Origin of the sequence: Microbispora sp. H13382, from assembly GCF_014161445.1 — a bacterium.
Taxonomy (GTDB): domain Bacteria; phylum Actinomycetota; class Actinomycetes; order Streptosporangiales; family Streptosporangiaceae; genus Microbispora.
This window is the reverse complement of sequence record NZ_JABBXA010000027.1, coordinates 1-56,991: the sequence shown is the minus strand read 5'-3', so window position 1 is coordinate 56,991 and position 56,991 is coordinate 1. Positions and strand designations below refer to the sequence as shown.

The 56,991-nt window shown below is 70.9% G+C and carries 48 protein-coding genes, 2 tRNA genes and 3 pseudogenes (1 of these 53 only partly in view); 23 read left to right on the top strand and 30 right to left on the bottom strand.

Annotated features, from left to right (window positions below):
- Together HHX41_RS35910 and HHX41_RS35905 are read left to right on the top strand one after the other, a co-directional pair.
- Positions 1-817, top strand: partial view of an ABC transporter ATP-binding protein gene (locus HHX41_RS35910; protein WP_182909514.1) — the 3' portion only. The gene continues 980 nt to the left of window position 1, outside the view; only the last 817 of its 1,797 coding nucleotides appear in the window; its start codon lies off the left edge, out of view; its stop codon occupies positions 815-817.
- A 197-nt stretch (positions 818-1,014) separates the two neighbouring features.
- A complete protein-coding gene (locus HHX41_RS35905; RefSeq protein WP_249350309.1) occupies positions 1,015-1,728 on the top strand; it encodes an AfsR/SARP family transcriptional regulator in 714 nt (237 codons plus the stop codon).
- 12 nt (positions 1,729-1,740) lie between these two features.
- On the opposite strand, the gene HHX41_RS35900 is transcribed toward HHX41_RS35905, so the two are convergent.
- From HHX41_RS35900 to HHX41_RS35875, 6 genes are all read right to left on the bottom strand, one after another.
- Positions 1,741-2,454 (bottom strand): ABC transporter ATP-binding protein, encoded by a 714-nt coding sequence (locus HHX41_RS35900; RefSeq protein ID WP_182909513.1) that lies wholly within the window; start codon positions 2,452-2,454, stop codon positions 1,741-1,743.
- A 10-nt stretch (positions 2,455-2,464) separates the two neighbouring features.
- Complete coding sequence (locus HHX41_RS35895) at positions 2,465-3,019, bottom strand: TlpA disulfide reductase family protein (RefSeq protein WP_169983783.1); 555 nt, start codon at positions 3,017-3,019, stop codon at positions 2,465-2,467.
- Between the two features lie 17 nt (positions 3,020-3,036).
- The gene (locus HHX41_RS35890) at positions 3,037-3,546 is read right to left on the bottom strand and encodes a MauE/DoxX family redox-associated membrane protein (protein ID WP_169983782.1); all 510 of its coding nucleotides are present in this window, start codon (positions 3,544-3,546) and stop codon (positions 3,037-3,039) included.
- Positions 3,547-3,554: 8 nt separating this feature from the next.
- Complete coding sequence (locus HHX41_RS35885; RefSeq protein ID WP_182909512.1) at positions 3,555-6,401, bottom strand: ABC transporter permease; 2,847 nt, start codon at positions 6,399-6,401, stop codon at positions 3,555-3,557.
- A gap of 29 nt (positions 6,402-6,430) precedes the next feature.
- Complete coding sequence (locus HHX41_RS35880; protein WP_182909511.1) at positions 6,431-6,868, bottom strand: S26 family signal peptidase; 438 nt, start codon at positions 6,866-6,868, stop codon at positions 6,431-6,433.
- A 104-nt stretch (positions 6,869-6,972) separates the two neighbouring features.
- Positions 6,973-7,137, bottom strand: coding sequence for a hypothetical protein (locus tag HHX41_RS35875; protein WP_169983780.1), 165 nt, complete (start codon positions 7,135-7,137; stop codon positions 6,973-6,975).
- Positions 7,138-7,310: 173 nt separating this feature from the next.
- Here HHX41_RS35875 and HHX41_RS42515 point away from each other — a divergent pair, with 173 nt between their 5' ends.
- The 4 genes and pseudogenes from HHX41_RS42515 (at position 7,311) to HHX41_RS35860 (ending at position 9,667) form a co-directional block, all read left to right on the top strand.
- A complete protein-coding gene (locus HHX41_RS42515) occupies positions 7,311-7,481 on the top strand; it encodes a mechanosensitive ion channel family protein (protein WP_396795697.1) in 171 nt (56 codons plus the stop codon).
- A gap of 282 nt (positions 7,482-7,763) precedes the next feature.
- The gene (locus HHX41_RS35870) at positions 7,764-8,081 is read left to right on the top strand and encodes a hypothetical protein (RefSeq protein WP_182909510.1); all 318 of its coding nucleotides are present in this window, start codon (positions 7,764-7,766) and stop codon (positions 8,079-8,081) included.
- 462 nt (positions 8,082-8,543) lie between these two features.
- Positions 8,544-8,717 (top strand): annotated as a pseudogene (locus HHX41_RS42510) (cytochrome P450); the annotation flags it as partial.
- A 371-nt stretch (positions 8,718-9,088) separates the two neighbouring features.
- Positions 9,089-9,667 (top strand): methyltransferase, encoded by a 579-nt coding sequence (locus HHX41_RS35860; RefSeq protein WP_182909509.1) that lies wholly within the window; start codon positions 9,089-9,091, stop codon positions 9,665-9,667.
- 22 nt (positions 9,668-9,689) lie between these two features.
- Here HHX41_RS35860 and HHX41_RS35855 read toward each other — a convergent pair whose 3' ends face one another.
- Positions 9,690-10,598 carry an oxidoreductase gene (locus HHX41_RS35855; protein ID WP_182909508.1) on the bottom strand — a complete coding sequence of 303 codons (909 nt, stop codon included), beginning with the start codon at positions 10,596-10,598 and terminating at the stop codon, positions 9,690-9,692.
- A gap of 65 nt (positions 10,599-10,663) precedes the next feature.
- Here HHX41_RS35855 and HHX41_RS35850 point away from each other — a divergent pair, with 65 nt between their 5' ends.
- The gene (locus tag HHX41_RS35850; RefSeq protein ID WP_182909507.1) at positions 10,664-11,248 is read left to right on the top strand and encodes a TetR/AcrR family transcriptional regulator; all 585 of its coding nucleotides are present in this window, start codon (positions 10,664-10,666) and stop codon (positions 11,246-11,248) included.
- On the opposite strand, the gene HHX41_RS35845 is transcribed toward HHX41_RS35850, so the two are convergent.
- Together HHX41_RS35845 and HHX41_RS35840 are read right to left on the bottom strand one after the other, a co-directional pair.
- On the bottom strand, positions 11,245-11,550 hold the full coding sequence (locus HHX41_RS35845; RefSeq protein ID WP_182909506.1) for a hypothetical protein: 306 nt from the start codon (positions 11,548-11,550) through the stop codon (positions 11,245-11,247). The two genes, HHX41_RS35850 and HHX41_RS35845, sit on opposite strands and share 4 nt — an antisense overlap.
- A gap of 318 nt (positions 11,551-11,868) precedes the next feature.
- Positions 11,869-11,945, bottom strand: a tRNA-Thr gene (locus HHX41_RS35840).
- Positions 11,946-12,369: 424 nt separating this feature from the next.
- On the opposite strand from HHX41_RS35840, the gene HHX41_RS35835 reads away from it, so the two are divergent.
- Positions 12,370-13,899, top strand: coding sequence for an alpha/beta hydrolase (locus HHX41_RS35835; RefSeq protein ID WP_182909505.1), 1,530 nt, complete (start codon positions 12,370-12,372; stop codon positions 13,897-13,899).
- Positions 13,900-13,905: 6 nt separating this feature from the next.
- On the opposite strand, the gene HHX41_RS35830 is transcribed toward HHX41_RS35835, so the two are convergent.
- Positions 13,906-14,850 (bottom strand): Gfo/Idh/MocA family protein, encoded by a 945-nt coding sequence (locus HHX41_RS35830; RefSeq protein WP_169983776.1) that lies wholly within the window; start codon positions 14,848-14,850, stop codon positions 13,906-13,908.
- 70 nt (positions 14,851-14,920) lie between these two features.
- Here HHX41_RS35830 and HHX41_RS35825 point away from each other — a divergent pair, with 70 nt between their 5' ends.
- Together HHX41_RS35825 and HHX41_RS35820 are read left to right on the top strand one after the other, a co-directional pair.
- Entirely contained in the window at positions 14,921-15,613 is a 693-nt protein-coding gene (locus HHX41_RS35825) for an OmpA family protein (protein ID WP_182909504.1), read from the top strand.
- Between the two features lie 291 nt (positions 15,614-15,904).
- Positions 15,905-17,695 (top strand): family 43 glycosylhydrolase, encoded by a 1,791-nt coding sequence (locus tag HHX41_RS35820; protein ID WP_310742331.1) that lies wholly within the window; start codon positions 15,905-15,907, stop codon positions 17,693-17,695.
- Positions 17,696-17,898: 203 nt separating this feature from the next.
- On the opposite strand, the gene HHX41_RS35815 is transcribed toward HHX41_RS35820, so the two are convergent.
- From HHX41_RS35815 to HHX41_RS35790, 6 genes are all read right to left on the bottom strand, one after another.
- A complete protein-coding gene (locus tag HHX41_RS35815; protein WP_169983833.1) occupies positions 17,899-18,750 on the bottom strand; it encodes a regulatory iron-sulfur-containing complex subunit RicT in 852 nt (283 codons plus the stop codon).
- A 137-nt stretch (positions 18,751-18,887) separates the two neighbouring features.
- Positions 18,888-20,486, bottom strand: a complete 1,599-nt coding sequence (locus tag HHX41_RS35810; RefSeq protein ID WP_182909503.1) for a hypothetical protein — start codon at positions 20,484-20,486, stop codon at positions 18,888-18,890.
- Positions 20,483-21,040, bottom strand: coding sequence for a SigE family RNA polymerase sigma factor (locus tag HHX41_RS35805; RefSeq protein ID WP_169983773.1), 558 nt, complete (start codon positions 21,038-21,040; stop codon positions 20,483-20,485). The genes HHX41_RS35810 and HHX41_RS35805 overlap by 4 nt, the downstream gene beginning before the upstream one ends.
- A gap of 40 nt (positions 21,041-21,080) precedes the next feature.
- A complete protein-coding gene (locus HHX41_RS35800; protein WP_182909502.1) occupies positions 21,081-22,259 on the bottom strand; it encodes a DNA polymerase III subunit delta' in 1,179 nt (392 codons plus the stop codon).
- 6 nt (positions 22,260-22,265) lie between these two features.
- Positions 22,266-24,335, bottom strand: coding sequence for a dTMP kinase (tmk, locus tag HHX41_RS35795; protein WP_182909501.1), 2,070 nt, complete (start codon positions 24,333-24,335; stop codon positions 22,266-22,268).
- 151 nt (positions 24,336-24,486) lie between these two features.
- The gene (locus tag HHX41_RS35790; protein ID WP_310742330.1) at positions 24,487-25,806 is read right to left on the bottom strand and encodes a metallophosphoesterase; all 1,320 of its coding nucleotides are present in this window, start codon (positions 25,804-25,806) and stop codon (positions 24,487-24,489) included.
- Between the two features lie 256 nt (positions 25,807-26,062).
- Here HHX41_RS35790 and HHX41_RS35785 point away from each other — a divergent pair, with 256 nt between their 5' ends.
- A complete protein-coding gene (locus HHX41_RS35785; RefSeq protein ID WP_169983770.1) occupies positions 26,063-27,214 on the top strand; it encodes a cellulose-binding domain-containing protein in 1,152 nt (383 codons plus the stop codon).
- A 60-nt stretch (positions 27,215-27,274) separates the two neighbouring features.
- On the opposite strand, the gene topA is transcribed toward HHX41_RS35785, so the two are convergent.
- Positions 27,275-29,953, bottom strand: coding sequence for a type I DNA topoisomerase (gene topA, locus HHX41_RS35780; RefSeq protein WP_310742329.1), 2,679 nt, complete (start codon positions 29,951-29,953; stop codon positions 27,275-27,277).
- Between the two features lie 268 nt (positions 29,954-30,221).
- Between topA and HHX41_RS35775 the strand changes: the two genes are divergently transcribed.
- Positions 30,222-30,407 carry a DUF5703 family protein gene (locus tag HHX41_RS35775; protein WP_142624889.1) on the top strand — a complete coding sequence of 62 codons (186 nt, stop codon included), beginning with the start codon at positions 30,222-30,224 and terminating at the stop codon, positions 30,405-30,407.
- Positions 30,408-30,759: 352 nt separating this feature from the next.
- Here the strand turns inward: HHX41_RS35775 and HHX41_RS41365 are convergent, their stop codons facing one another.
- From HHX41_RS41365 to HHX41_RS35760, 3 genes are all read right to left on the bottom strand, one after another.
- Complete coding sequence (locus HHX41_RS41365) at positions 30,760-32,865, bottom strand: chaplin family protein (protein WP_182909499.1); 2,106 nt, start codon at positions 32,863-32,865, stop codon at positions 30,760-30,762.
- Positions 32,866-33,069: 204 nt separating this feature from the next.
- On the bottom strand, positions 33,070-33,696 hold the full coding sequence (locus tag HHX41_RS35765; protein WP_310742328.1) for a hypothetical protein: 627 nt from the start codon (positions 33,694-33,696) through the stop codon (positions 33,070-33,072).
- A gap of 111 nt (positions 33,697-33,807) precedes the next feature.
- Complete coding sequence (locus HHX41_RS35760; protein WP_169983767.1) at positions 33,808-35,103, bottom strand: M20/M25/M40 family metallo-hydrolase; 1,296 nt, start codon at positions 35,101-35,103, stop codon at positions 33,808-33,810.
- Positions 35,104-35,334: 231 nt separating this feature from the next.
- Here HHX41_RS35760 and HHX41_RS35755 point away from each other — a divergent pair.
- Positions 35,335-35,420, top strand: a tRNA-Leu gene (locus HHX41_RS35755).
- Positions 35,421-35,932: 512 nt separating this feature from the next.
- Here the strand turns inward: HHX41_RS35755 and HHX41_RS35750 are convergent.
- Positions 35,933-36,385: a MarR family winged helix-turn-helix transcriptional regulator gene (locus tag HHX41_RS35750; RefSeq protein ID WP_169983766.1), complete on the bottom strand. Its 453-nt coding sequence runs from the start codon at positions 36,383-36,385 to the stop codon at positions 35,933-35,935.
- A gap of 174 nt (positions 36,386-36,559) precedes the next feature.
- On the opposite strand from HHX41_RS35750, the gene HHX41_RS35745 reads away from it, so the two are divergent.
- Positions 36,560-37,546 (top strand): NAD(P)-dependent oxidoreductase, encoded by a 987-nt coding sequence (locus HHX41_RS35745; protein WP_169983765.1) that lies wholly within the window; start codon positions 36,560-36,562, stop codon positions 37,544-37,546.
- A gap of 122 nt (positions 37,547-37,668) precedes the next feature.
- Here the strand turns inward: HHX41_RS35745 and HHX41_RS35740 are convergent, their stop codons facing one another.
- The 4 genes and pseudogenes from HHX41_RS35740 to HHX41_RS35725 form a co-directional block, all read right to left on the bottom strand.
- A complete protein-coding gene (locus HHX41_RS35740) occupies positions 37,669-37,971 on the bottom strand; it encodes a 3-hydroxyacyl-CoA dehydrogenase family protein (protein ID WP_182909498.1) in 303 nt (100 codons plus the stop codon).
- Positions 37,972-38,113: 142 nt separating this feature from the next.
- Positions 38,114-38,281, bottom strand: a pseudogene (locus HHX41_RS42505) (hypothetical protein); the annotation flags it as partial.
- 57 nt (positions 38,282-38,338) lie between these two features.
- Complete coding sequence (locus tag HHX41_RS35730) at positions 38,339-38,749, bottom strand: hypothetical protein (RefSeq protein WP_182909497.1); 411 nt, start codon at positions 38,747-38,749, stop codon at positions 38,339-38,341.
- Between the two features lie 382 nt (positions 38,750-39,131).
- Positions 39,132-40,280, bottom strand: a complete 1,149-nt coding sequence (locus tag HHX41_RS35725; protein WP_182909496.1) for a hypothetical protein — start codon at positions 40,278-40,280, stop codon at positions 39,132-39,134.
- 408 nt (positions 40,281-40,688) lie between these two features.
- Here HHX41_RS35725 and HHX41_RS35720 point away from each other — a divergent pair, with 408 nt between their 5' ends.
- On the top strand, positions 40,689-41,624 hold the full coding sequence (locus HHX41_RS35720) for a hypothetical protein (protein ID WP_182909495.1): 936 nt from the start codon (positions 40,689-40,691) through the stop codon (positions 41,622-41,624).
- 610 nt (positions 41,625-42,234) lie between these two features.
- On the top strand, positions 42,235-42,984 hold the full coding sequence (locus tag HHX41_RS35715; RefSeq protein ID WP_220504730.1) for a hypothetical protein: 750 nt from the start codon (positions 42,235-42,237) through the stop codon (positions 42,982-42,984).
- A 68-nt stretch (positions 42,985-43,052) separates the two neighbouring features.
- On the opposite strand, the gene HHX41_RS35710 is transcribed toward HHX41_RS35715, so the two are convergent.
- Positions 43,053-44,309 carry an MFS transporter gene (locus HHX41_RS35710; protein ID WP_310742327.1) on the bottom strand — a complete coding sequence of 419 codons (1,257 nt, stop codon included), beginning with the start codon at positions 44,307-44,309 and terminating at the stop codon, positions 43,053-43,055.
- A 230-nt stretch (positions 44,310-44,539) separates the two neighbouring features.
- Here HHX41_RS35710 and HHX41_RS35705 point away from each other — a divergent pair, with 230 nt between their 5' ends.
- Positions 44,540-45,082: a CGNR zinc finger domain-containing protein gene (locus HHX41_RS35705; protein ID WP_182909493.1), complete on the top strand. Its 543-nt coding sequence runs from the start codon at positions 44,540-44,542 to the stop codon at positions 45,080-45,082.
- 34 nt (positions 45,083-45,116) lie between these two features.
- Here HHX41_RS35705 and HHX41_RS35700 read toward each other — a convergent pair whose 3' ends face one another.
- Together HHX41_RS35700 and HHX41_RS35695 are read right to left on the bottom strand one after the other, a co-directional pair.
- Entirely contained in the window at positions 45,117-47,597 is a 2,481-nt protein-coding gene (locus HHX41_RS35700) for a SpoIIE family protein phosphatase (protein ID WP_182909492.1), read from the bottom strand.
- Positions 47,598-47,787: 190 nt separating this feature from the next.
- Positions 47,788-48,480 (bottom strand): aspartate/glutamate racemase family protein, encoded by a 693-nt coding sequence (locus HHX41_RS35695; protein ID WP_211592308.1) that lies wholly within the window; start codon positions 48,478-48,480, stop codon positions 47,788-47,790.
- A 321-nt stretch (positions 48,481-48,801) separates the two neighbouring features.
- Between HHX41_RS35695 and HHX41_RS35690 the strand changes: the two genes are divergently transcribed.
- Entirely contained in the window at positions 48,802-49,842 is a 1,041-nt protein-coding gene (locus HHX41_RS35690; protein WP_169983756.1) for an Lrp/AsnC family transcriptional regulator, read from the top strand.
- Between the two features lie 4 nt (positions 49,843-49,846).
- On the opposite strand, the gene HHX41_RS35685 is transcribed toward HHX41_RS35690, so the two are convergent.
- The gene (locus tag HHX41_RS35685) at positions 49,847-51,070 is read right to left on the bottom strand and encodes an amidase (protein ID WP_182909491.1); all 1,224 of its coding nucleotides are present in this window, start codon (positions 51,068-51,070) and stop codon (positions 49,847-49,849) included.
- Between the two features lie 189 nt (positions 51,071-51,259).
- Positions 51,260-52,135 (bottom strand): LysR family transcriptional regulator, encoded by an 876-nt coding sequence (locus HHX41_RS35680; RefSeq protein WP_169983755.1) that lies wholly within the window; start codon positions 52,133-52,135, stop codon positions 51,260-51,262.
- Positions 52,136-52,246: 111 nt separating this feature from the next.
- On the opposite strand from HHX41_RS35680, the gene HHX41_RS35675 reads away from it, so the two are divergent.
- The 5 genes and pseudogenes from HHX41_RS35675 to HHX41_RS35655 all read left to right on the top strand — a co-directional run.
- On the top strand, positions 52,247-53,815 hold the full coding sequence (locus tag HHX41_RS35675; protein ID WP_182909490.1) for an amidohydrolase: 1,569 nt from the start codon (positions 52,247-52,249) through the stop codon (positions 53,813-53,815).
- A gap of 13 nt (positions 53,816-53,828) precedes the next feature.
- Positions 53,829-54,785 (top strand): ABC transporter substrate-binding protein, encoded by a 957-nt coding sequence (locus HHX41_RS35670; protein WP_169983753.1) that lies wholly within the window; start codon positions 53,829-53,831, stop codon positions 54,783-54,785.
- A 1-nt stretch (position 54,786) separates the two neighbouring features.
- A complete protein-coding gene (locus HHX41_RS35665; RefSeq protein WP_182909489.1) occupies positions 54,787-55,695 on the top strand; it encodes an amino acid ABC transporter permease in 909 nt (302 codons plus the stop codon).
- Positions 55,696-55,748: 53 nt separating this feature from the next.
- Positions 55,749-56,477: an amino acid ABC transporter ATP-binding protein gene (locus HHX41_RS35660; RefSeq protein ID WP_169983829.1), complete on the top strand. Its 729-nt coding sequence runs from the start codon at positions 55,749-55,751 to the stop codon at positions 56,475-56,477.
- A 251-nt stretch (positions 56,478-56,728) separates the two neighbouring features.
- Positions 56,729-56,991 (top strand): annotated as a pseudogene (locus HHX41_RS35655) (hypothetical protein); the annotation flags it as partial.

Sequence of the window (56,991 nt, the reverse complement as noted above, 5' to 3'; positions counted from 1 at the left end):
ACGGCCCGTCCCCGCGCTGAGGCGGGGCATCGAGTTCCGGGACGTGTGGTTCCGTTACTCCCCCGAACAGGACTGGGCGCTGCGCGGGATCAGCTTCGACATCCCGTACGGCGGGGCCCTCGGCCTCGTGGGCAGGAACGGGGCGGGCAAGAGCACAGTGGTGAAACTGCTGTGCCGGATGTACGACCCGGAGCGCGGCGCGATCCTGTGGGACGGGGTCGACCTGCGCGACATGGCGCCGGACGAGCTGAGGCGCCGCGTCGGCGTGGTCTTCCAGGACTACATGGAATACGACCTGACCGTGGCGGACAACATCGGATTGAGCGATCTCGCCGTGCTGGGCGATCGAGACCGGATCGTCGCGGCGGCACGTGCGGCGGGCGCCGACTCGTTCGCCGAGAAGCTCCCCCGCGCCTACGACACCCTGTTGTCGCGCATCTTCCTCGACGGGGACGGCGGCGAGCACGGTGTCCACCTGTCCGGCGGGCAGTGGCAGCGCCTGGCCCTCGCCCGGGCGTACCTGCGCGGCGAACGCGACCTGCTCATCCTGGACGAACCCAGCTCCGGGCTGGACGCCGAGGCGGAACACGAGATCCACACCGGCCTGCGCGAGCACCGGGCCGGACGCACCAGCGTGCTGATCTCCCACCGGCTCAGCGCGGTGCGGGACGCGGACCTGCTCGTCGTCCTGGACCGGGGACAGGTGGTGGAGCAGGGGACGCACGAGGCGCTCGTGGACGCCGGCGGCGTCTACGCGCGGCTGTTCACCCTCCAGGCGCGGGGCTACCAGTTCTCCGAGCCGGGGCATCGGGACTGACCATCAGCTATGCCGGATATGTCCTTTACTTGAAATACATTCTGTCGGAGTTTATATTTTCTGCGATTGCCCGAAAGTTTCCGGGGGCTTACGGGGTCTTCATGGGGTTTGAGTTCCGGTTATTGGGTCCACTCGAAATTCTCAATGGGGCACAACCGATTTCGCTGACCGCCCATAAGCCCCGGGCGCTGCTCGTGATGCTGCTGCTGAACTCCGGAAAGCTGGTGCTGTGGCACCGGCTGCTGGAAGAACTGTGGGACGGCGCCCAGCCCGCTTCGGCGATGTCCAACCTGCGGACGTACGCGACCGAACTGCGCCGGGTCGTCTTCGACGGCGGGCCGCAGCTCGTCTCGGACCCCGACGGCCTCCGGCTGCAGGTCGACAGGGAACAGATCGACGTCGACGTCTTCGCCGACCTGTGCGCCCGGGCCAGGAACGACCAGATGAACGGCGACCTGCCGGCCGCCTCCTCGGCGTACGAGCGCGCGCTCCACATGTGGCGCGGGCCCGCGCTGACCGGGCTGCGCCGCGGGCCCATCCTCACCGCCACCGCGACCGCGCTGGACGAACGCCGCATCGGAGTGCTGGAGGACTGGTTCGACGTCCGGCTCGACCTGACCGCCACCGACCGGTGCAGCGGGTCCGCCCTCGCCGCCGACCTGCGCGGGCACCTCGCCGAGCACCAGGTGCGCGAGCGCCCGCACCGGCAGCTCATGGTCACGCTGTACCGGCTCGGCGACGTCGCCGGCGCGCTCCAGGCGTGCGCCGGCGCCCGTGAGGTGCTCCGGCGCTCGCTGGGACTCGATCCGGACGACCGCGTCGAGTGGCTCCAGGCCGCCATCCTCCGGCGCGACCCCGGCCTGCTCCGCCCGGGCGTCCAGAACAGAACAGGCGACGCGCTTCGGCTTTGAGCCCCCGAACGGTCAGCGCGCGGTGTCGTCGACGATCCGGCCGTCCCGGATGCGGATGATCCGATCGCAGTACGCGGCCACCCCGTCGTCGTGGGTGGCGACCAGCAGGGTCAGCCCCTGCTCGGCGACCAGGCGGTCGACCAGCTCCATCACCTCCCGGCCGGTGGCCGAGTCGAGGTTCCCCGTGGGCTCGTCGGCCAGGATCAGCCGAGGGTCGCCGATCAGCGCACGCGCGACCGCGACCCGCTGCTGCTGCCCGCCGGACAGCTGCGACGGCACGGCGTGCGCCCGGTCCAGCAGGCCCACGGCGGCGAGCAGCTGCCGGGCCCGTTCCGTACGGTCGAAGTCCACCCGGCGGGGCAGCACCGGGGCGAGGACGTTGTCCAGGACGGTGAGCGCGGGCAGCAGGTGGAACCGCTGGAAGACGAAGCCGACGCTGCGACGGTAGACCGACAGCTCACGGCGGCCGAGCGCGGTCACCTCCCGGTCCCCGACCGTGATCGTGCCGCCGTCCACCCGTTCCATGCCGCCGATCAGGTGGAGCAGGGTGGACTTGCCGGAGCCCGAAGCACCCACCACGGCGACCCGCTGCCCCGCCGGCACGTGCAGCGACACGTCGTCGGCGGCGACGATCCGGCCGTCTCCCTGACCGAAACGCTTGGTCAGTCCCCTGATCGTCACCTCGACACCGCGCCGGGTGCCGGTCGTACGCGCCTCCACCTTCACCTCTCCGTCCTCACTCCGCCCTCGCGGCGGGTTCCGGGAGCCGGTCCACTCCCGTGGCCACGGCCGCGACGCGCCCGTCCGCGTCCAGCACGCACATCGCCGGGAAGCCCCGTACGCCGAAGGCCCGCTGGACCGGGCCCTGATCCGGCTCGACCAGCACCCGCGCGACCGGATCGAACAGCGCGACCAGCTCGCCCACATCGTCCCGCGACCCGACCACGACCACCAGCGCCCGGTCGCGGCCCAGGGACCGCGCGCGTTCCGCGAAGGGCGACGCCTGCGCGCGGCACGGAGCACAGGTCGGCGTGAAGAACCCGAGCATCATGCCGCCGGTCAGGGAGTCCCTGTCCAGGTGTTCACCACCGGTCGTCGTGACCTCGCCGAAGTCCTCCGGCGCCGACCCGGGTCCGGTCATGACCTCCTCCGGATTCGACGGCAGGACGGCCCGCAGGGTCGCGAGTTCACGGTCCTGCCGGGCCAGGCGCCGGACGACGCCGTACGTGAACACCAGGTTGAGCACCGCCACGAGTCCCACGAGCACGAGGGCCGCGACCACGTATCCCACAACGCACCTCCGCACATTCAGTTCACTGGGCCGAACAGGTCGGCGACGTCGTCGAAGCGGATGACCAGGGCCGCCGCGAGCAGCGCGACCCCGGTGGCCAGCAGGACGCCGGGGCCGCCGATCCCGGCGCCGCCCGGCAGCACCGCCGCGGCCAGGCCCAGCGCGGCCACGCCGAGCAGGGCGAGATTGCGCACCACGTGCCGCGTGCCGAGGTCCGCCTCGCCGCCGCCGAAGCACCGGCACCGTACGGCGAGGCCCCGGCGGAGCACCACGACCACACCCGCCGTGAGCACGGCGACCGCTCCGGCCGCCAGCGCGAACCCCGCCGGCGGGGCCACGGCGACCAGCGCAGGGACCAACGCCTCGGCGGCGCACAGGGCCGCGGCCGGCCAGGTGCCGCCTCCGGTCAGCGGCTCGATCGACCGGCGGAACCGCCGGAACGCCTCACGGGAGGCCAGCTTGCTCACCGCCGACCAGCCGAAGACCACGGCGAGCAGGATCTGGCAGCCGAGTTCCACGTGCCTCATCGACGGCCTCAGTCCTCTGCCAGCACGGCGGCGAGCGGCAGGCGGCGCATGAGCTGCGCGGGGACGGCGGCGGCCAGCACCGCGAACGCGGTTCCGGCCGCGGCGACCGGGAGCGTGGCGCTCACGGTCGCCCAGGTGAGGCCGCCCAGGAACGCGGCCAGCACGCCGAGGCCGAGACCGGCCCCGAGCACCGCGCCGGTCAGACCGAGCAGCGCGCCCTCGGTGACGATCAGGCGGCCGAGCTCCCCGTCGGACCACCCGCACGCGCGCAGCGCGGCCAGCTCGCCGCTGCGTTCCCGGACGCTCAGGTAGAGAGCGTCCGCGATGGCGAACACGCCGAGCACCACCGTGGTGACGGCGGCGGCCAGATCGACCCCGCGTACCTGAAACGAGACGGCGTCGCCCAGCAGCGTGCCCTGGGCCTCGCCGTGGAACCGCCAGGTGATCACCAGCAATGTGGACACCGCCGCCACTCCGGCCGCGAGCGCCAGCACGCCGACCAGGCTGCGGGTCGGGACCCGGACCAGGTTGCCCACCGCCATGCCGTACACCGTCCGGGCCCGGCGTGCCCGGGTGCGGGTGACCACGGGGGGACGTATCGCCGCCATCGGGTGCGCCCGCCCGGCGCGCAGCGCGGGCACCAGCCCGCCGAGCAGCGCGATCCCGCAGGCGACCGGTACGGCCAGCAGCGCGTGTCCCGGGCTCACCTCGATGCCGGTGGCGGCGGCCAGCGGCAGGGACACGGCGGCGCCCAGGATCCCGGCGACCAGGCCGACCAGCACCACCTCCCCCAGCACCAGCGCGGCCAGCCGCCCGGCCGGCCAGCCCAGACAGCCGAGGACGGCCAGCTCGCGCCGCCGCACCCGGACCGACGCGGCCACCGCGTTGCCCAGGAACAGCACGCACACCACGAGGATGAGGCCGAACAGCAGCGCGCTCTTCTGGTCGACGGCCCTGGTCAGCGCGACCGCCACGCCCTTGGTCGTCCAGTTCTCCAGCAGCCGCAGCCCGGGGCGGCCGAACGAGCCGGCGGGCAGCTCGACCGGGCGCGGGGCCGGGGAGGAGCCGATGGTGATGTCCACCTCGAGCCCGGTCGTGGTGGCGATCTTCTCGGCGACCGCGCGGATCCGCTCCTGGGACAGATCGTCCAGCCCGGTGACCCCGGCGACCCGCACCCGGATCGCGGAGACCGGCGCCTCCTGCGCCGGGTCGTCGCCGCGGATGAGCATGGGCAGCGCGGTCAGCGTCGTCAGGAGCTGGGGCGGGGTGGCCAGGTAACCGCCGGGGTTGCCGTTGGGCAGCAGCGGGCGGCTCCCCAGCGCCGCCCGCGCGGCCTGGTCCGCGCCGGTCGCGCTCGCCGGCTGGTACGTCTCCAGCGGCACCGCGGACAACGCGGAGAACTCGGTCAGCCCGGCCGCGTCGAATCTGCCCACCACCTGCGGGAACGCGTATATGGATACGCCACCGGGGCCGGCCAGTTCGCGTTTGGTCAACGGCCGGAGCGCCCGATCGTGCGCGAACAACGGGGCCGAGGTGTCCACGAGGGAGTTCTCCTGCCGCCACACCTCGTCGAGGTCGACGGTGACGGGATCCGGCTTCAGCGCCCCCTCTCCGCCCCCATAGCGCGGGCGGCCGGACTGGATGACGCGGTCCACGTTGAGCCACGTGTCGCCGGGGTCGGTGATCGGGCGCTCGCTGACCTGCCGGTAGACGCTCTCCGCGTCGACGCGCACGGTCGACGTGCGCCGGGCCGGCACCGTCCGTAGCCGCTTCCACAGCTCATCGCCACGCAGGCTCGCGATGTCCGGCGGCCGGTCCAGCCGGGAGACTCCGGCGGTCAGCTGCTCGTCGATGTGCGCGGTCGACGAGAGCAGCATGGGAACATCGGCGAACAGCGCCCACTTGGTCGGCGTCGGGCCGTCGTTCGCGCGCAGGTAACGCCCGGTGACCACGGCGCGATCCAGCCCGACCAGTTCCGCCTCCTGCACGGGATCGACGGCCGCCAGCAACAGCGGCACGGGCCAGCTGACGGGGAGCGTCAGGCGCGGCAGCCGTACCTGCCTGGGGATGATCCCACCGCCCGCGTCGCCGAGCTGGGTGCGGAAACCGCCGTCCGGCAGCATCTGGTAGACGTCCACGCGGGACCGGTCCGCCGCCGTGAGGTAGGTGCGTCCGGGCTCTCGCTTGCGCGCGGTGGGACAGATCGGCCGGATCCGTCCGTCCGGGAGGACTTCGGCCGCAGGGTAGCCGGACGACATCCCCGGGCGGTCACATACCGCGTCGTCCACTCGCACCTTCCGGCCCTCGTAGCGGTAGCCGGCGAAGTCCACGAAGTTCGCCTTGCTCGTCGTGAACCGCGGCCACAGCACGGGGTTGCGGGTCACGTACACGTACCTGTCACCCGGGTCGTCGATCGTCGACAGTCCCCGGTCGCTGGTCCAGGTCCTGTCCACCTTGAGCAACTGCTGTCGTGCCCCTCGGTCGAGCTGCTCCGTGAGGTCGATCTCGGCGGTCGCCGTCACGTCGACGTACCCCACCATCGCCACCGGAGCGGCCACCTCGACGCCGGGCAGCGTGAGTATCCGCCGCCACTGGTCGAGCGTGATGCCGCCGAACTGGCCGGACAGGAAGTTCGGGCGCACCTGCCCGTGCGTGAGCTCCTGCGCGTCCCGGCTCCCCTTGGGCCGCACCAGCACGTCGTACGTGCTCCGGTAGTTGTCGTCCACGGTCCCGGTCACGCGCAGGCGTGAGGTCTCCACCGAGCCGGTGAGCAGGGTGAACCCGCTCGTGGCCAGTAACACGCCGAGCAGCATCGTCATCGAGCGCACCGGCTGGCGGCGTAACTGGCCGATCATCAGCCTCAGCATTAATCCCCATCAGACGGTCACATTCGCCGGATCACAACACCCAGCAGACGCTCTCCTGCGACGTACCCGTAAAGGCGGGAGTCCCGGCTCACCGCCGGGTTGTCCCCGAGCACCACCAGCCGGTCTGCGGGGACGGACGTGGTCCCCCCGGCCAGCACGGGCACGCGCATCTCGGGGACCGGGTCTCCGGGAACGGCTATCGCCCGTTTCACCACCCACACCGTGCGGGGGCCGTCGCTGTCCGCCGCCCCGGCAGGCACCGGCACGGGAGGCGCGTCGATCACGTCGGCGAAGACGACCAGGTCGTCGGGGCGGACCGCCGTCACACCGCGTCGCCGCACCAGCACCCGGTCACCGTCCCGGAGCGTGGGCTGCATGCTCCTGCCCCGTACGGTCACCACGACGAAGGCCCGGCGCATCCCCAAAGTCACCGCCGCCAGCGCGAGGGCCGTCATCGCCGGAACGGTGAGCAGAAGCGACAACCGCCATCCCCCTCGTGTGCCGCCGGACCCGATGGTCGCACCGGGTCCGGCTCGGTCACCCGGTCACGCGCCGCCCGTCAGCAGCCGGCGTGCGCGTAGTAGGTGCAGCGGCCGCAGTAGTAGAGATAGATGTCGCCGCCGACGCACTTGCAGTAGCCCTCCCACCCGCAGGCGCGGGCTTCGGCGTGCGGGACCACCTTGTCGACCATCCTGTCGGCGGCCCGTCTGATCAGCGCTCTCATGACCACTTCCTTTCACCGGACGTGATTGACCCCGATCGTAAAGAGCGGGGGTTCAGCGGGGATACAGGCTCCGTACAGCGCGCGGCCTTGCGGCGGTCGCCGAAGAACGAGTCATATTCCTCGACACCTCGCCGGCGATTGTTCTACAGATAGACAGGAGGCGAGGAGGACGGATGGGCGCGACGTTGTGGGCGGAGAGCGTCAAGGCAGTTCCCAACCTGGTTGTCGCCCTGTTAACCCTCGCCCTTGGATGGTTCGTGGGCAGGTGTCGTCACGCAGTTCGTCACGCGGAGACGCTTTGCCGAATGCGACCTCATCGCGCGGGTCAGATCGCCGAGATCTGATCTGTCCTGACGGCTGACCTGCGGGGACTGCCCAGCTCATGCGCTGAGGTGGGCTTTCAGCGTTCGCCGCTCTTCATCATTTCGCGCTGCTTTTCGCGCTCATGTGCCCTGGCGGTGCCCGCCAGATACAACGCCCACCCTCGCAGGGTGACGGGATGACCCTGCCCCGCCCAACCTGAGTCGCCCCGGCTTCGGTGGAGACCAGACCCTGGGTCGGTACTTCCGCTCTGAGGGCCGAGATGGAATGATCCTTCTTTGCATCGGTGATTAGAAGGATCAGGTATGTCCAGCAGAGCGATCGCGTTCATCGCATTCATCGCCTTACTGTTTATTGGTGCCGGTGTGCTTGCTGGTGTGATGCCCCTCACCGAAGGCGGCTCGGAGTGCGGTTCGGCCTTCGTCTCGCCCTCACTTGCCGCCGGCCAGGACCATGTGAACGAGTGCGAGGATGTTCGCAATCTGGTTCAGATCCCAACGACGATTTTGCTGGCCGTCGGCGGTGTGTTGCTACTCGCGGCCTTCTTCTTGGATGTCCGTTCGACTGTGGAGAGACATCGAAGAGAAGAGGAGCAGCAAAGCGCAGCACCGGGGGATTCGTGAACCACCGCTGCACCCCAGCCAAAGTAGACTCCCCGGGAGCTGCGGCACAGCTTCGTCTCGCTACTCTCGGACAACGGCATCCGCTCGAAGAGATCTCACGGTTGGTCGGGCACAGCAGCACGGCCGCCACCGAGTTAGCGACGCGTAGCGCCATATAGGGACGACCGCGTCAACGGCCTCCACCCGGAGTGTGACGGCCCTCGCGTGCGGCGTGCCGGTCGGCGATCCGTTCCATGGCCCGGGCCATTCGCTCGGCACGCTCTTGCCCGACCTCGCGTATGAAATCCCTCAGCGACCGCAGCGCCGCCTTCGGCGCTGTGAAGGTCGTAGGTCGCAACGAGATCGCCACCACCGTTCCCGTACAGGAGGCGCTGCGGTACAACGGCCCGGTCGGGCACTCCCGGCCGCTGTACGTCCTGGCCGACGTGGAGATCGGCGGGACCGTGATCCCCCGGCGGGGACGTGGTCGTGCCGGTGCTGCTGGCGGCCAACCGCGATCCGGCCGTCTTCCCCCGGCCGGACGTCTTCGACATCGGCCGCAGCCCGAACCGGCATCTGGGCTTCGGCCACGGCGCGCACTTCTGCCTCGGCGCGGCGCTGGCGCGGCTGCAGGCCGCGGCCGCGATCGGAGCGCTGGTGCGCCGTTTCCCCGAGATCGCACTCGCGGTCGATCCCGCCGACCTGGAGTGGACGCCCGGCCTCTTCCTGCACGGCACCTGCCCCGCACCTGTCAGAGCCCCCGGAAGGAGCAGGCCCATGAGTGACCTACCGCGAGGACTCGCGGGGCAGGCGAACCTGTCCCGGATGGCCTTCGGCTACGCCACCTCGCAGATCCTCTACGCGGCCGTCCGGCTCGGCCTGCCCGGATCTGCTCGCGGAGGAGGCCGTACGGGGGTCGCGCGGCTCGCGGAGCGCACCGGGTCGGACCCCGGCGCGCTGCACCGGTTGCGTGGCAGGCGTGGGGGGGCGCTGACCCCACAGCGTTCCGCCACCCGGAACTGTCGGCGGTGTTCAACAGGGCGATGCGCGAGGGCACCGAACGGATCGCGCCCGCGCTCCCCAAGGCGTACGAACTTCACCGGCGCGCAGACCGTGGTCGAGGTCGGCGGCGGCAACGGCACGCTGCTCGCGGCGGGCTGGCGGCCGCGCCGGGCCTCAAGGGGATCCTGTTCGACACCGCCGAGGGGGTCGCCGGCGCCGACGAGGAGTTCCGGCGGGCGGGCCTGTCCGACCGGTGCGTCATCGAGACCGGCGACTTCTTCGAGGCCGTGCCCGGGGGCGACGTCATGCTGGTCAAGGGCGTCCTGCACGACTGGAACGACCGGCGCTGTGTCGTCCTGCTGCGTGCCTGCCGCCGGTCGATCGCGGCGGACGGACGCCTGCTCGTGCTGGAGCCGGTGATGCCGTCCGGCCTCGGCACGCCGGAGGCGGCCGGTGCCGTCATGAGCGACATCGCGATGCTCGTCTATACCGGCGGCAGGACCGAGTTCCGGGACCTGCTCGCCGCGGCCGGGTTCGACCTGACCGAGGTCACACCGCCGCTCGGCGGTTCGGCGATCCGGATCCTCGTCGCGCGCCCCGCCTGAGCTCCCCGGTCAAGCTTCCGGCTCAGGGCCGCGCTGCCGGCCCGGTCGGGTGCAGCGGGAACGTGACGCCGGTCAGCTCCTCGGAGACCGTCCACAAGCGCCGGGCGAGTGCGCCGTTCCGGGCGGCCCTCGACCGGCCGACGAGCTTCGGCGCCCCGCGCCCAAGGAACCCGCCCGGTCCGGCGTAGCCGCCGCCCGGAACGTCCGCCACCGCCGCGTAGAGCGTGGGCAGCGCCCCGTCGTCAACGCTCTGCGCCAGGCCGTTGATGACGGCCGTACGGAGTCGGCGCAGCGGGGACCGCCCGTCGTCGAGGTGCCCGAGTAGGTTCGTGGCCGCCACGCCGGGGTGCGCGGCGGTCGCTAGCACCGGCGATCCGGCCTCGGTGAGGCGGCGGTGCAGCTCCGCGGTGAACAGCAGGTTCGCCAGTTTCGACTGCGCGTACGCGGGGAGCGCCCGGTAGGGCTTGCCCTTCCAGTTGAGGTCGTCGAAGTCGATCCGGCCCGTCCGGTGCGCGCCGGAGGAGACGGTGACCACCCGCCCCCGGATACGCGGCAGCAGCAGGTTCGTGAGCGCGAAGTGCCCGAGGTGGTTGGTGCCGAACTGCAGCTCGAAACCGTCGGCGGTGCGCCCGAGCGGCGGGATCATCAGGCCCGCGTTGTTGATCAGCACGTCGATCGGCTCGGTGAAGCCGTCGGCGAACGCGCGGACCGAGGCGAGGTCGGCGAGGTCGAGCCGCCGCACGGCGACGTCGCCCGTCATGGTCCCGGCGGCGGCGTGGCCCTTGGCGGGGTCGCGGACGGCGAGCACGACGCGGGCGCCCCTGGCGGCGAGCGCCTGGGCGGCGGCCCTGCCGATGCCGCTGTTCGCGCCGGTGACGACGACGGTGCGACCGGTCATGGCGGGGATCCGGTCGGCAGTGAATGTTGTCATGGAAAACAAAGTAGGCACTGACAACAAAGATGTCAACGACAACATCTCAAGCTACGATGACGTGCATGCCCGCGTACCACCACGGAAACCTTCGCGCGACGCTGCTCGCCGCCGCCGAGCGCAGCCTGCGCCGGGACGGAGCGGACCGGCTCTCGCTGCGCGATCTGGCCCGTGAGGCGGGCGTCAGCCACGCCGCGCCCCGTCGGCACTTCCCGGACCGTCAGGCGCTGCTGGACGCGCTCGCCGAGTCCGGGTTCGCCCGGCTCGACCAGGAGCTGCGCGCGGCGCTCGCCGCGGCGGGGGAGGAGTTCGGGCCGCGCCTGCACGCAACGGCGGTGGCCTACCTGCGGTTCGCGACCGAGGACAGCGCGCTGCTGGAGCTGATGTTCACCCGCAAGCACCGCGAGGGCGCCGACCGGCTCGTCGCGGCCGCCGCCGAGCCGCTCGGGCTGATGCCCGGCCTGATCGCACAGGGGCAGGCGCAGGGCGTGCTGGAGCCCGGCGACCCGCAGCGCGTGGGGATCGTGCTGTTCGCGACGTTGCAGGGCATCGCCACGCTGGTCAACGGCGGCCTGATGGCGCCGGAACTGCTCGACGGCATCGTGGAGATCGCTGTTGACCAGTTCATCCGGGGATCCCGACGCCGTTAGCGCCTCAAGGCGGTCCCGGGAACGCGACCCGTCACGGCGACGCGAGAGCGCAGCCACGCGGCCAGGCCGGGATACTGCCCGATGGCCTCCTCGCTGGCGAGGAGAGGCTCCGGCCGCCCGGTCAGCACCCGGGCGATCTCCGATCTGTCCGTCTCGGTGTGATCGGCGAGCAACGTCTGGGCGCCGAAGAGCCCGGCGGCGATCCGTGGGCTGCTCAGCTTCGCCTGCGCCAGGCGGGTGCGGATCTCGCGTTCGAAGGCGTTCGGCTCGCGTCGCGGTGCGTCGTCGCGACCGGTCCCCACACCGGTGCCTTCAGCGCTTTCACAGGGTCGCCCCAGTCGGGACCGTACGGGACCTGCACCGTAAGGAAGGGCGCGTCACATGGCCGACAGTAGAACAGCGTCACCTGGTGCGGCTCGCCGTCGTCATCCTGGTAACAGACTGAGCGCTCTTTTTTAGCTGACGCAGGTCTTCCACAACTTGGACACTGGGCCATGAGATACGGCTCATCAGCCATGGTCACCTCCGCGGCGGGGAACCGTCGATGACACAGGCCAAGCGCCCTCAACCCCTGCTGTTAGCAAGAAGCCCCCTGTGATCATCACAGAGGGCTTCTGACCTGGAGCCGCCTAAGGGAATCGAACCCTTGACCCCTTCATTACGAGTGAAGTGCTCTGGCCGACTGAGCTAAGGCGGCACGCCGCGAGCGGCTTCGCACAGTCTACAGGGTCATCGCGGTTCTCGTGCACCCGTCACCGTCCGGAGCGGCGTGCCCCTCGGGGCGGCTCCGGAGCCGGGCAGGTTCCATGGAGACCGGTAAAACTTCCCCAGCCGTCCGACGGCCCTCCCTTTACCGTACGACCAGCGGAAACGGGGCGTACCAGACGCATCTGTCACGGGAGAAGCGCCCTGTCCCGCCTGACGACGCCGACGGGCCGCCAGACATTTGACCTCATCCTTCGCCACCGTGGCCGGTACGTCACCGCCCGTCCTCCGCAGGCGGCATGCTGGTCCTCGTCACGCAGGCGACGGCAGGGGAAACGACGGGTATGCGATCGGCCGGGCAGAAAGCGAAGGTCACACCGTCTCGTACGCGGTACGGCGGCGGTCCGAGCCGGCGAATGGCGGTCGCGGCGCTGGCCGCGCTGCTGCCGTTCACGGCGTGCTCCACCCACACACCGGCCACCTCCGATCAGCCGAGCACGGGCGCGCAGGCGCAGCCGCCGGTCGAGGCCCCCACGGCGGAGCTGCGGCCGTTCTACGCCCAGCGGCCCGCCTGGCGCGACTGCGGTGACGGCTTCCAGTGCGCCAAGATCCAGGTGCCCCTCGACTACGAGAAGCCCACCGGCGAGCGCATCGACCTCGGCGTGATCCGCCTGCCGGCCACCGGCAAGCGCGCCGGCTCCCTGCTGATCAACCCCGGCGGGCCCGGAGGCTCGGGCATCTCGTACGCGCGAGCGGCCCGGTCCGTGGTCAGCGACAGGGTGCGGGCCCAGTACGACGTCGTGGGGTTCGACCCCCGCGGCGTGGGCGAGTCGACCCCCGTCACATGCATGACCGCCTCCCAGCTCGACGCGTACATCGGGATGGACTCGAGCCCGGACACGCCGGCGGAGGTCACGGCGCTCGACAAGGCGTCCAAGGAGTTCGCCGACAGCTGCGGCGCCAAGGCGGCCCGGCTTCTCCCCCACGTCGGCACGGCCGACGCGGCCAGGGACATGGACGTCCTGCGCGGCGTCCTCGGCGACCCGGGTCTCACCTATCTGGGCAAGTCGTACGGCACCTTCCTCGGCGCGATGTACGCCGACCTGTTCCCCAAGCGCGTGCGGGCGCTCGTGCTCGACGGCGCGGTCGATCCGGCAGTGCCGTCGCTGAAGTCCAACGAGGTGCAGGCCAAGGGCTTCGAGGTGGCGCTGCGGGCCTTCGTCGAAGACTGCCTCCTCAGCCGTTCCTGCCCGTTCAAGAGCCGTACGGTGGACGGCGCGTTGCAGGAGATCAGCGACCTGCTGGTGAAGGCCGACCGGCAGCCGTTGAAGAACGTCCTCGGCGACGGCCGGAAGGTCAACGAGGCGTGGACGGTGATCGGCATCGCCACCCCGCTGTACGAGCGGGCGGCCTGGCCCCGGCTGCGGGAGGCCCTGGGCAAGGCGATCAACGAGGGCGACGGGACCGACCTGCTCCAGATGGCCGACCTGCTGGTCGACCGGCAGCCCAACGGCTCGTACTCGAACCAGACCGAGGCGAACATGGCCGTCAACTGCGTGGACCACCCTTACCCGAAGGCGCTCGACGCGTACCGGCGGGCCGCGGGTGAGGCCGCCAAGGCGGCGCCGCACTTCGGGCCGTTCGTGATGTGGGGCTCGCTGCCCTGCGCCTACTGGCCCGCGAAGTCGGTCGGCGCCGACAAGCCGCTCAAGGCCGAGGGCGCGCCGCCGATCCTCGTCGTCGGCACCCTGCGCGACCCCGCCACGCCGTACGAGTGGGCGCAGGGGCTCGCCAAGGAGCTGACCTCTGGCGTGCTCCTGGGGTACGACGGCGACGGGCACACGGCCTACCGCAGCGGCTCCGCCTGCGTGGACAGCGCGGTCGACGACTACCTGCTCGCGCTGCGCTCGCCCAAGAACGGCACGGTCTGCCCGAAGACGGGCTGAGCCCCCTCAGGGCCTCGAATGGTGCAGCTCGGTGATCTTCGCGGTCGTGTCGAAGCCGAGCACGGGATCGGGGGCGCCGGACAGCAGGCTCTCGTACAGCGGCCGGTGCCGCGCCGTCTTCCTGGGCGTGCGGCCGTCGTGGCCGTACGCCGCGAGCAGGGTGCCCGCCTGTGCGGCGAAGCCGGTGTTCGCCGTGTGGTCGATGACCACCTCGACGTCGGTCTCGCCGAGGGTGAGCGTCGTCCCCTTGCTGCTCTCGCCCGTGAGCCAGCTCGATCGCAGCGAGGCCAGGCCGGTCCTGCCCCGGGAGCGGAACTCGCACGTGGCCCAGGCGCTCGCGCCGCCGTCCATCTCGCGGAGTGAGGTCAGCGCGGCCGGTTCGGCGAAGCGGGCGAGCATGCTGAGCTGGTTCACCCCCGAGTCCGTCCAGCTCGACACGTAGGACGCGAAGGCCTGCTCGCCCCGCAGGACGTACGGGTCGTAGAAGGCCGAGGTGACCCGGGTGATCGGGCCCCACTCGGGATGCCCGGCGATCTGCTCGGCCGCCCAGCGGACCTCTGGCGCGAACGCGAAGTGGTGCGCGGTGAACACCCGGCCGCGTACGTCGGTCTTCCCGTCCAGTTCGCGGAGCCGGGCGAGCGCGGCGAGGTCGTGCACGAGCGGCTTCTCCACCAGCACCGTCGCCGACGACAGCGTCAGCGCCCGCACCGTCAGGTCCAGATGGGTCCGCGTCGGGGTGGCGATCACGAGCAGGTCCGGCTGGTGGGCGTCCAGCGCCTCGTCGAGGTCGGGGTAGTGCGCCGGCGTGGTCTCGCGGAACGCGGGCGGCTCGGTGACCTTGGGGTCGACGGTGAACTCCAGGGCGACCTCGGGCCGCTGCTCGAGCACCGCGAAGTGGCTGCGGGAGGTGATCCCTAGCCCGACGAACCCGACCCTGACCCGATCACCCATGAAGGTCGTCCTCCTCGCTCGACGCGGTCAACCGTACAGGTGAGTACAGATCCGTCCTCAACTCCTTAACATGGCGCTGTCCCTGCGGCGTGCGCAGGCCGTACGCGGGGAGCTGGCGGCCCGCCTCGGCGGGGCGTACCGATACCGCACGACGGGCAGGGGCGAGACCGAGCCCGTCGCCCGGGAGGGCGGGGTGAACGACGAGGAGGCGCGCGCCAGGAACCGGCGCGTCGAGATCTCCTACCGGATCAGGCAGCGGACCGGCGGCCCCGCGTCCGCGGGAGCCGGCGAGACCGGCGCCGCCGGGGGACGGCCGGCTCCGTTCCACGCCGAGGACGGCGAGACCGTCACCAGCCGGACCTCCACCGGGCGACCGTCCGGTCAGCGGCTCCGCATCGACGTGAAGCCCTTCTACCGCGACGGCGCCTATCTCGTCGCGGTGTTCGACATCGTCAACCTCGGCCCGGGCGACCTCGGCGCCGGGACGGGATACGGAGGGGACGTCGCCTACATCGGCGGCTGGTACACCGCCTTCTCCGTCGTCGATCCGGCGTCGCGCACCGTCTACCGCGCCGTGCGGATGGGACCGGACGATCCGCGGGGCCCCGACGACTACGTGGACCCGGGCTGGGCGACGTTCAACGTCAAGCCGGGCACGGGCAACCGCGGCTTCTTCTACGTGCCGGCACCGCCGCCGGGCGTCACGAGCGTGACCTTCGACGCCGGCCCCTTCGGCAGGATCGACGACGTCCCCGTACGTTAACTCCGTCAGAGGGTGAAAGTTTCACATTCCAGCGGGGATCGGCGACTCGCCCGCCGGGGATCCGGAGCCAGCTCAGCGCCACTGCGCGGATCGGCGCTCGCACGCCCCGCACAGGCCCGCACAGGTTCGCGACCTTGACCGTCCCCCGCGCCTGAGGTTGGCTCCGCCGCATGACCACGGTCGCCCACCATGAATTGTTAACGCTCACATTTCGATGAGACGTTAACGCTCACATGAGGGTGTCGACGGCCCGGCGTGCACGGTGAGCGACCATCACATCCGGAGGCGCATGTGAGATACGCGTTTTCACTGTCCAGGCGCACCGCGACCTGGATTGTGGGCCTGCTGTGCATGCTGGCGTTGCTCCCGGCCACCGCGGCCAGGGCGGACAACCCGATAATCCAGACCATCTACACCGCCGACCCGGCGCCGCTCGTCCACAACGGCCGGGTCTACCTCTACACCGGCCACGACGAGGACGGCTCGACGTGGTTCACGATGAACGAATGGCGGGTCTGGTCGTCGGCCGACATGGTGAACTGGACCGACCACGGCTCGCCGCTGAGCGTCGCCAGCTTCAGCTGGGCGAAATCCGACGCGTGGGCGGGCCAGACCATCTACAGGAACGGCAAGTTCTACTGGTACGTCCCCACGACCAGCCGGGCGAGCGGCAGGATGGCCATCGGTGTGGCCGTCTCCGACAGCCCCACCGGCCCCTTCAAGGATGCCCTCGGGCGCCCGCTGGTGGAGAACGGCGAGATCGACCCCACCGTCTTCATCGACGACAACGGTCAGGCCTACCTCTACTGGGGCAACCCGAACCTGTGGTACGTCAAGCTGAACAGCGACATGATCTCCTACTCCGGCAGCCCGACGAAGGTCAACCTCACGACCGCCGGGTTCGGCACCCGCACCGGTGACGCCAGCCGCCCGACTCTGTACGAGGAGGGACCCTGGGTCTACAAGCGGGGCAGCCTGTACTACAACGTGTTCGCGGCGAAGTGCTGCTCGGAGTTCATCGCCTACTCGACGGCCCCCAGCGCCACCGGGCCGTGGACCTACCGGGGCACGGTCATGCCCACGCAGGGCGGCAGCTTCACCAACCACCCGGGGATCGTCGACTTCAACGGCGGATCGTACTTCTTCTACCACAACGGCGCGCTGCCGGGCGGCGGCGGTTTCACCCGCTCAGTGGCCGTGGAGAAGTTCAGCTACAACGCCGACGGCACGATCCCGACGATCAACATGACCACGACCGGGGCGCCCCAGATCGGCACGCTGGACCCGTACGTCCGGCAGGAGGCCGAGACCATCGCCTGGGAGTCCGGCGTCGAGACCGAGCCGTCCAACGAGGGTGGCATGAACGTCGGGTTCATCGACAACGGCGACTACATCAAGGTCAAGGGCGTCGCCTTCGGCACCGGCGCCAGCTCCTTCAGCGCGCGGGTCGCCTCGGGAGCCAGTGGCGGAAAGATCGAGCTACGGCGGGACGGCGTCAGCGGCACGCTCATGGGGACGTGCGACGTCCCGGGCACCGGCGGCTGGCAGACCTGGACGACCGTCTCCTGCCCGGTCACCGGCGCGACCGGCACCCACGACCTGTATCTCAGGTTCACCGGCGGGAGCGGCTACCTGATGAACGTGAACTGGTGGCAGTTCAGCGGCAGCGGGCCGACGTCCTCGCCCTCTCCGACTCCCCCGGCTTCGCCCTCGCCCACACCGCCGACTTCGCCGTCGCCGTCGCCGACTCCCCCGGCTTCACCGTCGCCCAGCCCGTCGCCGGCCGGCGGCGCCTGCAGCGCGACCTACCGCACCACCAACTCGTGGGGCGGCGGCTTCCAGGGCGAGGTCACGGTGACGGCCGGCGGTTCGCCGATCAACGGCTGGACCGTCAAGTGGAACCTGAGCAACGGCCAGACCATCAGCCAGGTCTGGAACGGCACGCTGAGCACCAGCGGCTCGGCCGTGTCTGTGAAGAACGTCTCCTACAACGGCTCGCTGGGGGCCTCCGCCTCGACGACCTTCGGTTTCACCGCCGGAGGCACGCCGTCGACGCCGTCCCTCACCTGCACGAGTCCGTGAGCACGACAGCGGGAGACCGCTGAAGGACGAAGTGGCGAACCCACGGACCCCGGGCGAGCGCCGGGCGCGCGCGGGGCTGTGGGTTCGCCGCCGTCAGACACCATAGGGACGCCGCCGTCAGACACCATGGGGACGCCGCCGTCGGACACCGTGGGTTCGCCGCCGTCGGCCGGGCCGCCCCGGCCACGAAACGACGGTGCTCGTCAGCTCTCGGAGGCGCCCTCGGCCGCCGGCTGCGCTTCGCCGTACATGGAGTCGTGGGCCTTGCGGGGCGCGCAGACGCTGGCCTTGGAACACGCGCAGCGGCGGCCGCCCTCGTTGAGGCGGACGATGACGGAGTCGGACGGCACGTTGTGGCCCACCACCGTGCCCGGGCCCTGTGGGGTGTCCACCGTGAGGCCCGCGCGCGGCGCCGACGCCCGGAACTCCTGATAGAGCGGGTGCTCGTACTTCAGGCAGCACATGAGCCGGCCGCAGGCGCCCGCGATCCTGAGCGGGTTGACCGGGAGGTCCTGGTCCTTGGCCATCCGCACGGAGACCGGCTCGAAGTCCTTGAGGAACGTCGCGCAGCACAGGTCGCGGCCGCAGGGGCCGATGCCGCCCTGGAGCCTGGCCTCGTCGCGCGGGCCGATCTGCCGCAGCTCGACCCGGGCCCGCAGGTTGCGGGCCAGGTCACGCACGAGCGCGCGGAAGTCGACCCGGTGAGGCGCGGAGAAGTACACGGTGTAGACGTTGTCGGCGTCCAGGTAGTCGACTCCGACGACCTTCATCGGCAGCTCGTGGCGCTTGATCAGGCGCTTGGACACGCTCCTGGCCTCCGCCCTGCGGCGGCGGTTGGCCTCGTCCCTGGTCAGGTGCTCCTCGGCCGCGATGCCCTGGCAGACGGGCAGGCCCTCGACGTCCTCGCTCACGTACTGCGGCGCCCACACGCACTCGGCGACCTCCGGGCCCGAGTCGGTCGGCACGAGGACCTTGTCGCCCACCTTGGGAGAGTGGCCGCCGGGATCGAGGTAGTAGAGCCGTCCGTAGCGGGTGAAGCTCACCGCCATCATCATGCCCAAGCGCCGGCCCTCCTCGATCCTGTACGGCTAACGCGTCCGAACCCACCATACGTGTCGTACGGCACCGGCAATCATCACCTGTGGACGACCCCAGCGGGGCCGGAACACCTGGCCCCGCCGGAGTGATGCGCCTACCAGGCCACTTTGCCGACGGGCGCGCCCTGCGGGGGAACGCCGTAGGAGTGCAGCTCCCGGTAGCCGGACGGGGTGATCTCGCCCAGCTCGCCGGGTCTGGAGACCAGGAAGTTCCGGCCGGTGCCGTCCACGTCGAGCATCCCGATCGGAACCACCCCTCTGCCGCCGTGGGCATGGAGAACCTCGATCTGACGCCCTTCGAGGTCGTACGCCACGATGCCGTCGAAGTCGTCCTTTCTCGCGGCCTCCTCGGCCGTGCTCAGCTTGAGGGTCGTCTGCGCCGCGATCACTCGCGACCCGTCGGGTGTGATCGTGACCCCGAAAATCAGGGCCGGGGGCGTCCCTGTCGTAGACGTCAGCCTGATCACACGGGCGTCGTCGAGAGTGCCGGCGACGCCGGTGTCGAGCAGCATCGGATCCCGCGGACCCGAGCAGGCCCAGGCGACCTTCGCATTCGGAGTGGCATCCGGAGAGCCACTGGGCTCCGCGCCCATCGACCGCACCCTGCATCCCCATCCGTCCGGCGGGGACCCGGGGAAATCGGACGCCGCTACGGCGACGTCGGCCCCGGGGCTGTCCGACGCGGAGGGCACCGCCGACGCACCGGCCTCGCCGGGCGCTCCCGAGTCCGGCGCGGGGGGCGCTCCGGTTTCGGTCCCGGCCGGCCCTCCCGCCTCGCGGCCCGCGGCCGCACCCGCCTCAGTCCCGGCGAGCGTCGCCGCGGGATCGGCGGATGCCGACTCGAAAGTCACACTCGCCTCCGCACCCGGCGCGGACATGGCCGTGTCGACCGGTGCAGGCTTCGCGCCCGAGTCCGGGGGCTCCTGCATGGGAGGCCGGGGTGCTTTCGAGATCCCGAAAACCGTTCCCATGGCCCTGGTGAGGAGCACGCGGCGCCCGTCGTCGGTCAGGGACAGATCCCGGACGGCCTCCGTACGCGTGGACGTCCACGTACGGCTGCCGCCGGTCGCGGTGTCGGTGACGACGAGGGACACGCGCGACTGCTCCGACTCGCAGGAAGACAGCCCGTACGCGAGCGTCGCACCGTCGCCGCTCACCGCGAGCGCGGTGATCTCGGTGCCTTCCGGTGGCGCGTACGGAAGCTCGCCGTGTGAGGCGACCCTCCCCTCCCCGTCCAGGGTGAACTGGTACAGCCGCGAGCGGCAGCCGTCCGAGATGGTGGCCGCATAGAAGACTCGGTTGTCGCGCGTCGCCTGGACCGCGAAGAATCCCTCGTCTGTCGCGGGCCGCGGCACGACGTCGGTGCTGTGCCCGTCGGTGACGCTCCTGATCGTGATGTCGCCGGGGTCCCCGATGTGGGCGAGGAAGGCGGGGTCGGCGGCCGGGCCGACGGCGATGCCGGCGGCCGTGTCGTCGGTCCCGCCGCCGTGGCGCGCGACGGCCGCCCCACCCGCGACCGCGAGCGTCACGGCGGCCGCCGCCGCGACCGGCATCAGCCACGTCCTGCCCCGTCCAGTGCCCACGCGCGTACGGCGGCGGGCCGGGGTGGCCTCCGGGCCGAACGGCGGGACGGCGTCGACCGTCTCTCCCACCGCGTGGGCGGCGTCCTGCAACCGGCGGATGACGTCGTTCATCGGGTCTCTCCCAGGAGGCGGCCGAGCGCGTCGAGCGCCCGGGAGGTGGTGGACTTGACCGTGCCCCGGCTGATCTTCATGACCCGCGCCGTCTCCTCTTCGGACAGCTCGGCGTAGTAACGCAGGACCAGGGCCTCCCGCTGGCGCCGGGGCAGGCGGTGGAGGGCCTCCATGACCTCCCGCCGCTCGGCACCGAGGATCGCGGCCGACTCGGCAGACCAGACGGGCGGGTCGTACGTGCCGGCGAACCAGGACGGCAGCCGCCGCCTGCGCAGCACGGTGCGGGCGTTGTTGAGCACCGCGGCGCGCACGTAGACGAGCGCCTTGTCCCGGTCACGCAGGCCGTCGAAGCGCCGGTGCAGACCGAGGAACGCCTCCTGCACCACGTCTTCGGCGCTCTCCCGGTCGCCCACCATGATCAGGGCCAGCCGGGTGAGGCCGAGGGCGTGCTCGGCGTAGAGACCGCTGATCGTGTCGTCGGCGCCCGCCGACAGGGGCGGGACGCTCACGGGCCCCCCGGGTTGCTGGTCGAGATCGAGCGTTTCGGCCTTCATGTACCAGAGACGCCGTACGCCCGCCGGGGTTGCTTGCGTCCTACGCGGGAGAGCGGAGGGCGAGGGTCATGGCCTCGACCGCGATCTGCGGGTTCACGTTGGCCGCCAGCCGCTCTCTGCACTTCATGATCGCGTCCGTACGGCGGAGCGTCTGCTCGGGACTGGACGCGCGGGCGACGGTCTCCACCTCGTGCCTGCGGTCCTCGTTCGCCAGCTCGACCGGGGCCCCGAACTGCACGGCCAGCACGTCACGGTAGAACGCCACGAGTTCGAGCAGCGCGAGGTCGAGGGAGTCGCGCTTGATGCGGGTGGCCCGGGACTTCTGCATGGTCTCGAGTTCCTTGAGCGCTCCCGCGCCGCCCCGCACGAGGCCCTTGTTGAGCCCCTTGCCCGAGGAGCCCTCACCGTAGACCTTGCGCAGCTCGGCGGTCTCGGTCTCGTTCAACGCGGTCGTGGCCGCGTCGGCGTCCTCGGTCGAGGTCTTCACCAGCCGCTCGGCGGCGGTGATGCACTCCGCCACACCGGCCAGCGACCGGGGGATCGACAGCACGTCGTCGCGCCGGCGCCGCACCTCCTCGTCCAGCGCGAGCCGCCGCGCCCGGCCGATGTCCCCCTGGGCCGCCCGCGCGGCGTCGAGCGCCACCTCGTGAGGCACTCCGTCCCGGGTCACCAGCACGTTCGCGACCGCCTCCGTGGAGGGCGTGCGCAGCGTCACGACCCGGCAGCGCGAGCGGATCGTGATGATCATGTCGTCCGGGGACGGTGCGCACAGCAGCCACACGGTCCGCGGCGGCGGCTCCTCGATGGCCTTCAGCAACGCGTTCGCCGCCGCCTCCGTCACCCGGTCGGCGTCCTCGAACAGCACGATCCGCCACCGGCCGAGCGTAGGCGCCCCCGCCGCCTTGAGCACGAGTTCGCGCGTCTGCCGCACGCTGTACGACAGCCCCTCGGGCCGCACGAACGTGACGTCCGGGTGCGAGCCGACCTCGACCTGGTGGCAGGCGTCGCAGTGGCCGCAGCCCTGCTGAGTGCAGAGCAGCGACGCCGCGAACGCCTTGGCGGCCGTGGACCGCCCCGATCCCGGCGGCCCGGTGAACAGCCAGGCGTGGGTCATGCCCGCGCCGCGGCCCCCGGCGACGACCTCCGCGGCGGCCGACGCGGCCCGCCCCAGGACGTCGATCGCCCGGTCCTGCCCGATCAGATCCCCGAAAACGGTCATGCGCGGCTACCCGAAGTCGCGGATGGCGGGCATCGTGCCGGTGGCCTCCTCGGCCTCCTGCGGCACCGGGTCGGGCAGGATCTCCCGCACCCGGTCGTGGATCAGGCGCGTCACCTCCCGCTGGTCGAGCGTGCCGTCCACCACGAGGTAGCGGTCCGGGTCGGCCGCCGCCAGCGCGCGGAACTCCCGCCGCACCCGCTCGTGGAACTCCAGCGGCTCGGCCTCGATGCGGTCGGCCGGCGAGGCCATCCGCCGCAGCCCGACCGCGGGCGGCACGTCGATGAGCACGGTCAGGTCGGGGACGAGGCCGCCGGTCGCCCATCTGTTGATCCTCGCGACGTCCTCCTGGTCGAGTGACCGTCCGGCGCCCTGGTAGGCCAGCGACGAGTCGACGTACCTGTCGCAGACCACCGTCGAGCCCCGTCGCAGCGCGGGCCTGATCACCTTCTCCACGTGCTCGGCCCGGTCGGCGGCGTACAGCATCGCCTCGGCCCGCGGGGACAGCCCCTGGTGCGCGGCGTCGAGCAGGATCGCCCGCAACCGCATGCCGACCTTGGTCGAGCCCGGCTCGCGGGTCTGCACGACGTCGAAGCCCTGGTCGCGCAGCCAGATCGCGAGCAGCCGCGACTGGGTGGTCTTGCCCGAGCCCTCGCCGCCCTCGAAGGCGATGAACAGCCCGCGCTCGGGGTCCGGCTCCTCCGCCTGGACGAACCGCCGCCCGCGCAGGGCGTTCAGCAGGTCGACCCCGATGGGGACCTCGGGACGGTCGTCCATGTGCCGCAGCGCGACCACCCCGACGGCGATCGCGAGCAGCGCCCCCAGGAGCAACACGAGGTTGGTGCCGTCGAAGCGGTAGCTGATCCCGGCGATCCGGACGACGTGCGCGCCGAACAACGCCGCGAGGGTGGAGGCCAGCGCCACGACCAGTAGCAGCACCACCCGGGCCAGCGACTGCAGGAAGGAGAACGTACGGCCGCGCAGCCCGTCCTCCACCTCCAGGCCGATCACCGTGTAACCGATGATCCAGGCGATGCCGGCGCAGGCGCCCAGCACCACGGTCAGCACGACGACGACCACGAGGTTCTGGATGAGCGAGACGGCGGCCAGCGTCAGCCCCGCGAGCACGATCGACAGCCCGAACAGCCGCCGCCTGGACAGCCCCTTCAGCAGCCGCAGGCCGAAGAACATGCCGAACGCCATGCCGAGGAAGACGGCGCAGAACACCGCGCCGTACCCCGCGTCGCCGCCGCCCATGGCCTGCACGTACGCCTTGGCCACTCCGACGACCGCGCCGCCGGCGGCGAAGGCGCCGAGCATGCCGATGATCAGGCCGCGCACGATCCGGTTGCCGCCGACGAACCGCCAGCCCTCGGTGATCTGCCGGAGCACGGACGGCGCGGACACGTGCCTGACGTGGTTCTTCGGGATGGCCCGCAGCGTGAAGACCATCGCGGCGGAGGCCAGGTAGGCCAGCGCGTTGGCGTACAGCGCCAGGCTGGTGGCCGCGACGGTGAACGACGGGACGGCCGCCGAGATCGTCGTCACCACGGCCGACACGATCGCGAACAGCGCCGCGGCCACGGGGGCCGTGCCGTACGTGACGAGAAGGTTGAGCTGGTTGGCCTCCTCGAGTCGCTCCTTGGGCACGAGGTTGGGCACGGTGGCGTCCTTGGCGGGCACCCAGAAGAGGTTCACGCACTCGACCAGGAACGTCGCGACGATCACCCACTGGTAGACGCCGACCAGCGGGATCGACAGCACCACCGCGAACCTCGCGAGGTCGGCGACGACCATCGTCAGCCTGCGGTCGAACCGGTCGGCCACCGCTCCCGCGAGCGGGCCGAGCAGGATCGCGGGCAGCATCTTGGCGACGAAGACGCCGCCGATGGCGAGGCTCTGCGCCTGGAAGCCGGATTCGGCGGTGAGGTTACCGGCCAGGGCGGTCAGCGCGATGATGTTGAGCCAGTCACCGAGGCTGCACGTCGCCATCGCCGTCCAGAGCCTGCGGAACGGCGCGTTCGCCAGCACGTGCGGCTGCTTGCGTCGCGCGGCGGCGGCACGGCCAGGGATGCTCATGATGTCAGCGTATCCAGGTGCTCGCTGGGCTTGGGAGACGGCGAGCGGGCCACTTGGGCCTGCTCGTCGCCTGAGGGTATTACGTCCGCCTCGTCCTCGCTGTCGAGATGGCGCCAATGTTCTGCCCGATTCCCCCGTTCCGGGGGTGCGGTCAGGCCCGCAGCTCGACGAGGGTGATCTCGGGCGGCGCGCCGACCCGTACCGGCGGCCCCCAGAAGCCCGCGCCACGCGTGACGTAGACCTGGGTGTCGCCGCCGCCCGTGCGCGGCACGCTCGCCAGCCCCGCCACCATGGGCTGCTGCAGCGTCACCAGCAGGTTGAACGGCGCCATCTGACCGCCGTGGGTGTGCCCGGACAGCTGGAGGTCGACGCCGTGGGCCGCGGCCTGCGTCACCTGGACGGGCTGGTGGGCCAGGAGCACGACGGGCCGGTTCGCGTCGCGGCCCCCGAGGGCCCTGTCGAAGTCCGGGCCGTCGCCCGACGGCACGCCGTACAGGTCGTTGACCCCCGCCAGGTCGAGCACGGCTCCCGCGTGACGGATCTCGACCCGCTCGTTGCGCAGTGGCCGGACGCCCAGCGAACGCAGCTCCTCGATCCATTCCTGGGGGCCCGCCGCGGTGTAGTACTCGTGGTTGCCGGTCACGAAATACGCGCCATAACGGGATTCGAGGGACCTCAGGGGCGTGGCGAGACGGCCCAGCTCGGCGACCGTGCCGTCCACCAGGTCGCCCACGATCGCCACGGCGTCGGCCTCCAGACCGTTGATCATCCGGACGATCCTCTCGGTGTGGCCCCGGCCGGTCAGCGGGCCGAGGTGGATGTCGCTGACGACCGCGATGCGCAGGCCGCTCATCCGGGGGTCGAGCCGGGGCAGGCGCACCGGCACCCGCTCGATCACCGGGTCGCCGAGGGCGCGGCTCACGCCGTAGCCCACGGTCGCGACCGCACCCGCGGCCACGACCGCGGAGGCCGTACGGGAGATGAACAGCCGCCGGTCGATCTCCGGCACGCCCGCGCCGGCCCCTTCCGCCGCGTGCCCGCCGGTCGTGGCCGTGCCGTGCGCGGGGGAGCCTCCCCCGGCCGCCGCACCCGCGAGGACCACCTCGTCCACCGGCGCCGCCTCCCCCTCGGCCCGCCCGCCCGCGGCCACGACCGTCGTACGGCGGCGCCTGGACACGAGGAACGCCGCGACCGCCCGGGGCACCTCCATGACCAGCCCGAACACGAACAGGTAGAACATCGTGGCCAGCCACAGGTAGCCGGGCCAGGCCACGACGCGCTCGACCTCCATGCCGATGCCGAGCCGGCTCCCCCCGAAGGTCACCACCATCAGGGCCGCCAGGGCCACGAGCACCCACGTCAGCACCCGCCGCGAACGCGATCCCGGCGTCGTCGACGCCCTGACCAGCCGCCGCCACAGATAGAGGTGCACGACGACCACGGCCGTAAGGATCACGCCCACGAACCCCACGAGAACTCCCCTCGACCGGCTGGCGATCAAGGGCCGGCTGACGACGATGCTACGAGCTCATACCGGCAGCCGCGTTCCCGCGTGCGACGGCGAGAATCGGCGCCCGCTGAAATTTTCACCGTCGAGTCGGCCTCATGCCGTACCACCACCGTTGATCTTTGCCCACCGCGGAGAACGGGCGGACGATCGCGGCTGGAAGCGTCCTGGAGACGATGCCTCCGGCAGATCTCCGGGGGCGGACGACACGAGGTGACACATGAGAAGCCCCCGGCATTTGGCATGGATGGCCGCAGGAGGGGTGGCCGTCGCGGCGATCGCGCTCCACGGCACGCCCGCCGCGGCGGTGGACGCCACGCCCTCCCCCACCCCGCGGACCAGCGTGAGCCCGTCGCCGAACAGCGATCCGGCTGTGCCGACCACGCCGCCGAACGTGCGGCTGTGCCCGCCGCCGGTGCCGGCCGGCACCACCGAGGGATACGTCGGCCTGTGCTGGAGCGCGTCCACCGACGACGTCGGCGTCACCGGCTACGAGGTCTACCGGCTCACGGCCGACGGCTTCGTCAAGACGACGTCGACCACCGGCACCACCGTCATGATGGGCGGCCTGGCGTACGGCCGGACCTACACCTTCTACATCGTGGCCAAGGACGCCGACGGCCACACCAGCCCGCCGACGGCGCTGATCAATGCGCAGGCGGTGACCGGCGTGGTGGTCAGCCCGAGCCCGGTCACCGGAGACACCACCTCGCCCAGCAAACCCGCCGGGCTGCACGACGGCTGCGTGTACGACTTCCCCGGCACGGGGTTCTGCTGGTCGGCGTCGACCGACAACGTCGGCGTCACCGGTTACGTCGTCTTCCGGCTGACCGCGACCGGATGGGTGCGGGCCGGCGCCACGTCCTCCCCCTACTTCACGGAGGGCAACCTGGTGACGGGCCACAAGTACACCTACGTGGTGGTCGCCAGGGACGCGGCCGGCAACCTCAGCCTGCCGTCCGACCCGATCACCACTGTGGCCCAGCAGGGGTTCCCCACGTACAGCCCGTCGCCGAGCCCCTCGGTGAGCCCCTCGGTGACTCCCGCTGCCACCTGCGAGGTCGACTACAGCCAGTCGGCGTGGAGCACGGGCCTCACGGCCGACCTGGTGATCAAGAACACGGGCACCACGCCGATTTCGGGCTGGACGCTGCGGTTCGCCTTCCCGTCCGCGGGCGAGCGCATCGTCCAGGGCTGGTCGGCCGACTGGAGTCAGGCGCCGGGGAACACGGTCACCGCCACCAACCTGCCCTGGAACGCCACCCTCGCACCCGGCGCGTCCGCGCGCATCGGCTTCAACGCCTCCCACACCGGCGTCTCCGCCCCGCCGAGCGCTTTCACGCTCAACGGCACGACCTGCACTACAGCCTGACCTGCGCAAGCACGGACAGCGCCCGGGTGGCGGCCGTCGGCCGCCACCCGGGGCCGTGGATCACGACTTCGTGGCGGGCTTCTTCGCGGCGGCCGTCCTGGTGCGGGTCGTGCGCTTGGCGGCGGGGGCCCGCTCCCGCCGCTCGGCCAGCAGCTCCGCCGCCCGCTCCAGCGTGATGTCCTCGACCGTGTCGCCCTTGCGCAGGGACGCGTTGGTCTCGCCGTCGGTGACGTACGGGCCGAAGCGGCCCTCCTTCACCACGACCGGCTTCTTGGAGTTCGGGTCCTCGCCCAGCTCGCGCAGCGGCGGAGCCGCGGCGGCACGGCCGCGTCCGCGCGCCTTCGGCTGCGCGAACAGCTCCTTGGCCTGCTCGATCGTGACCGTGAGCAGGTCCTCCTCCGAGGCGAGCGAGCGCGAGTCGGTCCCCTTCTTGATGTAGGGCCCGAACCGGCCGTTCTGCGCGGTGACCTCCTCGCCGTCGATCTCGCCGACGACCCTGGGCAGCTGGAGCAGCTTGAGCGCCTGGTCCAGCGTGATCGTGTCCAGCGACATCGTCTTGAACAGCGAGCTGGTCCGCGGCTTGGGAACGTCCGCCTTCTTCGTCCGCTTCTTGCCCTCCGCGGGCGCGGGCTCCTCGGGCAGGACCTCGGTGACGTACGGGCCGAAACGGCCGTCCTTGGCCACGATCGTCCGGCCGGTCGCCGGGTCGACGCCCAGCTCGCGGTCGCCGCTCGGGCGCGAGAACAGCTCCTCGGCCTTCTCGGCGGTCAGCTCGTCGGGCGCCATGTCCTCGGGGATGTTCACCCGGGCGCCGTCGCGGTCGAGGTACGGCCCGTAGCGGCCGACCCTGATCACGATGTCCGTCCCCTTGATCGGGAACGAGCTGATCTCCTTGGCGTCGATCTCCCCGAGGTCGGTGACCATCTCCTTCAGGCCCTCGTCGCCGTCCTCGCCGCCGAAGTAGAACCTGCGCAGCTCGGGCACCCGCTCGGCGCGGTCGTTGGCGATGTCGTCGAGGACCTTCTCCATATCGGCGGTGAAGTCGTAGTCGACCAGGTTGCCGAAGTGCTGTTCGAGCAGGTTGACCACGGCGAACGCGAGGAACGACGGCACCAGGGCGGTGCCCTTCTTGAACACGTAGCCCCGGTCGAGGATCGTTCCGATGATCGACGCGTACGTCGAAGGCCGCCCGATCTCGCGGTCCTCCAGCTCCTTGACCAGCGACGCCTCGGTGTAGCGCGCGGGCGGCTTGGTCGAGTGCCCCAGCGCGGTCAGCTCGGCCGCCGTGAGCCGGTCGCCCTCGGCCAGCGTGGGCAGGCGCTTCTCCGAGTCGTCCCGGTCGGTCAAGGGGTCGTCCGCGCCCTCGACGTACGCCTTGAGGAAGCCGTGGAAGGTGATCGTCCGTCCGGTGGCGCTGAACTCCACGTTCTCGTTCGCGCTGGACGTGCCCGCGACCTTGACCGACACCGACTCGCCGACGGCGTCCTTCATCTGGGAGGCGACCGTACGCTGCCAGATCAGCTCGTACAGCCGGAACATGTCCCCGGACAGGCCGGTCTCGCCCGGCGTGCGGAACTCCTCGCCGGACGGCCGGATCGCCTCGTGCGCCTCCTGGGCGTTCTTCACCTTGCTGGTGTAGACGCGCGGCTTGTCCGGCACGTACGCCGAGCCGTACAGCTTGATCGCCTGGCTGCGGGCGGCGGCGACGGCGGTCTCCGACAGCGTGATGCTGTCGGTACGCATGTAGGTGATGTAGCCGTTCTCGTACAGCCGCTGGGCCACCTGCATCGTGTACTTGGCGGAGAAGCCCAGCTTCCGGCTCGCCTCCTGCTGCAGGGTGGTCGTCCGGAACGGCGCGTACGGCTTGCGCGTGTACGGCTTGCGCTCGACCGAGCGCACCGCGTAGGAAACGCCATCGAGGCGGGCGGCGAGGGCCCTCGCGGCGGCCTCGTCGAGGTGGAGGACGTCGGAGCCCTTCAGCCTGCCGGTGGAGGCGAAGTCGCGGCCCTGGGCCACGCGCCTGCCGTCCACACCGGTGAGGGTGGCGGAGAACGTCCGGGGGTCGTCGCCGGCGCGGCCGGTGTCGAACAGCGCCTGCAGGTCCCAGTAGTTGGCGGCGGTGAACGCCAGCCGCTCCCGCTCGCGCTCCACGACCAGCCGGGTCGCGACCGACTGGACACGGCCGGCGGAAAGCCGCGGCTTGACCTTCTTCCACAGGACCGGGCTGACCTCGTAGCCGTACAGACGGTCGAGGATGCGCCGGGTCTCCTGGGCGTCGACCAGGCGGAGGTTGAGGTCGCGGGGGTTGGAGACGGCGTCCCTGATCGCGTGCGGGGTGATCTCGTGGAACACCATGCGGTGCACGGGGATCTTGGGCTTGAGCACCTCGCGCAGGTGCCAGGCGATGGCCTCGCCCTCCCGGTCCTCGTCGGTGGCGAGGTAGAGCTCGTCGGCTTCCTTGAGAAGCTGCTTGAGCTTGGACACCTGCGACTTCTTGTCCGGGTTCACGACATAGAGCGGCTCGAACTCGTGGTCGACGTTCACCCCGAGGCGGGCCCAGCCCTCGCTCTTGTACTTCTCCGGGATGTCATCCGCCTTTTCCGGCAGATCCCGGATGTGGCCGATGCTCGATTCGACGATGTAGCCGCGCCCGAGGTACCCGGCGATCGTCTTCGCCTTCGCGGGCGATTCCACGATCACCAGGCGGGTTCCGCCGGCGTTGCCGTTGTTGGCTGGCACGCTGCTTCCTACCTCGCTGTCCGCTGTCATTCCCCGTGCTGCCGGGCTTCGTGGTCCCGGCTCATGACACCCTCGTCGTCCGGGCCGGAGGCGATTACCCCCTTGGGGCGCCGAGGAGGCGCCGCTTTGAAGGTACCTGCCGCCGCACGTTCCTCCCCCTCGGGCTACCCGGTTATGTCCGGGAATGTAACCCGCCTGGCGCTGTTATCCACGGAGACGCAGAATAGAGCCCAACGAGTTCCCTAGCACGCCCCGGAGACCAATGGCTGTGCTCGACTACTCCTACCTGGACCTGTATCTCCCTCGGGACACCCCTCGTGAGGTGGCGAGGCAGATGCTCACCGAGCATGCCGAGCACGGGGACTGGGAACTGGAGCGGCTACGCCTTTATCCCGACGGCAGCAGGCGCGTCCGGCTGCGTCGGAAGATCATACGGGCCGCCAGGACCATGTGAGCCGCCGGGACGCGGACGCGCACGGTCAAAAGGGCTTTGCCCGTTCCCGGTCCGCCGGCGCGCGAATTGCTCGTGCGCCGACCCGTCTTTCGAAGACTACTCGGCAAATGAGCTTTGCCCGCCCCGGGCCGCGCCCCCGGAACGGGCAAAGCGTTGGTGCCTCCATCCACTGGCGGTGGTGAAGCGTCCTGGTCGCCCGCGCCGGGCGACACCGCGACGGCCGGTTCGCCGCCGCCGCGCCTGGCGCGGGCGAGTGATATCCCTCGCCTCCGTCAGCAGCGCGCCGCCGGATCACATCCGTGCGGCCGTCGCCGCCGGAGATGTTCCCGCGCTGACACGCGCGGCCGTACGGCTACTTGCGGCCGAACCGGAAGCGGCGGGTGACGGCGAACAGGCTCGCCGAAGCGGCGAACATGGCGCCGAGGGCCAGGGCGAGGAACGAGGCCGGGTTCATCCCGGTCAGGCCGACGGGCTGCTCGGCGCTCATCAGCTTGAGGCCGCTCAGCTTGCCCAGCGGCAGCACGTCGGTGCTCTTGCTCAGGTCGCCGGTCGGGAGGCTGCGCGCCGTGTCGGCGACGGGCAGCGAGGCGGTCGCGTCCTCCAGCGTCTGCTGGGCGGGCAGCGTACGGGTCGCGTCGCCGAGCACGCCGCCGGCCTTGGAGACGGCCGCCGGGGTGCTGCCGGCCTTGTTCCCCTTCTCCGCGGGGGCGCCGGGCAGGCTCGGCGTCTCCGGCAGGCCGAGCATGTTCGGCAGGTCGCCGATGACCGGAGCGGAGGGAGCGGCGGCGGCGCTCATCGGCTGCACCGTGTGCTTGCCGGACAGCACCGACGCACCCGGCATGGCGGGCATGACCGCGCCGCGGGCGGCCTTGTGCTGCGGGTGGGCCCAGTAGCCGTGGTGCTTCCAGCCGCCGCCCACCTGGGCACCGCCCAGGCACCCCGCGGCGGCGTCGCCGAGCACGGCGACCGAGTTGCCGCAGACGTTGATCGGCGCGGTGATCGGGGCGACGATCTGGTTGCCCGCGAGGATCCCGTGCCTGCCCGAGGTGATGTTGCCGCCCGCGCCGACCCCGCCGCCGAGAACCGAGGCGCCGCCCCGGCAGCCCGCCTGGGACCGGCCGATGACCGACACCGCGTTGCCGCAGACGTTGACGGGGGCCGTGATCGGGGCGACGATCTGGTTGCCCCCGAGAATCGAGCCACGACCGGACGTGACGTTGCCGCCGGCACCCCGGCCGCCGTGCTTGTTCCAGCCGCCGACCACCGTCGCGCCGCCGCGGCAGCCCGCGAAGGCGTCGCCGACGATCGCGACGGCGTTGCCGCAGACGTTGACCGGCACGGTGATCGGCGCGACCACCTGGTTGCCGCCGCCGACGCTGTGCACGCCGCTGGTGCGGTTGCCGCCCGCTCCGCCGCCGGACCAGCCGCCGTGACCGTGGCCACCATGGCCACCGTGGCCGCCGTAGCCGCCCTTGCCGCCGTGACCGGGCTTGGAACCGCCCTGGCAGTTGCCCGAGCCGTTGCCGCAGACGTCGGCCGGCGTGACGATCGGCGCGACCACCTGCGTGCCGCTGCCCACCGAGAAGCGGCCGTCGTTGTCGTGTCCTGTCGAGCCGGGGCGGTGCGTGTGACCGCCTCCGTGGTGACCGCCGTACCCGCCGTGGCCGCCGTGGCCGCCGTGACCCCCATGGCCGCCGTGACCACCGTGACCACCGTGACCACCGGAGCCGCCCACGGACGAGCCGCCGTGGCAGCCCGAGAACGCCTCGCCGATGACCGCGACGGAGTTGCCGCAGACGTTGATCGGCGCGGTGATCGGGACGACCACCTGGTTGCCGCCCAGGATCGAGCCGCGGCCGCTGGTGCGGTTGCCGCCGGCGCGGACGCCGTCACGGCCGCCGCCGACGAAGGCACCGCCACGGCACCCGGCGGTGGCGTCGCCGAACACGGCGATCGAGTTGCCGCACAGGTTGATCGGCGCGGTGACCGGCGCGACCACCTGGTTGCCGCCCCCGATACTGTGCACGCCGCTGGTGCGGTTGCCGCCCGCGCTCGATCGCTGTCCCGAGCCCTTGACCGCCGCGCCGCCGCGGCAGCTCGCGTCGGACCGCCCGATGACCGACACCGCGTTGCCGCAGGCGTTGACCGGGGCGTTGATCGGCGCGACCACCTGGTTGCCGCCGAGGATGCTGCCCGCTCCGGAGGTCTTGTTCTGCCCGGCGCCCACGCCCGCGCCCTGCACGGCCGCGCCGCCCAGGGAGGAGGCCCGGGACTCGCCGACGACCGCCACCGCGTTGCCGCTGATGTCGATCGGCAGGGTCACCGGGATGTCGACCTGGTTGCCGCCGAGTACGGAATGGCTGCCGTCGGTGTCGGCGAAAGCCGTACCGCTGCCAAGGGCCATGACGCCGGCGGCCAGAAACGCCGCGGAAGCCGAGCCCTTCGCCCACGTTCGCATGATGAATGCTCCTAGTGGTTCTTCTAGGGGGTTACCTGACAGCTCGCGACGCATGTCCAGGCTGTATGAGCACAGCGGAGCCGTGGACGGTCACGAGGATGGAAGATTCCGCGTCACCCGCGGGAGCCTGCCGCCCGGGCACCACGAGCGAGGGCAGGCGGTGGCACCGGTCGCCGTACGACGGGGACCGGCACGAAGGCGGGATCAGTCAGGAGAGAAAGACGGGTCGTCCGCCGCTGTGCGGACCACCGGGGGAACAACCGCCGCCAGTGGGGCGGGCAGCTTGGTGAAGCGCGGTTCGAACACATCCCGCGCGACATCCCCGAACAGGATGTTTCCACCGCTCGACTGCGGGACCAGACCCTGGTCTGCGGGCGCGTGGTCCGCGGTGGAGGGCGGCGGGAGCAGAGGCTTCGACTGGCTCGTGAGCCCGTCGACCGTGCGCCCCGCCATCGCCTCGGCGTTCACCGAGACGTCGTCCGTCGCCGTGGGGAAACCGTCGGTGCTCTTCCCGTGGGACCCGGCCGCGCCCGGTGAGGACGTCAGGCCGAGGTCCGGACCTGTGAGACGGTCGGGAAGAACCGACCCGGCGACATCATGTGAGGGTGCGGCCCCGGCCACGGACGTCGCCGTGCCGAAGACGCCGAAGATCACGCCGAGCAGCCATCCGGCGGCGATCAGCCCGCCGATGACCAACAGGCGGCCCAGACGGGAGCCGGCCGCGAACCGCGCCATCCGGCCCCGCTCGACGGAGCCGGGAGACGTGACGCGCACGCCGGGAGCGGCGGCGGGCCTGTCGGCCCCCCACTGCTCCTGCGACGTGCGCGTCACGCGACCTCCCCATACCGCTGAGTCGAACAGTCCGCCGGGTCAACCCGGAGCGGATCCAACCCCCAACGGAGAGTTACTGTAGCGGCACGGCACGTGATCGCAAGAGCTTTCTCAGCAGTATTCGAGGAAACGGTCAAGGACCCGGACGCCAAAGCGGAGCGAATCGACCGGAACCCGCTCGTCGACGCCATGGAACATCCCGGAGAAGTCCAAGTCTTCGGGAAGCCGCAGCGGCGCGAAGCCGTACCCGCTGATGCCGAGACGGCTGAACGCCTTGAGGTCGGTGCCGCCGCTCAGCGTGTACGGAACGGCCCGCGAGCCCGGGTCCTCCTCGTGCAGCGCGTCCGCCATCGCCTTCACCAGCGGGCCCTTGAAGGGGGTCTCGACCGCCACGTCGTGATAGACGAACTCCCGGGTCACGTTCGGCCCGAGCAGCTCGTCCACGGTCTGGAAGAACTCGTCCTCGTAGCCCGGCAGGAACCTGCCGTCCACGTGCGCGCTCGCGATCTGGGGGATGACGTTCGCCTTGTACCCCGACTGGAGCATGGTCGGGTTGGTCGTGTTGCGGAGAGTCGCGCCGATCATCCGGGCAAGCGGCCCGAGGGTGGCCACCGCCGCCTCCGCGTCCTCCGCCTTGACCTCCGTGCCGAAGACCTCCTCGAAGAACGCCTGCACGGTGGGTGTGAGCCTCACCGGCCACTTGTGGCGGCCGATCCTGCCGACCGCCTCGGCGAGTTCGGTCACGGCGTTGTCGTCGTTGAGCATCGAGCCGTGCCCGGCCCTGCCCTTGGCGGTCAGGCGCATCCAGGCGATGCCCTTCTCCGCCGCCTCGATCAGGTACAGCCGGCCCTTCTCGGTGGTCACACTGAAGCCGCCGACCTCGCCGACGGCCTCGGTGCAGCCCTCGAAGACCTCCGGGTGCCGCTCGGCCAGCCACTGGGCGCCGTAGTGCCCGCCGGCCTCCTCGTCCGCGGTGAAGACGAGCACGACGTCCCTGGGCGGCCTGCGCCCCTCGCTCAGCCGCCGCCGCACGACGGCGAGGATCATCGCGTCCATGTCCTTCATGTCGACCGCACCGCGGCCCCAGACACACCCGTCGGCGATCTCGCCGCTCAGCGGGTGATGGGTCCAGTCGGCGGCGTCGAACGGCACGACGTCCAGATGGCCGTGGAGGACCAGGGCGTCCCTGCTCGGGTCGGCGCCCTCGACACGGGCGACCACGTTCGCCCGCCCGGGGTCGGACTCGAGGATCCGTGGCTCCAGGCCGACCTCCGACAGCTTTCCGGCCACGTACTCCGCGGCCTCACGTTCCCCGGGCCCCGCGTTGTCCCCCGCGTTGACCGAGTCGATGCGGATCAGGTCGCGGCACAGCTCGACGACCTCGTCCTCCCCGTAGCGTGGGGTCATTGCGCCTCCTCCTGCCGGCGGATCCGTCCGAGGTCCGGCCCGCCCTTTCACGTCGTACGGCTCGCGCCTCCATCCTGCCGCCGTACGGGCGTGACGTTCACCCCCGGGCACCCCCGGGCACCCCCGGGCCGCCGCGAGCCGCGCGGGGCGGATTCCCGGTATGAAGCAGGGCGGAGAGAGTGCTAACCTGTATCCGCCGACGCGGGATGACGATCCTGCGTAAGGCACCACGTCCGGGTGGCGGAATAGGCAGACGCGCTAGCTTGAGGTGCTAGTGCCCAGTGATGGGCATGGGGGTTCAAGTCCCCCCTCGGACACAAACCTCTCATCATGTGAGGGCTGAGAATCATCTCGGCCCTCACTTTCGCTTTTCCGGGGTGATAGGTCAGCCGCAGACCGAGGCGCTGGTAGACCGGCGTCTTGAGATCGACCGGGGCCTCGCTGATGGCTCTGTCCTCGCGCGGGTAGGCGTTGCGGAGGTGTTCCAGCTAGTTGCCGATCGCGTACTCGCGGGGGAAGGTGCAGCGGAAGATCCTCCGGACGACCGGAGCGGCATACGGTCGTCGCACGGCGGGCGGCTCATCTCCAGCACGAGCCGAAGCAGCGCCCTTCCCACCTCCGGCGACAGCTCGGCCGGGAAGTCCGGCAACTCGACGTCGACGTCCCGTCCCGGATCCTGCCGCCCCGTTTCCCGATCAGGCCGACCCAGCGGCGAATAGTCCTTCGCGACCCGCGTCCGCTTCAAGGGAGGCCGTGGACAACCTGCGGGTTCCCGATCGCAGGTCATCAGTGGCGGGCGACGCTCCGGCAATCCATGTGCCGGCCTTCTTCAGTCGCCGGCGGCCGGCGCCTCATCGGCGCCGAGAATCCGCAGGATGTCGACCAGCGTCGACAATTGCTCGGGAGTGAGGGGTCTGAACAGCTCTTCGGCCGCCAGTTCATAGCTGGTCGTCCAGTCCTGGGCCAGGGCGGCCCCTTGCTCCGTTACTCGGAGGAGTACGGACCGGCGGTCGTCCGCACTGGCCTGGCGTTCGAGCAGGCCGTCGCGGACGAGCGCGTCGACCAGGGTGGAGGCGGTCCCCTGGGCGATGCCGACCGCGAGAGCGAGTTCGGTCAGCCGGACAGGCTGCGAACGCGCCACCTCCACCACCAATCGGGACCGCGGCGTCGACACCCCGTGCTCGCCCAGACGCTCGTTGAAGTGACGTACGAGAACCTTCGCCGTACGGCTGAACTCGTCGGCGACCTGTGCCGCGGTCAGGCCCTGGTTCGCGTGTGGCATCGCCCACCTCCCACTTGACGCACCCATCGTACGGGATGTTACATTCACGTCGATGCATTGGTATCAAACCATTTGATATCAATGCATGTACGCGGAGCGGCCGGTTGCGTGCCGAGCGACAGCGGAAACCGGGCTTGCACGAAGAGTGCGTTCTCAATCACCAGGAGTCGAAGAATGAAGATCTTCATCACCGGCGGCAGCGGATTCGTCGGCGGAACCCTCGTCCATCGCCTCGTCGCCGAAGGACATGAGGTCATGGCACTGGCCAGATCGGGCTCGAGCATCCAGCGGGTACGCGCCGCCGGAGCCGATCCCGTCCCCGGCGATCTCGCCGAGCTCAGCCGGGCCGGCTCCCCCGCGCCGACGTGGCTCGCCAAGCTGCGCGAGGTCGACGCGGTCGTGCACGTCGCGGCCCAGATGGAGTTCTGGGGGCCCGACTCGCTCTTCGAACAGGCCAATCACGTGCCGACGGTCGCCCTGCACGCCGCGAGCGTCGCGGCCGGGGTGCGACGCTTCGTGCTCATCAGCGCCGCGTCCGTCTCCACGGGCAGCCAACGCCGCCCCGTCGTCGACGAGTCGACACCGGAAGGCCGGCCGAACATCGCCTACAGCCGCGTCAAGCTGGCCACCGAGCGCGCACTCCTGAACGCCCGCAGCGGGAAAACCGAGCTGGTGGTGCTGCGCCCGCCGTTCATCTGGGGCCGCGGCATGACGACGATCAACGAGATGGTCGAGGTCGCCGAGGCCGGACGGTTCGCCTGGATCGACAACGGCAAGCACGTCGTCGACTTCGTGCACGTCGAGAACCTGGCCGGTGCCGCGATCCTCGCGCTCACGCGGGGCCGCCACAAGGGGGTCTACTACGTGACGGACGGCACGCCGATGCCCATCCGGGACTTCCTCACTCCCCTGCTGGCGACCCGCGGCGTGGATCTGTCCAAGAGCCGCAGCGTCCCCCTGGCGATGGCGGCGCCCTTGGCGGCGATGATGGACCGCACGGCACGCCTGCTTCGCCGGAAGTCGGCGCCGCCGCTGACGAACTGGCTCGTGAGCTTCACCGGGCGTGACCGTTCCTACGACATCACCACCGCGAGGAAGGAGCTGGGCTACTCGCCTGACGTGACGCTGGAGAAGGGCCTGGCGGAGATGCGCTTCTCGTGAGGTGACGACCTCGCGGTCTCCCCGCCTTCGCCGTGGATGCGGTGCCTCGCGTTTCCCGTACGCGGTCCCTTGACGCACCGTCGTCCATGGCAGGCCCGGAGACGGCCGGATGTCGGCCGGGCTCAGTAGGTGTAGAAGCCCTCCCCGGTCGTGGTGCCGAGCTTGCCCTTGTCGATGTACTGCTCCTTGAGCGCGGCGGCGAACGCCTGGACGTTCGGGTCCGGCGTGCCGGCGGCGACGTGGTAGGCGGTCTTCAGGCCGATGACGTCGAGGGTCTGGAAGGGACCGAACGGGGGCATCGGGGCGATGCGCCAGGCGGCGTCGACGGTCTCGGGGGTGGCGACGCCGTTCACCCAGAGCGCGGCTGAACCGCTCAGGGTGTGCCTTGTCAGCGGGGTTCTTGGCGAGAAGGGCAGGCTCGGCATCCACGGCGGCCTGAAGCGCCGACCGCAGGATGGTGGGGGTGTAACGGACCGGACGCGCGGACAGACCCTCGCCGATCAGCTCTCCCTTGCCGTTACGCATGCCTTCTTCTCCGACATCACATACAGCGCCGTGATCGGAGGTGAGGGAAGCCAGAGGGATGCTGCCGATGTACGGCTTGAGGTGCAGCCGGATGTTCTTCTTGTACGAGGCGAGGGTACTTTCCGCCTTCCGCAGACCGCTCACCCACTCGTTGCCTGGCCTGCTCCTGCGTCCGAGCGAGGGGCGCCGGTGATCTCCGAGGTTCCGCATGGCCCAGGGGCGTAGGGCGGCGCTTTCGGGGGTGAAGCTGCTAGCGGTCGAGGACTGTCAGGTGGCGGCGGGCGGTGCCGGCTGCGACGGGCTCCATGGGGTCTGGAGCGTAGGGGCGAACCAGGTTCTCGCCGGAGGAAGCAGGAGCAGAGTCACGATGAGCGCTGACCAGGGTGCGGTGAGGACCCAGTCAAGGGTGTCCTCAATCAGAAAGTGGATGAAGTCGAGCAAGGGGATGGCGAGCTGGACGGCGATGGTGGCGAGACGGACCCGCGGGCGTCGGGTGTGCCACTGATTCGCCAACCAGCCGGCAGCGAGTGGCGGGAGGTAGACGAGGGCGTAGAGCAGGTCCTCAAGGAAGTCGTTCGGGTCGAGAACCAGCCCCAGGATGAGCAGAACGACGCTGATCAGGGCGAGTGTCGCCTGGAACCAGATCAGGTTCCGGACGACACTTACAGACAGGGGCATACTGGGGGATCTACTCTCAGTTCTCGGAAGCGCGGCGGAGGCGTCCGCGCGGACGGCTCGCCGTACCAATAGTCCCATTTCTTTTGAGGCGGTTGATCGCGTCCGCTCGGGGCAACGAGGAGCGGAATCCGGGGCCGCACCTGATACTTCGCGTGATACTGCCGCCTATGTATCCGGATGCTTTCCGGTGTGCACAGCAGAGATCGGAGAGTGCTCCGCAGCAGCTCACAGCGGTTGCGGGTGTAGCCGCATGGCCCCCGGAGTCCCCCAGGTGCCGAGAGTTCATGACGCCCTCGACGAAGCACGCCGCCCGGTTCTCGACAGTCTCTCGGGGATCGACCGCAGGAGATTTACCGGCCTTGATCGGGACCCGCGGGGCGGCTCAGCCGTACCGGAGGATGAAGTCCTTTTCCGAGTCCTCGCTGTCGCCCATCATTCGGCCGACCGCCCACATGCCGCTCGAACCGGGGATCGCGCCGATCGTCGCGTGCCGCACCGGAAGCCCCAGCTTGGGGCCGTACGACGTGGTCCAGGCGCCCTGCATATACCGCATGAAGAGGACCTGCTTCGGGTGGGAGGGGTCGACGCCGCTCGCCCAGATGTTTCCGGAGGCGTCGGCGGTGAGGCCGGTGATGCGGCCCTTCGACACCGGGAGGGGCACCTGGCTCCACGACTTGCCGTCGAAGTGCAGCGCGAGCGGCTTGAAGTCACTCCAGTCGTAGGGGTTGCCGATCTGACCGACCGCCCAGACGTCGTCGGCGCCGATCGCCCGCACCTGGTTGAGCTTCCCCTCGGGAATCGCCGGGGTCCGGCTCTCCTCCCAGCGGACCCGGCCGCCCCGCTCGGTCCCCCGCACGACCAGCGGTCCGGTCTTCTGCGAGCCCACCGCCCAGATCTCACCCGTCCCGGGACGGGCCGACAGCGCGGCGAGCGAGCCCTTGTGGGTGTACTCCCTGGTGAACCCGGCGCTGCTGCTCCAGCTCAGGACGACCGCACGGTCACCGGTCTCGCTGAGACTTCCGGTGAACCACACCCGCCCCCGGCCGATCCCGACGTCGGACAGGCTGGTACTCCCGGCCTTCCCGAACGGCCGGTACATGCTCCAGCTCCTGCCGTTCCAGTGCCCGACCCGTACGCCCAGTCCGTTGCCGACCACCCAGACGTCGTGGGCGGAAGCCGCGCTGACGGCGTTGAAATGGTGGAGATCCGAGTCGTACCCCGTCGGCAGCCGGTAGGCGGGCATGGTCGCGCTCTTCCACTGGGTGCCGTTCCACCGTGCGATGGCGGGGCAGCTCACGGCCTTCTCCCGCCCGCAGCCGTACCCGACGGCCCACGCGTCCCGCGGGCCGGCCGCCGTCACGTCCATCAGGGCACTGCCGTCCGGCCCGAGGGCCGCACCCTTGACGACCCGCCACTGCACTGGGGCCGCCTGCACGGTGCCAGCCCCGATCGTGAAGCCGGCCACCGGGACGGTCACGACCGAGATGGCGACGGCGAGCGTGACGCGGGCCGAGGCGCGAGGGATGTCCATGAAAGGGGTCCTTTCGTCTGCGGTGGGACAGACGCAGTCTGAGACGGACCCCTTGCAGTCCCCTTGATCGGCGATTACCGCCACCCTCACGAATTCACCGGCACGCCGGCGATCGTCACCTGTCGTCACAAACGGCAGTGCACCGCTCCGGGCGACGACCTTCGTCAGCAGCCCCGTCCGGCTACCGCCCGCGGCTCCTGCTCCCCGGCGGTCCCGGGAGATGACATGAAGGCCTCCCGATGTGGGTCAGAGCGTTCCTTTTCCAGTCCCCGCATGGCCGCCCCTGCAGGCTGACGGCAGCGCCCCGCTATGCCGTAATCAAGGAACATGCAAGCGGTCGACCTTTCACTGGGCGCGATCAAACCCGGCGCCGATCACGCCGGGGAGCAACGCACCCAGGAGTTCACCATGAAGCGCACCGCACTCGGTCTGGCCGTCACCGCGATCGCCGGCCTCGCCGTCCTCCCCTCCGCGGCCGCCGCCGGCACGACGACCACCAAGTCCATGAGCGCGGCACCGAAGCCGCTCGCAGGTGTCGCCGTCTACCTGAGCTACGGCAAGGGCTATCCGATCAGCCGCTACGAACCGGGCAAGGGGTTCATCAAGCTCGGCAGCGCACCGGATCTCACCTTCCAGGTCGCCGCCTCGCCCGACGGCACGAAGCTCGCCTGGGTCACGCTGGACCGCCTGCCGAAGGGCAAGCTCCACATCGGGGACGGGAGCACGTCGAAGGTCGTGGCCAAGGGAATCGCCGCCAACTTCCCCTGCTTCACCCCGGTCTGGTCCCCGGACTCCGCCCGGGTCGCCTTCTTCGGCAAGCACGTCAACGCCGAGAGCGGGACACCTCTCATGGTCATGAACGCGGACGGCACGGGCGTACGCAAGGCGGGCGCTCCGATTGGCGCCTGCCACCTCGCCTGGTCCGCGGACGGGCGCCACCTCGCGGGGGCGGCCGGCGACGGCGTCTTCGTTTTCGATGTCAAGACCGGGCGGTCGGTCCGGGTCAAGGGCATCAAGTACGCGAACCACGTGCACAGCCTGTCGCCGGACGCCAGGAAGGTCGTTGTACACACGTTTTCGAGGAATGACCCGGAAGGCGACTACGTCTGGCCGATCGGGTCCACCCCGACGATCGTCGACACCGTCACGGGCAAGCGGGTTCCCATCCCGGTCAAGGGGACGAAGATGGGCGCGTTCTACCTCCCCGACGGCCGTCTGGTAGTCCGCGTCCGCGGCCGCACGCACAACACCCTGGTCGTGCTCGACTCGGCCGGCCGGGAACTGCAGCGGCTCGCCGAGCCGGCGAAGGCGCGGAACCAGGCCCTGCTCCAGATCGTGAGATGACCCCTGCCGCCTGTCCCCGGGAACGGGCGGGTCAGCGGGTGTCGTTCAGCCAGCGAAGCACCTCCCGAGAATGCTGGTCGGGCGGCGCCGGCGTGGAAGGCCGGCAGCTTGAGCGCGTCGGCGAGGCCGGCCTTCGTGACCAGGCGGCCCCAGCGGGGGCTACGGGCGAAGGCCTGAGCGATGGCAACGCCGCGGCTCGACACGCCGCATCAAAGAATGACCAGGACATTCAGCTAGAAATGCCGGGAGAGCGGACAGCTTCATGGCGCTCGGTCAATTGCTGAGCCATCCACGCCTACGACTGAAAGGCTATGGTGTGTTTCAGTTCGGAGAGGGGACGAGGCGTGACAACTGGTGATGAGGTATCCCTGCCAGTATGGACACTCGCCACTGAGGCCTTGAGCGTGCCGGACGTGCTGGGCGATGAGGGCATGACACCGGCACGGCTCGCAGAACTGAGAACAGTCCTGGCGGCACTTGCAAATTCCCCCATCGCCACGCTGGAAGCGCATCCGATACCAACCAGGCGCGACCGGAACGGCGGAATTCCGCTCCATGCGGCCAGCCCGCTCGCTCAGCAGCGTTGACCGTGGCCGCGCCACTTGTGCTGATGGCCGTCTCGGTCGGCGTCAGCGCCTACGCCGATCAGCAGCGCCAGAAAGCGATCGAGCGGATCACCGACCTCCTGGAGCAGTTACACGAAGACAACCTCGAGGACGAACGCAGCGAGGTGGACGGTTGTCGTGACGCGATCGACAAGGCGACGTCGATCCTCCTCGACCAGGGCAGGATCGGCCTGTCGCTAGGGCTGGACACCTCGTCGTACGCGATCAGCACGGCGATCGAACGCGCCAGGCGTCGGCTCAAGAAAAGGCAGGATGCGCTGGCCAAGCTGCCCGACGGTCCTGTCGAGCTTGACGTATTGGCGAAAGCATTCCCCGGTGTCAACGAGGAAGGCGGAGCATTCCGCGCGCACCTGGAGATTGCACGACTCGCCATCGCCCTCAAACACCGGGTGCTCGTGCTTCAGGCGGTTGAACACGCTCAACTGGCGGGCACGGACAATCCGTTCAAGAGCTTTGTCGCATCGCTGCACGACGACGAGCGTTGCGTCGACGAGTTGGAATCAGGCATCAACTCCGTCCTTCTTCGACTGTCGACTCTCGAACTGAAGCGTGACGGCGGTTTCCTGAGCATCATGTTCACGCAGCGCGAGGTCGACGACCTACTCAAGGCCGTATATCGACTTCGCGCCTTGGGCGACGGCCTCAACGTGGGAACCCACCAGGCTGATGTCGCGATCGAGATCGAACGAAGCAGCGACGGATCGCTCGTGGTGTTCCCGGCAATCGCTGCCTGACCGGACACCACGCAACGCGACCATGCACCCCCGTAGCACCAGGAAGGCCGAACCGGCTCGCCGCAGGGTCAGGCCGCCAGCTCGGCAGGGGTGACGGTGCGCAGGAAGGGCACGGTGAGCGCGGCGACCGCCAGGGCGAACACGGCGAACGCCAGGTGAAGACCGAATGCCTCGGCGAGGAGCCCGGCCAGGGCGGCGCCGAGTGGAAGGGTGCCCCAGCCGAGCAGGCGCGCGGCGGCGCCGTACCTGCCGAGGAGCCGGTCGGGAACAAGCGCCTGGGATATGGTCCGCGCGTTCACCGTCCACAGGGTTCCGCCCATGCCGCCGACGAAGGCGGCGGCGCCGACCGTCCATGCGGCCGGGAGCAGCGCGGGCACGGCCATCATCAGGAACGTGCCGACGAGGTCGGCGAACAGCGCCCAGCGCACCCCGAGCAGTCGGTTGACCGCCGACGTGAGCACGGCGCCGACGAGGCCGCCCACGCCGATGGCACTGACCAGCAGGCCGTACCCGGCCGAGTCCAGCTCCAGTACGGACGCCGCGTAGGACGGCAGTAGGGCGAGCCAGGCGCTCCAGCATCCCGCCAGGACGGCGATCGTCAGCGAAAGGGTGCGCAGCAGCCGATGGCGCCACAGGAAGGCCAGTCCCTCGCGGACGTCGGCGACGAGGCTCGCCCGGCTCACGTGCTCCTCACGCGGCCCCGTCCCGGCTGAGGGCCGGAACCGGCCGGCCAGCAGGGTCATCAGCATCGCACCGGCGGCGAACCCGGCGACGGTGGAGCCGAGCGCGACGCCGGCCCCGACGCCGACGAGCAGGCCCCCCACCGCCGGCCCGCAGAATTCGTTGGCGAGCGTCTCCACCCCCGCGATCCAGGCGTTGACTTTGGGCCGGCGCTCCGCCGGGACGGCCGCGGGAACGACGGCGCCGACGGCGGTGTTGGCCACCACCTCGGCGAGGCCGACCACGAGCCCCACGGCGTACAGAACCGGCAGCAACGGCGGCCCGGCCGTGCCCATGGCGAGCACCGCGACGAACAGCGCGGCGACGGCCGCCAGCCGGAGCAGGTTCGCGACGACCACCAGCCGGCGGCGATCGGTCCGGTCGGCGAGCACGCCCACCGGGAGCGACGCCAGCAGCCATGGCAGCGTGAGCGTGAGCCCCACCCCCGCCACCTGCCCCACGGAGCCACCCACCGCCACGGCGAGCATGGGAAGCGTGATCTTCACCACGCCGTCGGCCAGATTGGTGACCGCGGTGAAGCCCACCAGCACGGTCTCGTTCCGGCGGCTCGCCCGGTTTCGCGGTGCACCCCGTGTCACCGTCACAGCCACGCCACCTCCAACCATCTATCACCTTAGATGGTTGGATATTAACCAGCTATCCCGATAGATGGAACCAGTCGAGGTGACCAGGCGGATCCGCGACCCCGGAGCCGGCCGCCCACGCCCACCCGTGCAGTCGATTTCTACCCGTCTATGGTGGTAGGTGGTGAGATTTCGGCCATCTATCCTGGTAGATGGAATACGGCGCAGGCCCCGAAGGAACGAGCAGAGCGATGACAGACCCGTCGGCCCACGCGGCGCTGATCCGTGACTTCGCCAACACGATCGACGTCGAAGACGGCACGGACGCGATCGCCACGATGGAGGGGCTGACGACCTGGGCACGCGATCGAGGGCTGACCGGCGACGTGGACGAACGGACGCACACGCAGGCGATCGCGTTGCGCGCCGGTCTGCGCGCGCGCCTGCTGACCAACAACATCGGCGCTCCCGACACCCCGGAAGCGGCCCGGGCCATCGGTCAGGCGCAGACCGTGCTGGATGCGCTGCCCCTCCGAGTACGGCTGGGGGCGGCATCGGAGCCCGGCGACCCGCTGATGGGCGAGGGTCCGCTTGCCTCGATCGGCGCCGCCTGGGCCCTGGTCGTGGCCAACGGGGAGTGGCGGCGCCTCAAGATGTGCCCGGATCACTCGTGTGAGTGGGTGTTCTGGGACGGCACCCGCAGCCGCACCCGGCGCTGGTGCACCATGAGCGTCTGCGGCAACCGGGCCAAGGCCCGCGCGTACGCCGCCCGCCGCAGGCCCGTACGCGACTGATCCGCAGACGGGGATCGCCCGCGTCACGCCTGCCTCATGCCGCCCTGGAGACTTCGTCGCCGGGTGCCCCGTCTGAGCTCGGCACGGGGGGAGGCAGGGCCTGTTCGCACCAGATGGTCTTGCCACTGGTCGTCTGCCTCGTGCCCCAGCCCTGCGTGAGCTGTGCGACCAGCAGCAGTCCGCGCCCTCCCTCGTCGAAGACGCGGGCCCGGCGCAGATGCGGTGCGGTGTTGCTGCCGTCCGAGACCTCGCAGATCAGTGTGCGGTCGCGGATCAGTCGCAGCTGGATCGGGCCGGTCCCGTGGCGCATGGCGTTGGTGACGAGCTCGCTCACCACGAGGCCGGTGACGAACTCCATTTCGTCCAGTCCCCATACGAGGAGCTGGTCGATGGCGAGCTTCCTGGTGCGCGCGACCAGGGCCGGGTCAGCGGGGACCTCCCACATGGCGACCTGGTCCGGGGAGAGGGCTTCGGTGCGTGCGAGGAGAAGGGCCGCGTCGTCAGCCGCGCGGCCGTCGAGCAGGGCGCCGGTCACGGTGTCGCAGATGTCTTCCAGTGACGCCGTCGGCAGCGCCAGGGCACGGCGCAGCTCGGCGAGGCCCTGGTCGATGTCACGGTCGCGGGTCTCGACCAGGCCGTCGGTGAACAGGGCGATGACGGTGCCCTCGGTCAAGCGCAGCTCGGTGGTTTCGAAGGGCAGGCCGCCGACGCCGAGAGGAGGGCCGACCGGGCCGCGCACCAGTTCCGTGGTGCCGTCGGGAGTGAGCAGAACAGGCAGCGGGTGACCGGCGGTGGCCAAGGTGCATCTGCGTGAGACGGGGTCGTAGACGGCGTACAGGCACGTGGCGCCCAGCTCGGCGAACGCGGCCGTGTCGCCTTCCGCCATACCGGGCTGTTCGCCGCTGGTGAGGTGGATGACCAGGTCGTCCAGGTGGGTGAGGAGCTCGTCAGGCGGCAGGTCGACGTCGGCCAGGGTGCGTACGGCGGTGCGCAGCCGGCCCATGGTGGCGGCGGCGTGGATGCCGTGGCCGACGACGTCCCCGACGACGAGGGCGACCCGGCAGCCGGACAGCGGGATCACGTCGAACCAGTCGCCCCCCACCCCGGTCTGCGCGCCCGCCGGCTGATAACGGAAGGCGATCTCCACCGCCGGCTGCACGGGCAGCCGCTGGGGCAGCAGATTGCGCTGCAGAGTCAGCGCGGTATTGCGTTCATGGGCGTAACGGCGGGCGTTGTCGATGACGACGCCCGCCTTGGCGGTCAGCTCCACCGCGTAGGACAGGTCCTCCTCGTCGAATCGCCCGGGCTGACGCGAGCGCCAGAAGCTGACGACGCCCATCCGCACCCCCCGGGCACGTAGCGGGGTCGTGATCAGGGAATGGATGCCGTGGTCCAGGATCCGAGCGGCCGCTTCCGGATCCCGGGACCGCCACGCGGTGGAAGCCCGCAGATCGGGTTCGAGCAGGGCGAGGCCACCGTCGAAACTGCGGGCCTGAGGCGTGGGCGGGGCCCACGTGATCAGCACGCCGGGCGGGTGGAACGACCCGGTGTTCCGAATGCATCCGATGGCCACCCGGCACAGCATCTCGCCCTCGTCCGGCCGGTGGTCATCGCCCCGCAGGACAGCCACCGCCAGGTCGACCGTGACGAAGTCGGCGAACTCAGGGACCACTACCTTCACCAGTTCTTCCGCGGTCCGCCTCACATCGAGGGTGGTGCCCACCGCCGTGCTGGCGTCGTACAGCAGTTTGAGGCGCCTGTGCGCCTTCTCGGTCAGCTCGCGGCTCTCCTCCAGCGAGCGCCCCATGCTGTTGAACGCGACTTCGAGCTTGCCGATCTCGCCCGCACCGGTTTCGGGCATGCGCGCCGTGAGGTCTCCGTCGGCGAGCCGGGAAGCGACGGCGGCCGCTTTGCGGACCGGCCGGACGATCGACCGGATCAGGTAGGTGTCGAAGAGAAGGATGAGCAGGATCGATCCCGCTACACCGACCGACGTCGCCGCGGTGGCCCGGACAGCGGCATCGGCGGCACGCTCTTGCCGCGACGCGAGAAGTTGATTCTCAAAATTCACGAAGCGCTCGAATTGACCCCTGATCGCGTCGACACGGCGCTTTCCTTCTTCCGTCACCGCCACGGTTCGGGCGGATGCCGGATCTCGCCGCGCGGCCTCCACGGTCGGCACCGAATAGTCACGGATGTAGGCCTCGACGGACTGCTTGATCTGGCGCGCCCGGTCTCCCTGCGCGGCGCTCTGGGCGCTTGCGAGCCGCTCCAGGGTGGCCGCCTGCTCGGGGATGGAGGCACGGGCTTGTCTCCATGGTTGCAGGAAGCTCTCGTCTCCGGCGATGACGAACCCCCGCTGACCGGTCTCAAGGTCGATGACGAGCCTATGGAGGTGGTTCGCGGTCGTCAGCACATGCCTGGAGTGGTTTGTGAGATGCACCGCCTCACGAAGACCCGAAATCGCCGGCAGGAGGAACGCGAAGGCGCCGCTGATGAGGCCCAAGATCAGCATGCTCACCACGATCGTCCGCCGGGTCAGTCCGCCTTTTCCCTCGGCCCATCGCGTACGACGCGAACCGCTCACCCGCATGGCATGCCTCGTGACCAGCAGGAATATCGTCTACTCGTCATCCTACGACTATGACTCCTTCGCTCCGGGAAGGGAGCGGCCGCAGGCCCCACGACGGCCGGAGCGGGCGGGGTCAGCGCAGCGCCAACTCGGCGACCCGGCGAGCTAGCAGACGGGCGGGGTCGACGACGGGGACGGGGACGCGCGAGGCGTCCAAGGCCAGGACGATCTCGGTGCACGCCGCGACGATCCGCTCGGCGCCGCGGTCCACGAGGGAGCGCGAGACCTCCTCGAGACCCAGCCGGTGGGCCGGGCCGGCGGCGCCGCTCTTGACCGCGCCGATGGCCGCCATGACCCGCGGCTGGTCGGGCTCGCCCGGCTCGATCACCGCGACGCCGCGCCGCCGCAGCGCCTCCGCGTACAGCCCCGCGCGCAGGGTGCCCGTCGTGGCGAGCACGCCCGCCGCGCGTACGCCGTCGGCGGCGAGGGCGTCGGCGGTGACCTCGATGATGCTGGCCAGCTCCAGCCCGGCCTCGTCCGCGAGGCGGGGGACGAACGCGTGGGCGGTGTTGCACGGCACGGCGAGCACCTGGCACCCGGCCCGTTTCAGGCCCTCGATGCCGCGTCGCAGGTACGGGGTCGGGTCCTCGCCGTCGCCGATCAGACTCAGGGATCGGTCGGGTACGCGGGGGTCGCCCCAGATGACGACGGGCACGTGACCCTGGTCGCAGGTCGCCGGCGTCTCCTCCACGAGCTTGCCGTAGAAGTCGACCGTGGCCGCCGGTCCCATGCCGCCCAGGACGCCGACCAGACGGGGCTCGCTCACCGGCCGCCTCCGGCCAGCTCGCGGACCCGCCGGGTGCCCCAGAACCGAGTCATCGAGATTCGTCCTCTCCCCGAATGCGACGGGTGCCGCCGCACGGCCGCGGAAGCTTCCGCCGCCCCGTGGGCTCCCCGTGTCGTCCCTCGCGCCGCCCAGAAGGCCCGTCCGCCCCGAAGGCCCGTCCGTGCCGCAGGCCCGTCCGTGCCGCAGGCTTCGGCGCCGTACGGCCGGCCGGGGCGCACCGCGACGGCCGCGCGCACAAGGATCGGTCTATAAGGTGATCCGAGCACAAAAATGCAGCAAAGCGTCATTGAAGGGGCATGCGTGCAGGATTCCGACAGAGAGCAGCCTGGGTTGTTGTCGGAGGCCGACCTCGAACTGATCGACGCGCTCCAGATCAACCCGCGCGCGAGCTGGGTGGACATCGGGGCGGCGATCGGCGCCGATCCGGCGACGGCCGCGCGGCGCTGGCAGCGGCTGAACGCCTCGGGCGAGGCCTGGACCACCGTCGCCCTCGGCCGGCGCCAGATGCACGAGACGAGCATGGTGTTCCTGGAGATCGACTGCGAGGCCGGAGCCGCGGTCGAGGTCGCGGGCCGGCTCGCCACGGCCGGGCATCTCATCACCGTGCAGCACGTCGCCGCGGGCCACGACCTGTTCGTGATCGCCGTGGCCGCGTCGATGCCGGCGCTCGCGGACTACCTGCTCACGGACCTGCCGCGGATGCCGGGAGTGGCGAAGGTGCGCACCCACGTCGCGACGCGCGTCTTCGAGGCCTCGTGCCGCTGGCGGCTGCGCGTGCTGTCCCCTCGTGCGGCGGCCGCGCTGGCGCGGCGGCCCGGCCCGCCGGAGTCGACGAGGCGGATGGACGCACTCGACCGCCTGCTGTTCAAGGCCCTGCTGCCGGACGGCCGGGCCGGTTACTCCGAACTGGCCCGGACCGTCGGCGTGTCCGAGCGCACGGTGCAGCGCAGGCTCTCCCGGTTGGTCGCGACGGGCGACATCGACTTCCGCTGCGACCTCGCGCGCTCGCACGCGGGCTGGCACTCCTCGGCCGTCCTGTGGCTGCGGATGCCGGACGGCCTGCTGGAGGAGACGGGCCGGGCGCTGCTCGGCTGGCCGGAGACCCGCACCTGCGCGGCGCTCGCGGGCACCCGCAACATGCTCCTCACCGTGGGCCTGCACGAGGTCGCGGACCTGCACCCGCTGGTGGTCCGCCTGGAGGAGCGATTTCCGCACGTGACCGTGGCCGACCGGCAGATCGTGCTGCGGCAGGCCAAGCTGTACGGCCGGGTCCTCGACCGGCTCGGCCGCTGCACGGCCGTCGTGCCGGTGGACCCGTGGGCCCTGCCTCGGCACGCCTGAAGGGTCAGCGTGGCTCGGGGACGCCGCCGCCCCGCGCCTCCCGGCAGAGCCCGGCGCGCAGGACGTCCGCCTCGCGGCGTCCCACCACCTGCAGGTCGCCGACCGCCAGCGCGGGCAGGCCGAGCGCGGACACGACGGCGGTGACGCGGCCGACCTCCCCGCGTACGGCGGCCTCGTCGCACCCGAGCCGGGGCGCGGGGCCACCGAGCGTCGGCGTGATCAGGAGATCGATCCCGGACATCTCCGCGGAGAACCGGGCCCTGACCGCGTCGAGATCCTCGACCGCCCGGCGGTACTCCCGGTGGCCGATCCCGCCGGCGCCGTCCAGCTTCCGGCGCACCCCCTCGCTGTAGCTCCCGGCCGCCCTCGGATAGGTGGCCTCGTGCGTACGGCGAGCCTGCGCGCCCACGATCGTCCAGTACCGCGGGAGGATCTCGTACGGCAGGGCGATCTCGCGGACCTCGGCGCCGAGGTCCGCGAACTCCCCGGCCTGCGCGCACCCCTCGGCGACGCCGACGACCAGCCCCGCCAGGGAGTCCGGCGGCTCGACCGCCTCGCCGGAGAGCACCCGCCACACGTGGGCGCAGTCGGCGACCGAGGTGGTCATGGGCCCGACGACGTCGAACATGGGGGCGAGCGGCGCGACTCCCCCGGACGGGACGGCGCCGGCTCTTGGCCGCAGGCCGACCACGCCGCAGCAGGCGGCCGGGATCCGTACGGAGCCGCCGGTGTCGGTGCCGAGGCCGAACCTGGCGATGCCGGCGGCGAGGGCGGCCGCCGTGCCGCCGCTCGATCCGCCGGGAGACAGGTGCGGGTGACGCGGGTTGCGCACGTCGCCCCAGTGCGGGTTCTCGCTGGTGACGCCCCAGGCGAACTCGTGCTGGTTCGCCTTGCCGACCAGCAACGCCCCCGCGCGTTCCAGCGCTTCGACACAGGGGGCGGTGGTCAGCGCCTCCTCGCTTCCGTACAGGGCGGAACCGCGGGTCGTGGGGAGCCCGGCGACGTCGATCATGTCCTTGACGACGAAGGTCCAGGCCCACAGCTCCGGCGGGCCGCCGGGCGCGGGACGCTCCTGGCCGCCGAGCCGTTCGATGACCGGCTCGGCGCCGGCCTCGATGAGGATCGCGTGCCCGCTGTGCAGGCGGATCGCCTCGGCGGACCGGGCGATCGCCGCGTCGCGTTCCGCGACCGCCTCGGCGGACCCGTTGATCTCCGGCTCGCGTTCCATGGTCGGGGGCCTCCTCAAACGCCTGCTCCGGCGGCGGGTAGCCGTCCGGCGGGGCGGCGCGGCGGGGTCGTCACCAGCCGCACCGAGATCCGGCAAATGGTGACATATCTCCCGTTTCACGTCGAACCTCGGAAGGCCTTCGCCGAGCCGGCGCGCGCCTCACCGAGGGCGACCCCCCATCGCGTACGGTCAGACCGCCAGGGCGTCGAGCAGGGACAGCAGGCGGGCGCTCTCCCGCTCCGGGCGGGCGAGGGCGAAGATGCTGCGGCTGGTGTTCAGCCACGGCACGTCGGCCACCACGACGCCCGGGCCGTGCCCGCGCAGTGCGAGGTCGGGGACGAACGCGGCGCCCATTCCCGCCTCGACCATCCTCAGTGTGATCTTGAAGTCGTCCGCGTGGCCGGCGATCCTGGGGTGCAGGCCCCAGCGCGCGAACACGCCCTCGAAGAAGGAGGCGTCGCTGCTGCCCGGGTGGTGCGTGATCCACGGCAGATCGACGAGTTGCTCGGCCCGGTACGGCGCCAGGTCGCACCACCCGGCGGGCAGGACGATCTTGTAGCGATCCTCGGCGATCCAGCGGCGGCCCAGTGCCGACGGCCACGAGAGGCCGGAGTTCCCCACCTGGTAGACGATCGCCGCATCCATCTCGCCTCCGGCGCCGAGACGCGGGATGAGCTGGGAGGACTCGGCGACGGCGACCTTGACGCCGGCCCGGTCCCGGTCCTCCATCCGCCCGAGCACGCCGGTCAGCACGTCGGCGAAGCTGGGGAAGATGCCCAGGTGGATCCGCCGCTCGCTGTTGCGGTGCACGGCCTGGACGGTGGCGATCATCCGTTCCATGTCGTCGAGCACGGCCGCCGCGTGCCTGGCCAGCACCTCGGCGGCGTTGGTGGGCAGCACGCTGTGCGCGGACCGCTCGAACAGGCGCACGCCGATCTGCCGTTCCAGCGCGGCCATCTGCTGGGAGACGGCCGACGAGGTGTACCCCAGCCGGTTCGCCGCGGCGGCGAAGGAGCCGAACTGTACCACCTCGCGCAGAGTGCGGAGATGTTCCGGCTTGAGCATTAGCGTTCCTTGCTCTCAGGGTTGCCAAATGTCGTGTTTATAGCGCTTCCTACTTCTTTTCGCCACTTCTACAGTGATGGGCCACCGTTCCCGAATCCTTCTGAAGGTCACATGAGCATCCGCGTGTACCGCAACGCCGCCATCCACACGGGAGCCGGCGGCGCCCCACCCGCCCAGGCCATGGCCGTGGACGGCGAGACGCTGCTCGCCGTCGGCACGGAGGCGGAGGTGCGCGAGGCCGCGGGCCCGGGCGCGGAGCTGATCGACCTGGACGGCGCAGCCGTGCTCCCCGGCCTCTACGACGCGCACATCCACACGGCGCAGTACGCCCAGAGCCTCGGCGCGGTGGACCTGCGCGACGTGCGGTCCCTGGACGAGGCCCTCGCCGCGGTGGCCGCGCACGCGGCGCGGCTGCGGCCGGGCGCCTGGCTGTTCGGCGGACGGTGGAACAGCAACACCTGGAACCCGCCCGCCCAGCCGGACCGGTACGCGCTCGACTCCGTGTGCCCGGACCTGCCGGTCGCGCTACCCAGCGTGGACGGTCACACCGTGTGGGCCAACTCGGCGGCGCTGCGGCTGGCCGGCATCGACGCCGGCACGCCGGACCCCGTGGGCGGCGAGATCGTCAGGGACGCGAACGGAGAGCCCACCGGCATCCTGCGCGAGGCGGCCTCGTACCCGCTGCGCGACCTCATGGTCTCCCCCGACCTGCGCGACCTGCTCCGCGCGGCCCAGGATGAGCTGCTCGCGCTCGGCCTGACCAGCGTCCACGACATCGACGGCGAGGACTGCCGGGCCGCCTACCTGCAGCTGCGCGACGCGGGCGAGCTCAAGCTGCGCGTCCACAAGGCGATCCCGATGGTCCACCTGGAGGCGGCGATCGCCGAGGGCCGCCGCACCGGGCAGGGCGACGACTGGGTCCGCACCGGCCCCGTGAAGATCTTCAGCGACGGCGCCCTGGGTTCGCACACCTGCCACATGAGCGAGTCCTTCGCCGGCGAGCACGGCAACAACGGCATCGCCGTCACGCCGTACGAGGAACTGGTCGCGCTGTTCTCCCGGGCGGCGGGAGCCGGCATCGCCGTCGCGACGCACGCGATCGGCGACCGGGCCAACCACCTGGTCATCAACGCGTACGAGGCGGTCGGCCAGACGCCGGGGCTGCGGCACCGCATCGAGCACGCCCAGCACCTGCGGCCCGGCGACCTGGCGCGGATGGCGCGGCTGGGCATCGTCGCCTCGATGCAGCCCGTGCACTGCACCAGCGACATCGACCTGGTGGACCACCTGCTGGCCGGCCACGAGCTGGCCTCCTACGCCTGGCGGGGGATGCTCAACGTCGGCGTGGCGCTGGCCTTCGGCTCCGACGCCCCCGTCGAGCACCCCAACCCCTTCGCCGCGCTGTACGCCGCGGTGACCCGCACCCGGACCGACGGCACCCCCGTCGGCGGGTGGCAGCCGGAGCAGCGGCTGAGCATGGCCGAGGCCGTCACCGCCCACACACTGGGCGCGGCCTACGCCGCGGGCGAGGAGGAGCGCAAGGGCGTCCTCACGCCCGGCAGACTCGCCGACTTCATCGCAGTGGACATCGACCCCTACCTGGAGTCACCCGAGGCGGTGCTGCGCACCAAGGTTCTGACCACGGTCGTCGGCGGCGAGGTCCGCTGGCGGCGAATCTGAAGGAGCACCCCCTGTGAACACCCGGATCCTCACCACGCTCGCCGTCGGCGGCCTGCTCGCCGCGACCGCCGCCTGCGGCGCCCAGTCCCTGAACGCCGACGACTCCGGCGCGGCGGCCTCGGCTCCGCCGGCCGTCGTGCTCGACCAGGCCCCCGCCGAGGAGAAGGCGGCCGACGTCATCAACGCCATCACCCCCGACCAGGAGCTCGCGGCCAAGGCGCCGGCGAGCCTGAAGTCGAACGGCCTCAAGGTCGTCTCCTCGATCGGCTACCCGCCCATGGAGCTGTTCGCGAGCGACGGCAAGACCGCGATCGGCTTCGACCCCGCCCTGGCGCGCGCCATCGCGAGGAAGCTCGGCGTCAAGGTGACCATCACCGACGAGGAGTTCAACTCGCAGATCCCCGGCGTGCTCACCGGCCGCTACGACTTCGTCATCTCCTCGATGAGCGACACGCCGGAACGGCAGGAGCAGGTCACGTTCGTCGACTACGTGCAGGCCGGCGCCGCGCTGCTGGTCAAGAAGGGCAACTCGGCGGGCATCACCGGGCCCGCGGACCTGTGCGGCAAGACCGTCTCCGTCGTCGACAACGGCTCCTCGATGGACCTGGCCGAGAGCTACGACGAGGCCTGCAAGAAGGACGGCAAGCCCGCCGTGGACATCCTGAAGTTCCCCGGCGACACGGAGGCCATGCTCCAGGTGAGCAACGGCCGTGCGCAGGCGAGCGTCACCGACTACGTGGTCGCCGCGTACAAGGCGGCCGACCCCAAGCTCGAGATGGAGGCGATCACCCTCGACGGCACCGCGAGCCCCTGGGGCATCGGGATGAGGCCGGACAACAAGGAGCTCATCGACTCCGTCAAGGGCGCACTGGACTCCCTCATCAAGAGCGGGGAGTACGGCAACATTCTCAAGGCCTGGAACCTGGACGCACTGGCCGTCGAGTCGGCCGTGGTCAACGGCGGTAAGTGAGGTGCGCACCGAACCCATCGTCGACGGGGCCGGCACGCCGGTCCCCGTCGCCCGAGCCTGGCACTGGGGCCGCTGGGTCGCCGCGGCGGTCGCGCTCGTGGTCGCCGGCTGGCTGGCCTACCTGGTGGTGGTCAACCCGCGCCTGGACTGGGACAAGGTCGCCGAGTATCTGTTCAACGAGCGCATCCTGTCCGGGGTCTGGGTCACCATCGAGATCTCCGTGCTGGCGACGGCCCTCGGACTGGTGCTCGGCGTCCTGGTCGCGGTCATGCGCCTGGCGCAGAATCCGGTGCTGAGCGGGCTGGCCACGTTCTACATCTGGTTCTTCCGCGGCACGCCGGTGCTGGTGCAGCTCATCTTCTGGTACAACCTCGCGTTCCTCTTCCCCGAACTCGTGCTCAAGATCCCCTTCACGGCGATCGGTCTCAAGTGGGACACCAACCAGGTGATGACCGGGTTCACCTCGGCCATGCTGGGGCTCGGGCTGAACCTGGCGGCGTACTTCGCCGAGACCGTGCGCGCCGGGATCCAGGCGGTGGACCGGGGCCAGACCGAGGCGGCGTACTCGCTGGGCATGACGCCGGCCAAGCGGATGCGGGTCATCGTGCTGCCGCAGGCACTGCGCATCATCATCCCGCCGACCGGCAACGAGTTCATCTCCATGCTGAAGACCACCTCGCTGGTGTACGTCGTCGCCGGGCACGACCTGATGACCAACGCCAGCCAGATCTACAAGGCGAACAACCGGATCATGGAGCTGCTGATCGTGGCGAGCGTCTGGTACATGCTCATGACCGCCGTGGCGACGTTCCTGCAGGGGCGGCTGGAGCGCCGGTTCGGCTCCGACGCCGTACGCCTGGTGCGCGGCGGCGGGGTCGCGGCCAAGGTCCTGCCGAAGGTGGCCGCGTGAGCGCCGGCAAGGACCGCGGCGCGGCCCCGGTCGTGGTCGCGTCCGATGTCCGGATGGGCTACAACGGCGTGCAGGTGCTCAACGGGGTGAACCTCACGGTGGCCCCCGGCGAGGTGAGCTGCATCATCGGCCCGTCGGGCTCGGGCAAGTCCACGTTCCTGCGGTGCGTCAACGGTCTGGAGCCCGTGCTGGGCGGCAGCCTGCGCGTGCTCGGGGAGGAGGTCGGCCACACGCTGCGCGACGGCAGATACCACCCCTGGACTCCGAAGGAGTTCGCCGCCTTCCGCAGGAACATCGGCATGGTGTTCCAGCGGTTCAACCTGTTCGCCCACCAGAGCGCGCTGGAGAACGTCGCGTGCGGGCCCGTCCACGTGCTGGGCATGTCCCAGGACCGGGCACGGACGCTGGCGATGGAGCACCTGGACCGCGTGGGCCTGGCCGACCACGCGCACAAGCGGCCCCACCAGCTCTCCGGCGGCCAGCAGCAGCGGGTGGCCATCGCGAGGGCGCTGGCGATGAAGCCCACCCTGATGCTGTTCGACGAGCCGACCTCCGCCCTCGACCCCGAGCTGGTGGACGAGGTGCTCGAGGTCATGAAGGGCCTGGCCGCCGAGGGGATGACGATGGTCGTGGTGACCCACGAGATCGCCTTCGCCCGGGAGGTCGGCGACCGGCTGACCTTCTTCGCCGACGGCGTGGTCGTCGAGGAGGGCCGTCCCCGCGACCTTCTCGCCGCCCCGGAGCACGAGCGCACCCGCGCGTTCCTGTCCAGCGTCCAGTGAGAGTCGGCCCCTGAGGCCTTCGACAGCCGGCCGGCGGAGTCGCCGATGGATGGTCCACCGGCGGACCAGGACCATCCATCGGAGACGGAACGCTCGCCGCAGGCCGCAGGCGGGCCGAAAGTCCCACGATCACGGGGACTTCGGGGTGGACGCGGCGTGCCGTACGGCTCCTGCGGCAGGGCCGGTGATCGCGGTTTGCTTGAGGTGTCAAAGAGAGAGCAAAGACGCGAACACGTTGAAAGGGGCCGGTCATGGCCACCATCGAAGGGCGCAACCAGAGGAAGCACCGCCTCTACGACGCCGCTCCCGCCGCCGCGGTCACCGTCCCCGCCCCCCGCGCGCACACCGAGACGACCCCCGCCGCCGGCACCGCGCCCCGGACGACCGCCGGCCCCGCCCGGTACGCCTGGGCCGCCGCCCGCATCGCCATCGGCTGGGTGTTCCTGTGGGCCTTCCTGGACAAGATGTTCGGCTTCGGCTTCGCCACCCCCGCCGCCAAGGCCTGGATCAACGG

Coding starts and splice junctions, on each gene's coding strand:
- HHX41_RS35905 (WP_249350309.1), top strand. CDS start 1,015: ATGCTGCTGCTGAACTCCGGAAAGCTGGTGCTGTGGCACCGGCTGCTG.
- HHX41_RS35890 (WP_169983782.1), bottom strand. CDS start 3,546: ATGAGGCACGTGGAACTCGGCTGCCAGATCCTGCTCGCCGTGGTCTTC.
- HHX41_RS35885 (WP_182909512.1), bottom strand. CDS start 6,401: ATGATCGGCCAGTTACGCCGCCAGCCGGTGCGCTCGATGACGATGCTG.
- HHX41_RS35880 (WP_182909511.1), bottom strand. CDS start 6,868: ATGACGGCCCTCGCGCTGGCGGCGGTGACTTTGGGGATGCGCCGGGCC.
- HHX41_RS35875 (WP_169983780.1), bottom strand. CDS start 7,137: ATGAGAGCGCTGATCAGACGGGCCGCCGACAGGATGGTCGACAAGGTG.
- HHX41_RS42515 (WP_396795697.1), top strand. CDS start 7,311: ATGGGCGCGACGTTGTGGGCGGAGAGCGTCAAGGCAGTTCCCAACCTG.
- HHX41_RS35870 (WP_182909510.1), top strand. CDS start 7,764: ATGTCCAGCAGAGCGATCGCGTTCATCGCATTCATCGCCTTACTGTTT.
- HHX41_RS35855 (WP_182909508.1), bottom strand. CDS start 10,598: ATGACAACATTCACTGCCGACCGGATCCCCGCCATGACCGGTCGCACC.
- HHX41_RS35850 (WP_182909507.1), top strand. CDS start 10,664: ATGCCCGCGTACCACCACGGAAACCTTCGCGCGACGCTGCTCGCCGCC.
- HHX41_RS35835 (WP_182909505.1), top strand. CDS start 12,370: ATGGCGGTCGCGGCGCTGGCCGCGCTGCTGCCGTTCACGGCGTGCTCC.
- HHX41_RS35830 (WP_169983776.1), bottom strand. CDS start 14,850: ATGGGTGATCGGGTCAGGGTCGGGTTCGTCGGGCTAGGGATCACCTCC.
- HHX41_RS35825 (WP_182909504.1), top strand. CDS start 14,921: ATGGCGCTGTCCCTGCGGCGTGCGCAGGCCGTACGCGGGGAGCTGGCG.
- HHX41_RS35815 (WP_169983833.1), bottom strand. CDS start 18,750: ATGATGATGGCGGTGAGCTTCACCCGCTACGGACGGCTCTACTACCTC.
- HHX41_RS35810 (WP_182909503.1), bottom strand. CDS start 20,486: ATGAACGACGTCATCCGCCGGTTGCAGGACGCCGCCCACGCGGTGGGA.
- HHX41_RS35805 (WP_169983773.1), bottom strand. CDS start 21,040: ATGAAGGCCGAAACGCTCGATCTCGACCAGCAACCCGGGGGGCCCGTG.
- HHX41_RS35800 (WP_182909502.1), bottom strand. CDS start 22,259: ATGACCGTTTTCGGGGATCTGATCGGGCAGGACCGGGCGATCGACGTC.
- tmk (WP_182909501.1), bottom strand. CDS start 24,335: ATGAGCATCCCTGGCCGTGCCGCCGCCGCGCGACGCAAGCAGCCGCAC.
- HHX41_RS35785 (WP_169983770.1), top strand. CDS start 26,063: ATGAGAAGCCCCCGGCATTTGGCATGGATGGCCGCAGGAGGGGTGGCC.
- HHX41_RS41365 (WP_182909499.1), bottom strand. CDS start 32,865: ATGCGAACGTGGGCGAAGGGCTCGGCTTCCGCGGCGTTTCTGGCCGCC.
- HHX41_RS35760 (WP_169983767.1), bottom strand. CDS start 35,103: ATGACCCCACGCTACGGGGAGGACGAGGTCGTCGAGCTGTGCCGCGAC.
- HHX41_RS35750 (WP_169983766.1), bottom strand. CDS start 36,385: ATGCCACACGCGAACCAGGGCCTGACCGCGGCACAGGTCGCCGACGAG.
- HHX41_RS35745 (WP_169983765.1), top strand. CDS start 36,560: ATGAAGATCTTCATCACCGGCGGCAGCGGATTCGTCGGCGGAACCCTC.
- HHX41_RS35740 (WP_182909498.1), bottom strand. CDS start 37,971: ATGCCGAGCCTGCCCTTCTCGCCAAGAACCCCGCTGACAAGGCACACC.
- HHX41_RS35730 (WP_182909497.1), bottom strand. CDS start 38,749: ATGCCCCTGTCTGTAAGTGTCGTCCGGAACCTGATCTGGTTCCAGGCG.
- HHX41_RS35725 (WP_182909496.1), bottom strand. CDS start 40,280: ATGGACATCCCTCGCGCCTCGGCCCGCGTCACGCTCGCCGTCGCCATC.
- HHX41_RS35720 (WP_182909495.1), top strand. CDS start 40,689: ATGAAGCGCACCGCACTCGGTCTGGCCGTCACCGCGATCGCCGGCCTC.
- HHX41_RS35715 (WP_220504730.1), top strand. CDS start 42,235: ATGGCCGTCTCGGTCGGCGTCAGCGCCTACGCCGATCAGCAGCGCCAG.
- HHX41_RS35705 (WP_182909493.1), top strand. CDS start 44,540: ATGACAGACCCGTCGGCCCACGCGGCGCTGATCCGTGACTTCGCCAAC.
- HHX41_RS35700 (WP_182909492.1), bottom strand. CDS start 47,597: ATGCTGATCTTGGGCCTCATCAGCGGCGCCTTCGCGTTCCTCCTGCCG.
- HHX41_RS35685 (WP_182909491.1), bottom strand. CDS start 51,070: ATGGAACGCGAGCCGGAGATCAACGGGTCCGCCGAGGCGGTCGCGGAA.
- HHX41_RS35680 (WP_169983755.1), bottom strand. CDS start 52,135: ATGCTCAAGCCGGAACATCTCCGCACTCTGCGCGAGGTGGTACAGTTC.
- HHX41_RS35675 (WP_182909490.1), top strand. CDS start 52,247: ATGAGCATCCGCGTGTACCGCAACGCCGCCATCCACACGGGAGCCGGC.
- HHX41_RS35660 (WP_169983829.1), top strand. CDS start 55,749: ATGGGCTACAACGGCGTGCAGGTGCTCAACGGGGTGAACCTCACGGTG.